This window comes from Sphingopyxis sp. BE259 (assembly GCF_031457495.1).
GTDB lineage: Bacteria > Pseudomonadota > Alphaproteobacteria > Sphingomonadales > Sphingomonadaceae > Sphingopyxis.
On record NZ_JAVDWM010000001.1, the window covers coordinates 782694 to 840364 of the forward strand.

Here is a 57671-nt window from a genome sequence, read left to right on the forward strand (position 1 = left end):
GACGGCGATCCGGCGGCCCGAAAGATCGATACCCTGTTGCGGCCATCGCGCCGTGTGACACCAATCGCCTTCGAACGCCGCGATTCCTCGCATATCGGGAATATACGGCTTCGATGCGAATCCCAAAGCGGGCAGAAGGAAGTGTGTCGATATTCCTTCCCCGCCCTCAAGCTGCAGGCGCCACCGTCGTCCCTCTTCATCGAACCTTGCGCTTTGGACCCTCGATCCCATCCGCATAAGCGGCCAAAGGCCCAGCGTATCGCAAACATGCCGGAAATAGGCTCTGAGCTCCTTCCATCCGGGAAAGCGCTCGCTCCAGGCCCATGATTTCCAAACCTCGGGTATCGAAAACTCATAGAGCGGTACCTGCGAGTCCACGCGGGCACCGGGATAGCAATTCCAGTACCAAATGCCGCCGGGCTGGGCGGCCGCATCTACCAGCAGCACCTTGAACCCGGCGTCACGCAATTTGTGCAGCAGATAGATGCCGCTGAAGCCTGCACCGACGATCACGGCATCGTAATCGGGAGAGCCAGTCGATCTCACGTCGCGACATTCGATCGTTCGGCAATCGCTTTTGCCGTTGCATAATCGGCCTTGCCGTTCGAGGCTCGCATGGGGATGTCTGTCGGAATTATGGTCTTGGGAGTTTTGTATCCCGCCAAATGTGCGCGCACATGGGTTTTGACCGCTTGTTCGTCGAACTGGGCGTGGTCGTTGAGGTGGACGATCGCGGTTACGGCTTGGCCCCATTTATCATCCGGCACGCCTACGACCAGCGCGTCCCCGATGGCGGGATGGGTCTTGAGCACTTCCTCGACCTCCTCGGGATAAACTTTCTCTCCCGCCGTGTTGATGCAGACGCTTCCGCGGCCGAGCAAGGTCAGGCTGCCATCGGCTTCTACCCGACACCAGTCGCCCGGAATGGAATAGCGCACCCCATCGATCGTGCGAAACGTCTTCGCGGATTTCTCGGGGTCCTTGTAATAGCCTATGGGGATCGCACCCTTCCGGGCGATAAATCCCGGCACGCCGCTCCCCGGTTCGACTTTCTGGTCGGTTTCGTCGAAAACATCGCAGAACTCGCCGATCCCAAATTTCGCGGTGTTCGTGCCGCCCTCCGCAGTGGTGACGGCAAGGCCGAAGCCGAGGCCTTCGGATGCGCCAAAACTGTCCATCAGTACGATTTGCGGAATATGCCGGCACAGGCCGGACTTGACCTCCTTGCTCCACATCACACCGGAAGAGAGGATTGTAACGAGGCTGCTGGTATCCCAGCGGCCAGGGTGGTCGTCGAGCGCGGAAAGCATTGGCTTGGCAAAGGCGTCGCCCACGATCGCTATACCTTCCACCTTGTGCCTTTCCACCGTATCCCACAGTTCCTCGGCATCGAAAGACCATGCCTCCAACGTAACTATCGCGCCGCCAGACATCAGCGTGCCGATCGCAGTGATAAAGCCCGTTCCGTGCATCAGCGGGCAAGAGGAAAGCGTGCGCCTGCCCGGGCCTTCGCGGGCGATCAGCGCGACATTTTCTTCGAGTGTCTCTGGAACGGGGCCGAGCAACTTCTGTGCGTCGAGTTGGGCCTTGCGCATGTCATCATGACGCCACATCACGCCCTTGGGCATTCCGGTCGTACCACCCGTATAGATGAAAAGCAGATCGGCGGGCGAGCGTGTGATGCCGAGCGCCGATCCGTCCCCCTCTTGCGCGAGAGTCTCATAGTGGATCGCAAAGGGCGCGATTGAAGACAGCTCGCCAATTTCGACGAAGGTGCGAACCTTCCTAAGCCGGTCGTTGAGTTCGACGATAGTGTCGCGGAATTCCGAACTGTAAACGATGACCTCGCTGTCGGAATCGTCGAAGATATAAAACACCTCTTCGGCCCGATAACGGTAATTGATGTTCACATGCGTCAAACGCCCCTTGAAGCAGGCCGCCATCAACTCGCCATATTCGGGTCGGTTGCGCATATAGAAGGCGACCTTCGCGCCATCGCGGATGCCGCGTTGGCGCAACCCGCGGGCGATATTGTTCGAGCGCGCCGACATCTCGGGCCAGGTGACGATCCGGTCTCCATGTATCAGAGCCGGCGCATCTTCGGGCATGAAGGGCTCGATCGCGTCGAGAATATCCCCGAGATTCCAGTCGATCACATTGATTCTCCTCTCTGGACGGGGCCGCAGCATCGGGGCGCATGACTCCCGTTACTATCAGGCTGCTCTCGTCCAACCCTGCAGAGCCGCTGCCTCGGCTCGCACCGCTTCGGGGCCACCCAAGACCTGCCGATCGAAGCCGATCCGTTTGAACCAGTAGTGCAGGCCGAGCAGATCGGTGAACCCCATCCCGCCATGCACTTCAGTGGCGGTGCGGGCGACAAATCGGTGGACGTCGCCCGTGAGGGATTTCGCATGGCAAGCCGCGAGAGATGCATCCTCCGGCAGCGCATCGAAGACATGGGCGGCGTACCAGACCAGCGCGCGGCACGGTTCATGGCGTGCGGCCATTTCGGCGCACATGTGCTTTACCGCCTGGAAGCTGCCGATAGGGCGGCCGAACTGCTCTCGCTGACCAGCATAATCGACCGCCTTTTCAATCATGGCCTGCCCTGCGCCTAAGCTGTCGGCGGCAAGGATCACGCGGCCAGCATCGCGCAGCCGAGCCGATGCTGTGCCGCCGTCGTCGGCAAGCGGATCGGTCTCGACAGCCGCAAAGGACAATTCTCCCACGCTGCGCGTGCGATCGATGGTGGTGAGGCGGGTCGCCTTGAGTCCCGATGCTAGGGCTGGGACGAGGTGCAGCCTGCCACCGGCGTCCGCTACGAGATACGCGTCCGCGCCTTCGAAATCGAGGCAGAACAGGGCGGTGCCGCTAAGCTTCCCTTCGACGAATTGAACTCCCGCGCCGTCGCGCGCCTGGACCGTCGCGGAAATCGCGACTCCGATACGGGCCTCGCCACGCGCGATCTTCGGAAGCCATTGGCACTTTTGCTTGTTAGTTCCTGCCTCGCTCAGCGCGATCGGGGCGAGAACTACGCTGGCTAGAAATGGCGCTGGTGTGACCGCATAGGCGAGTTGTTCCGCCACGACCGCAGCGTCGAGAAGGGTCATGCCTAGGCCACCATGCTCTTCGGGGACAAGCATGGCTGGGACCGCCAGATCGTGGAGGGCTCCGAAAATAGTGTCACTTAACGGGTTGTCGCGCCCGGCACATTCGCGGACATGCTCAAGCGGGGAGGTATCGGCAAGACACCGCGCAACTGCGTCGCGCAGTATCTGCTGATCCTGCGAAAGGCCGAAGTCCATCACGCCGCTCCCTGCCTGTCGGTCTGCATGCCTGCCGCTCCCTTCGCTTCGTCGGAAATCCGCGCCAGCTTCGGCTCGCGCGGCATCTCTAGGCCACGTTCGGCGATGATGTTCTTCTGGATCTGCGCGGTGCCGCCACCTATTATGAGGCCGAGTTGGAACATATAGTTCCATTGCCAAGCCCCTCCGTCTCGTTCCCGCGGGCTGCGGTGATACAAAATGCCCATCTCGCCCATCGCGTCGATCGCCAGCGCAGAGATCTGATGCGCGACCTCGCAACTCTGCAGTTTGACGATCAGCTTCGCCATGCCGCCAGGCTCGCCCTTGAGGCTGTTCGATAGAATGCGCATTCCATTACATTTCATCGCCGTCACTTCGGCCTGGAGCGCCACCAGCCGGTCGCGCAGGACCGCATTGTCGATCGCCCGACCTTCGCCGATGGATTCCTGCTGCATCAGGCCAATCAATGCCTGCAGCCGGTTCTCGAGTGCGTCGGGATCGCCCAGCATTCCGCGCTCGTGGCCAAGCGTTGCGTTCGCGACGAACCAGCCCTGTCCTCGCTGGCCGACGATCTGGTCCACCGGAACCCGCACATTAGTAAAGAATGTCTCGTTGAACTCGGCGTGACCGGTCATCGTCTTCAAGGGGCGTACCTCGATCCCCGGTATGTCCATCGAGAAAATCAGATAAGAGATACCGCTATGCTTCGAGGCCTCGAGTTCGGTCCTCACAAGGCAAAAGATCATGTCGGCTTGCTTCGCGGTGCTGGTCCAGATTTTCTGGCCATTTATAACGAATTCTCCATTTTCGATGCGCGCGCTGGTCTTGAGGTTGGCGAGGTCCGATCCCGCACCGGGTTCGGAATATCCTTGGCACCACACGACTTCGCCCGTCAGCGTTGCTGCGATCCACCGCCGCTTCTGTTCATCGGTGCCCAACTCGAGCAAAGTCGGGACGAGCATTGAGATGCCCTGGTTCGCCAAGCCGCTCGGAAGCCGAGCTCGCGAAAACTCTTCCGCGATAATGCGCGATTTGAGTATATCCGGCGCCGCTCCGTAGCCGCCATATTCGGCCGGTATCGTGCGCGCCGTATAGCCGTGCTCGATCAATAGCTTTTGCCATCGGATAGCTTCGGCTGAGGGCCGGGAGAACCGGGTGGCGGAGGGTGGCGCCAAATGTCTGTGCGCATTGATGAAGGCGCGGATCTCCGCGCGGAAGGCGTCATATTGGGGGCCGTAGTCGAGATCCATGTCGTCTCTACCCTTCACGCGGACGAAAAACAGGAAGGCGAAAGTCCCCCCCGATCATTTCGAAATCGAGTTCGACCGGCAGATCGAGTGCGAGGATGTCACGCTCGCAATCCACGAGGCGCGTGGCCATGCGCACGCCTTCCTCAAGTTCCACCACGGCAGCCACGAACGGGACGTCGGCGGCAAAAGCGGGGTGCAGCGCCTGATGGGTCACGGTCCAGGAAAAAAGCGTGCCCTTGCCGCTGCTGGGTTCCCAGGAATAGTCTGGCGAGCCGCATCGTGCACACATGTAGCGAGGCAGGTGGCGAAAGATGCCGCAACTTCCGCAACGCTGGAAATAGAGTTGACCGTCCTGGCACAGCCTCCAGAACTCCTGTTCGATCGGGTCCTGCGGCCGCGGCTGCGGCTTGGCCGGCGTTGCCTGCGCGGAGGGCCGCGCCTTGGGAGGCACATCATGCTCGTCGCTCATGCAAACCTCCTGAGGATCGCGATGCTGCCATCGCCAAGGTCTCCCCAGCCTGTCACAAGGCCGGTCTGGGCTCCGATCACTTGACGCTCGCCGCAGTCATGGCGCAGCTGTCGTACTGCTTCCACAACATGGTTGAGACCCCAGACATGCGCCTCGCTAAGCAAGCCGCCATGGGTGTTGATCGGTAAGCGCCCGCCCAGCTCGATCTGGCCATTGGCGACAAATTCGGCCTGCGCGCCAGGCTCGCAATATCCGAGCGATTCGAGCTGCAGCAGAACGATATAGGTGAAACAATCGTAGATCTGGAGGAAGTCCATGTCGTCGCGCGTGACGCCCGCCATATCGAATGCGCGCGGGGCGGCATCGCTGAGGCCGATCTTGAAGGGGTCGGGGCGGGAAGGGATGTCGTCGGCGGGATAGGGATGGCCTTCGGCCGCGCCGGCGATGCTGACGGGCACATGCGGCATGTCTTTGGCACGGTCCATGCGCGAGAGGACGACAGCACAGGCGCCATCGGTCTCGAGGCAGCAATCGTAGAGGCGAAACGGCTCAGATATCCAGCGCGCCGAATAATAGGTTTCCGCGTCGAGTTCGCGGCCATAGGTAAAGGCGCGTGGATTCAATTGCGCATGACGGCGGCAGGCGAGCGCCACGGCCGCCATCGCATCTTCGCCAACGCCGTAGAGCTTCGAGTGACGGGTCGCCAGCCAGGCGTACATCTGCACCGGCAACAATACGCCGTAGGGGCTGTAGTAGCCTTGGATCGTATTGGTCAGGGTGTTCATGTTCATCGGCCGGGTGGGCGGGGCGCCCGGCTTAGGTCTGAGAGCGGAATAGCCGTTCCAGCCCAGTGTCACGAGCACATGATCGCATAGACCACAGGCGATCGCCATGGCGGCATTCTGTAGTGCCGTTGTCGGGCTGGCGCCGCCCATGTGCACGGTTGCCGCATAGCGCAGCACATCAATGCCCAGATTGGCGGCCATCTCCTCCGACGTCGTATAGATTGGCGGCGGCACCATGCCGTCGATATCGGAGGGTTTCAGTCCAGCATCCGCGATGGCCCGGCGCGAGGCGGTGAGCATCATTTCCACTGCAGTCCGCTCGGTGCCCTTGACGAAATCGGTCTGGCCGACCCCGGTGATTGCTGCCTTGTCGGCAAAGGAAAGGGTGGATGAAAGATTCATGCCGCGTCCCTGTCTCGCTCGCCGGTCAGAAATGAGTTCCGGCGCCGGCCAATGCTCTCTCCGCGCCCTCTATAAGGTCGCGCATCACGACTGCCGCTGGGCGGATCGCATCGATCAGACCAATCCCCTGGCCTGCGAAGCCGGGCATGATGTCCTTGCGTGCGGCCTTGATGCCAGAAGCCATGACAGGCCCCGAAACCATCGACTGATAAGGCATCGGAAGCGGCTCTTTGCCGGCCGCCACCCAAGCATCGGCCCATTTGTTCCGAATCATCCGGGCAGGCTTGCCCGTTAGCGATCGGCTGACCACCGTATCGGCATCGCCGCTTTCGGTGATGGCTTCTTTCTGAAATTGTTCGATACCTGCTTCGTCGGTTGCGAGGAACGCCGATCCGATCCACGCCCCCTGGGCGCCGAGCATCATCGCTGCGGCGACTCCGCGACCATCGGCTATTCCTCCCGCACCGATTACGGGAACACGATCGCCGACTGCATCAACCACTTGCGGAATCAGCGAGAAGGTTCCGACAGGAGAGTTGTGGCCGCCGCCGTCGTGACCCTGCGCGACGATCAGGTCGATACCCGATTCCACTACCTGCAGGGCGTGCTTGACCTTTCCGATCACCGCCATGACCTTGGTGCCATTGGCATGAAGGCGTTCCATCCACGGTTCGGGATTGCCAAGGCCTGCGGCATAGACCGGCACTTTTTCTTCGATGATTACTTCCATCTGCGCTTCGAAGAACTCCCGCGAGAACAGCTGCAGTCCGCCCTTGCCCATGTCCGGGGCGCCCGCCGCGCGCATCGCCGTGGCGGCGTCCACTGCGGGCAAATGCTCGCGCTCCATGAATTCGCGGGTGAACTCCTGATATTCGCCGAGCAAAGCCAGGGGGTTTTCTGCTACACCTCCGCTCTCCGGCGCCGAACCGCGCCTGACAGACGCCGGCAGCAAGGTATCGACCCCAAAAGGCATGTCGGTCATCTCGCGGGTTTGCCTGATCCAGCTACGTAACTGGTCGGGCGAGCATGCGGCAGCGCCGAGAACACCAAGTCCGCCTGCGTTCGACACCGCGGCAGCGAGTGCAGGCACGCTCGCCCCGCCCATTCCAGCCAGAAGAATCGGATATTCGATCCCGAGAATTTTGCAAACAGGGCTCTTCAGCGCCATTATCCTACCCTCTCCGTTCCGCGCCCGATCAGACGCAATTTTCTAAATCTGCCCCCACCTGACACGCTGGGATACAAGCTCGGGGCTTCGCTCTGCCAGATAGGACGCGGATCCCGAGACGAGCCGGGCCATGGCCTGACGCGCCGCTTCGGAATCCCCGGTGCGTACTGCTTCGAGGACACGGCGGAGGAATCGCAATTGGACCGCTCGCTCCTGCGCCGAATAGCCAAGTGAGTGAGAGAATTCGCGCGTAATTAAATGCAGCGTCGACGTTAATAGCCCGAACAATGGATTGCCGCTGGCCCAGCCGAGAAGGTCATGAAAACGACGGTTCAGTTCCTCGAACTGGCCTCCGGCTTCATTTCGTTCCAGCTCTTTGAGGCAATCGGCGAGTGCGCTCAGGTCGCCGGTAGTCGCGCGCTGGGCGGCGTAGGCGGCAACATCCGCGGCGATCGCTTCACGTAGTTCGAGCAGGCCTCTGAGGTCGGCGTCCATGAAATGCAGAATTAGCGAGAGACTGTTTGCAAAGTCGCCGGTCTGCGGACGCGCAACCACCGGACCGCCGCTACGGCCCAGCTGAAGATGGATAACGCCCTGGAGCTCAAGGAAGCGGAGCGCTTCGCGCAAGGTCGCTCGCGCGACATCATATCGCGCAAGCATTTCTTCCTCACGCGGCAACCTGTCGCCCGGGGCGTGTGCACCTGCCTCGATATCGCGAACGATGTGCTGGGCAAGCGAGAGTGCGCGCTTAGCTTTCTTCGCGTTTTCGACTTTCAGCAACATCACTCTGCCTCACCCCTGTCACGAAGCCTTATAAGATTTAAGTTCCGTTTATGTCCATGGTCGTGAGATAAAAATGTTTCAGATGCAAAAAAATGATAAAACCTTATAAGCATTATTGACTGAGCCTCAGAAGGGATTTACGATTTCAAGTAGGGCAATTGTGCTGTTATCGACGAAGGGCGCGACATGGATACCGACATGGTGGAGCCGAATATCCGCGAAAAGGTCGCTTTCATCCCGATCGACGAGATTGATGTTGCGCGTCCGAGCCTTTTCCAGAAAGACACGGTCGGCCTGTTCTTCGAGCGGCTTCGCCGAGAGGAGCCGGTCCACTACTGCCGCGAAAGCTATGTCGGACCATATTGGTCGATTACAAAGTTCGACGACATCATGGCCGTGGACACCAACCATAAGGTATTTTCGTCAGAGGCGAAGCTCGGCGGTATCGCCATCGAGGACATGCACTCGGCGAAAAGCGCGCTTGAACTTGAAATGTTCATCGCGATGGACCCACCAAAGCACAACCAGCAACGAAAGGCCGTTACTGGTGCGGTCGCGCCGTCCAACTTGCTGCTGCTTGAGCCAACTATCCGCGAACGAGCATGCCAAATCCTCGACGACTTGCCGGTCGGCGAAGATATTGATTGGGTTGATAAGGTGGCGGTCGAATTGACCACAATGACCCTTGCGACCCTGTTCGACTTCCCGTGGGAGGAACGCCGCAAGCTCACGCGCTGGTCCGACGTCACAACGGCCGCCCCTGAAACTGGGATCGTCGCATCCTATGAGGCGCGGCGCGCAGAGCTGATCGAATGCGCAATGTATTTCAAGGGTCTGTGGGAGCAGCGCATCAATGCGGAGCCGAAGAATGACCTGATCTCCATGATGGCGCATTCTCCGGCGACACGGGACATGCCCTTCCTGGAGTTTCTGGGCAACCTCTTGCTGCTTATCGTGGGCGGCAATGACACCACGCGCAACTCGATCAGCGGTGGTGTCCTGGCACTGAACCAGAACCCGGACGCGTATTTGAAATTGAATAACGATCCTGGGCTCATCACTAGCATGGTGCCAGAGATCATCCGCTGGCAGACACCGCTGACCCATATGCGCCGCACGGCGCTGCAAGATTGGGAGATCGGCGGCAAGAAGATCAGAAAAGGCGACAAGGTTGTGATGTGGTACCTGTCGGGTAACCGCGACGAGACGGTCATCGACAGGGCGGACGAGTTCATCATAGACCGTAAGAACCCACGGCATCATCTGTCTTTCGGCTATGGCATTCATCGCTGTATGGGCAACCGGCTCGCAGAACTGCAACTACGGATCATCTGGGAAGAGATCCACAAGCGGTTCGCGAAGATCGAAGTGACCGGTGAACCCGAGCGCCTGTTCTCGAACCTAGTGCGAGGGATTACGAAACTGCCGGTGAGGCTCCACGCCCGCTGATTGGCTGATTCAAAAAAAGCGGAGCTTGATATGGTCAAAGTGACGTTCGTTTCCAGCGATGGAACGCGGAGGGCAGTCGACATAGCCGAAGGTGAGACAGCGCGCGAAGCGGCGCTGTTCAACGATGTGCCGGGCATCGACGGTGATTGCGGCGGGGTGTGCGCTTGTGCAACCTGCCATGTGTTTGTGGATCCGGCCTGGATCGACAAGGTCGGCCGCTTGGCCGAAGGCGGTGCGGAGGCAGACCTCCTGCAGTTTGCGGAAGGGGCGAACGAATATAGTCGCCTCGCTTGCCAGATTCCCATCGAGCCCTTGGTGGAAGGTCTGATTCTGCATGTTCCCGAGCAGCAATACTGACATGCCTGCGTGACGCGTGTTTCACACGACGCTCGACTGTCTGAAATCGCGAGTAGAGCTCAACCAGGAGGTACTCGCTACCTTTCAGAGGTCCCAGCATCAAATGGCGGATCTGTGCTGACCTAGCTCTCGTGCGCCCGCGAGTCGAGGGGGGCGTGCCAACAGTGCCTTTCAACTTAAAATTTCATACGCTGCGCCGTATCCCGCGTTGGCGGGAATAGTGAGGATGTTCGTGCCGTCTCGCTGGATGACTTCTGGAAGGACCGGCACGATTTCGCGAGCCTTGGCCCGCGCGACGCAATCGTCTGCGCTCGCAGCTTCGGCTAGCAGTTGCAGGTTCAATCTCGTAGGAAAGATGATCGTTCGTTCACCGCTGACACCCAGTTTCAGGGCTTTGCTTGGCGAAAGCCATTCCGCATCAACGGTTTCATATCCATCACATGCTGCGATCTGGCGCTCTGGGGCGCGAACGACGAAGAAATGAGTGTCGAAGCGCTTTTGCATAAAGCTGGGCGTGATCCACCGCGCGAACTCGCTCAGGCGATCAAGGCGCAGTTGCACATCGGCCTCACGCACAATGTCGAAAAATTCGCGCTCGCCTCGCTCGACGGCTTTGCGGCTTTCAAGATCGCAAATATCCTCGAACTCGCTACCGTCGCGATGATCGGCCAGCAGGATGCCTGCTTCCTCAAAGGCTTCACGAATCGCGGCAATCCGGAGGGTGCGCTGCGTAGGATCTAGCGTTTTCCAACCCCTGCAATAATCGGCCCATTCAGGCGCTTCATCGGCAGCAGAAGGCTTTCCACCCGGAAAGACCAGCGCGCCGGATGCAAAATCGATCTGGTGATGCCGCTTGACCATCAGCACCTGGAACTCCGGCTCGTCGCGAAGCAACAGCATGGTGGCTGCGGGGACCGGATTGACTGGCTTCTGCAGGGTCATCATAAACTCCAGTTTGAATTGGCCTGATATTGGACGCTGGCCCGTTCAGGCTGAGCAACGATCTTATCGCCATTTGCGCAGAAGAACCAACCCGGCAAGAGCCAGTGCAACACTTGCAAGCACCCAGGACTGATTCGCAAGCAGCGCCGCGGAGACGATAAGTGCGGCCGCCACAGGACCTTTGACAGGCTGGCTCGCGCGGCGAATGGCTGCAAGCCGTTCAAAACTGGCCGGATCGATCTGGACAGGCACGTACCCGGACTTGGCGATCACGGCGGCGTTATCGAGAAGGTCGGGCATGACCGCCGCCAAGGCGAGGAGTTTTCGGCGAACTTTTTTTAGATTGGGCTGATTTCGGCCGAGAGAGAATCTTTCCGCGAACAGCTCCAACATGATGGGGCGTGTTTCCTCCCCAATATTATAACCAGGCGCAAAGGAACGCGCAAACCCCTCCGCCGTGAGCAATGTTCGAAGAAGGATCGCCAGATCAGGCGGAAGTGCGAGCTGATAGTCTCGCAGGAGATCGAACACGCGGCTGAAAATATGCGAGAACTCAATCCCCGAAAGGACGGTTCCTCTGAATTCACCTATCAGCTGGTCCAAATTCTGGGTGAGCCCATCACGGTCAACTTTTGGATTTCCGGCCCATTCGAGCAACACGTTCGCGACGTCGGCTGTGTCCTCGTCGGCTATAGCCATGACAAGTCGCACCAGCTCCTCGCGTCTCGCCTTCGTGAGAGTGCCGACCGATCCAAAGTCGATAAAGCCCACATCCTGTTCCCCGATAAGGAAAACATTGCCCGGATGCGGATCGCCATGGAATTCGCCATTCAGAATGATCATGCGCAGGACTGCATTCGCATATTGTCTCGCGAACGCCGCCACGCGTGGGTCGGTCGAGCCGGCCTCGAGCGCAGACGCGGGCGTTCCATACAGCCGCTCCTGGACGTTGACCCGTATCCCCGTCAGTTCCCAATGAATTGTTGGAGTCTTGATCCCAAGCGTGTCAAGATAGCCACCGATACGCTCGCATGCACGAGCTTCGGCTGCCAGATCCATTTCCCAGGCAAGATTTCTGCCAAAGGTTCGCAGGAACTCTACGGGGCGATAGCGGGCGATTTCAGGGGATCGATCCTCGGCAACGGCGGCGAGGCGCGACAGCAGCCGCACATCGGCCTCCATTCGCGCAGCAGTGCCCGGACGCCGCACCTTTATGATAACGCCGGCGCCGTCGAGCAGCGAAGCAGAGTAGGTCTGCGCTACCGAAGCCGAAGCCAGTGGTTGTTCATCGAATTGGGTGAATTCCCCTCGCCAGTCAGCTCCCCAGCTTGCGGCAAGGATGGGCTCGATTTCTTCGAATGGCACCGGAGAAACCTGATCGTGGAGCGTCGCGAAGGCAGCAATCCAGGACCTGGAAAACAGATCGCTGCGCGTCGCCAGCAGCTGTCCAAGCTTTATTCCGACCGGACCAATGTCGCGCAGGAGTGCGACGACCGCCGCCGGCCGCAATTCACCTGGATCGATTGAATTGGCAGGATGCGGAATGACGCCGAGCGCGCCCGCCAGGCTTTTGGCGCCGTGCCGGACAAGAATCTGTCCTATCTCGGCGGCGCGTGCGATGTCTCCTATCGGTTTATCTCGGAACCCAGGCATATGTCCTATTCCGCATCGGTCCGGCTCTGATCGAGATTCGACGCAATCCGCACAAGAATGTCCAGCAACGTCCGTTTTTCGTCGCGCGTGGCGTTCCGCCATAAGACCCTATGCAGCCCGTCCGCGGATTCTCTCAGTTGGGGCAACAACCTGTCGAGCTCCTGGGTCAGGATGAGCTGCCATGCCCGGCCGTCCGTTTTGGCTCGTCGCCTTTCCATCAATCCTTTCTCACAAAGGCCAGCGACGGCTTGACCGATCGTGGCGGATTCCAACTCTAGTCGCTTGGCAATTCCGGCCTGCGTCAACGATGGTTCGCGGAGAAGTTGTCCGATGATGCGCCACTGCGTCTGATTGAGGCCGCTCTTGGCAATCCGTGCGTCATAAGCGCGCCTCGCCCCCCGACTAATCTCGTCCATCAAATATAGCATACGGTCGTCGTCGGTGAGGGCGCCTTCGCGAAGCCGTGGCGGCATTGTGTCGAGATTTGCGTTCATACCGCTGCCTAGTCCGTTTCGTGGGAATGCCAAAACGCAAATTACTAAACGATTTTACTAACTGGATGGAACGGTCTACGCCACGCCATGAAGCGACTTAGCACATGTCCAAAATCCTTCGAAAGAGGCAGATGACCGACGAACCAAATGAGCGGGAACAGGATCGCGCGCCCGCATCCAGCCTGAAATCGCAACCCAAATTTCGCCTCATCCTCATCATAGCCATCACTGCTGCGCTGATTGCAGGTGGTTGGTGGTATTACAGGCATGTCACCTATGGGCAGTACATGCAGTCGACCGACAACGCCTATGTCGCGGCCGACAGCGTTGTGGTTTCATCAAAAGTGGCCGGATACGTGGACGCGGTGCTCGTCTCTGAGAACGGGTGGGTCAGTCCCGGCGAGGCGCTCGTGCAACTGGATGTGCGAGATTATAGAGCCCAGGCGCAACAGGCGCGTGCGCAGATTGCGGCGACGCTGGCCGGCGCCGACACAATCCGCTCGCAAGTAACCGAACAGGACTCAGCGATTCGACAGGCGCGGGCCCAACTCGCCGCCAAGCGCGCGGCGCTCGACCTCGCCAATGAGCAGGTAGCGAGGTATCGCCCCCTCGCCGCGACCGGTGCGGAGCCGCGAGAAAAGCTTCAACAATATGAGACACAGGCGCAGCAAGCGCACGCCGACTTTGTTGCTGCCCAGGCAGCAGTCTCTGCCGCCAACGGTCGGAGGGCCACCTTGTTCAAACAGATCGACCAGACCGAAGCCCAAGCTGACGCGGCCCGCGCGCAGCTGGAAGCGGCCGACCTAGATGTCACATCGACCCTGCTGCGAGCCAGCAAGGGAGGTCGCGTTGGCGATCTAACAGTAAGGGTCGGCCAATTCGTTCAGCCCGGCCAGCGATTGATGACGGTGGTTCCGGTAAACGAAATCTACGTCATCGCTAATTTCAAGGAGACGCAGGTCGGCCTTTTGCGGGCGGGGCAACCGGTCAAGCTCGAGGTCGACGCACTTCCCGACTTTGAGATTGCCGGACGCGTTGAGAGCATCTCCCCCGGAACCGGAGCAGAATTTTCAATCCTGCCGCCCGAAAACGCCACAGGGAATTTCACCAAGATTGTTCAGCGGATAACGGTTCGTATCGCGATAATAGCCTCGCCCAAAGTGCGTCGTCTGCTCGTCCCGGGCATGTCGGTTGTGGCAGTTGTCGACACGCGAAATGCTGCCGGAGAGCTGAAAGAGATCTCGAGTACCGACAAATGACCGCCGAGTTGGCATCGAACAGCGCCTCTGGTACTCCGACTGCAGACAGGCGGAATGCCGATATCACCGCGTGGATAGCGGTCGCAGCGGGCGCACTTGGCGCCATGCTCGCAACACTCGATATCTCTATCGTCAATTCCGCGCTTCCGGTGATCCAGGGCGAAATCGGAGCCAGCGGCACCGAGGGAACCTGGATTGCCACCGCATTTCTCGTAGCCGAAATCGTGGTAATTCCGCTTAGCGCCTGGCTTGAACGCCTTTTTGGACTGCGAAATCTGCTCATCATTGCGGTTTCCGCGTTCACCGGCTTTTCAATTCTTTGCGGTATGGCGACCGACCTCACGACCATGATCATCGGTCGCACGGGTCAGGGTTTCATGGGTGGTGCGCTGATACCGACTGCGATGACCATCGTGGCGAAAAGATTGCCGCCCCATCAACAGCCGATCGGCATGGCGCTGTTCGGCATGACAGTGATTCTGGGTCCGGTCATGGGGCCGCTGATCGGTGGCTGGCTGACCGAAAATTTGAGCTGGCACTATGCCTTCTTTGTCAATGTTCCAATCTGCGCTGTGCTGCTGCTGCTGCTATTCGTCGGGCTTCCTCACGAAGAGCCGAAGTGGGAGTATCTGACCGATGCTGATTGGGCGGGCATTGCCGGCCTGATTCTGGGGTTGGGCGCTTTGACTGTGTTGCTTGAGGAGGGGCATCGCGAGGAATGGTTTGAATCCGCTCTTATTCGCTGGCTGGCCCTCATTGCCGTCATCGGTTTCGCTTCACTGATCTACGGGCAGCTGAATGCGTCCAAGCCCGTCCTGAAACTCCGCCTCCTTCTCAATCGCCAATTCGGAAGCGTTGCGGTGATGGCTCTCGCCTTGGGAATGGTGATGTATGGTTCGACCTACGTCATTCCCCAATTTCTTGCGATCATATCGGATTATAACGCTTTTCAAACCGGGCTCGTTATATTTTGGATGGGTATTCCGGCCTTTGTGCTTATGCCGATCCTGCCCTTAATGATCCGTAGGCTCCACATCCGCATTGCCGTCGGAGTCGCAATGCTTCTGATGGCGGCCAGCTGTTTCGTCAGCATAAGCCTCACCGCGGAATCCGGGGGCGCCGTATTCATCGAAAGCCAGCTTATTCGGGGTGTTGGCATGATTCTGTCCATGATGTTCCTGAACCAGGCTACCGTAGCCTCAGTGGCAAATACAGATGCTGGCGATGCCTCCGGTATTTTTAACGCCGCTCGAAATCTCGGAGGATCTTTCGCTTTGGCCGGACTGGCTTCGTTTCAGGACCAGCGGATCTGGCACCATAGCCGGCGCATGGAAGAAACGCTGAATGCCAACAGTGTTTCGCTCCAGATTTATCTTGATGAACTCGCGAAAAGCTTCGGCGGGATGGAGGGTGCCATGTCGATGCTAGGCCGGACCATCCAGCGGGACGCGTTCGTAATGACCTACAATGATGTGTTCTTGGCGATGGGCGTCCTAACCTTGATGACCGTTCCTTTGGTCATCTTTTTGAAGCCGCTTCCCAGGAATGTTTCCCTTTCGATGCACTGAGCCTGATATGATAAAAAAATCTGTAATATCGCTTCTCGCCTCGTTTCTGCTGGCCGGTTGTGTCGCGGGCCCAGACTACGCCGGGCCTCCAGAAGTATTCTCGGCGAACCGAAATGACGGCTTTGTCCGTGCCGGCGGTAACGTCAGCGATGCCGAGCCCGAGCTGGCAGATTGGTGGCTCCTTTTGAACGATCCGGAATTGAACAGGCTTATCGAGGCCGCGTTATCGGACAATCCTTCGCTTCAGGCTGCGCAAGCGCGGATCGCGCAGGCGCGGGCATCCGTGAGACAGGAGAAGGCCGGAAGATTTCCGACGCTTGGAACCCAGGCGACGGCTATTCAGGGCCGCTTGCCGGGCCTTGATATTCAGAACAGTGCCCCGCCTTCGGCGAGCGCGCCTGTTAGTCCGCAGGGACAGGCGGATGATAGCCTCAGTGTCTACAATCTCGGGCTCAACGCTAACTGGGAGCTGGATTTCGCAGGAGGAACGCAGCGACGGATCGAGGCCGGCAACGCTCAGGCAGCGGCAGCGGTTGCCAATGTGGAGGATGCCAAGGTCCAGCTGACCGCCGAAGTCGCCAATGCCTATGTCAACCTGCGCGAGGCCCAGTTTCGAGCCAAAGCGTACCGAACCGAGTGCGAGTTGCAGCATCAAATCCTCTCGCTAACCTATCAACGGTATCAGCAAGGCGTTTTGCCCCTGTTCCCTCTCGGCAATGCAAATGCCGAGCTCGAGTTGCTCAAGTCTCAGCTCGCCGAGGCCGAAGCTGACACGGCGGTATTGCTCGATGCGCTTGCCATTTTAGCTGGGCAGATCCCAGGGACAACGGACGAAGCGCTGAAACAGATCTTCGATGTTCCCCTCCCGCCGGAACAGGTCGCGGTGGGCGACCCCTCAAACCTTGTCGCACGTCGGCCCGACATCCGCGCGGCCGAACGCAGCCTGGCGGCAGCAACGGCTCGGATCGGTGTTGCGGAGGCCGCACGATTTCCGAAGCTGTCATTCATGGGAATCTTGGGACTTGGCGGAACGTCGCCAGACGATCTCTTTGATGTGAGCAACCCGTCAATTCTCGCTATTCCGCAGCTGCAGTGGAACTTCCTCGATTTCGGAAGGGTCGATGCCTCGGTCGATCAGGCGAGCGCCGCCCGTGCCGAGGCGGTTGCCAACTATCGACAGACAGTGCTTTCTGCACTTCAGGACGCCGAGCGCGCGTTGTCGCGCTTTGGCCAGCAGCGCTCTGCCCTGGTGGCGTTCGCGCAGATCAAGTCCCAGGCAGATGGCGCAGCCGATCTTGATCGACAACGATTTGCCGGCGGAGTGATCTCGCGCGCTGACCTAAATCGCACGCTTCGCAAACAGGAGCAGGCGGCAACCGACCTCGTCCGGGGAAAGGCGGCGCTCACGCTGTCATGGATCGCCCTGCAAAAATCACTCGGCCTGGGATGGCAAATGCAAGCAAAGATTTAATGTCACCTACGAGTGTTGTTAATATAAACTCCAAGGTGCGATATCGGTTCAGAAAGAATCTCATAGGGATTTCACCTGACAATTTTATCTAACCTTAGCAAGAGTATCCTGTGCTTATTCAAACGATCTGTCGGCCGATTTGTGCGCAGCATACTCCTTGCAAGCGACCTGATATAACGCTACGCTGACGTCTACATAATGTCATTGAGGCAAGGCGCGATGTGTGGATCGGCATGGTTAAATGTGTGGGGTCAGTGGTCCCGCTTGCTGGCATGATCCGCTCGACGACGGGCTATGGGAGAGGAAGTTGCCACGGGCGATCCGCTCTCCCGACACCGGTTGGAGACTTGCTGCGATGAATGCGCGCACAGCACCGAACATCTTCGTTCGCGAAGGAGATGGCATTTCAACGTTGGTCGTTGAAGGTGACTGGACAGCGATTTCGATCGCAGGCCTTTCCGGGCATGTTCTGAGTCCCTCGAACCTCTCCTTCTCAAGCGACTTCGGAAACCTGGGAAGGATAGACAGCGCAGGCGCGCTCGCCATCCTGACTCTCGCACCCAATGCGGCATTTACCGCAGACCTGCCCGCCAATCTTGCTGATCTGTTCGCGCTGGTGGGCTCGGCCATGGCCGACCGCGATGTCCCGTCTATCAAAACTCCCCCATTTCACGTGCGTCTTGGCCAAAAAGTTTATCGAGCTGTCCAGGAAATCGGCGCAAGCGCTCGATTTCTCGGGCAACTTGAGGTGGCGCTCATGAAATCTCTTGCACATCCCAAAAGGATGCGACTGATCGCACTGGCGTCGTCAATTCAGAAGGCCGGCTTCGATGCGCTGCCACTCATAGCGATCATGACATTCTTTATCGGCGCAGTAGTGGCTCTCATAGGAAGCGATCTGCTCAAGACATTGGGTGCATCGGAACTGGTCGTCGAACTGGTTGGCATATCCGTCCTCCGCGAGTTCGGCGTCCTCATTCCCGCGATACTACTTGCCGGTCGGTCCGCTTCCACTTTCGCGGCCCAGATCGGCGCAATGCGAATGAATCAAGAGACGCAGGCAATGAAGGTGATGGGCATCGACCTGTTCGACGCGCTGGTTGTGCCACGCGTATTGGCATTGCTTGTAATTATGCCCCTCCTGGCGATTGTTGCCATGCTGGCTGGGTTGGCCGGCGGGCTTGTCGTCAGCTGGGGCATACTCGACGTGAGCCCGACATATTTCGCCGAACGACTCTCGGCTGCGGTCGATATCCGACACTTCTGGGTTGGAATGGCAAAAGTACCGGTGCTGGCCATTGTGATTGCGCTTGCCGGATGTCGCCACGGCCTTTCGGTACGCGGAGATGTTGAGGATCTGGGCGGGCGGGTGACCGTCGCCGTTGTCCAAGCGCTATTCGCAATCATCCTTCTGGATGCCGCCTTTGCAATTCTCTTCAACGTGCTCGAAATATGATTTGCGATCCGGACGTCGTTATTCGGGTGGAGAATCTTAAAACCCGATTTGGCGATCACATTATCCACCAGGATTTGAACCTAGAAGTCCATCGTGGCGAGATTCTTGGTGTCGTCGGAGGGTCCGGTAGTGGAAAATCCGTCCTGATGAACACCATTTTGGGCCTGATTGCGCCTAGCCATGGGACAATCGAAATCTTTCAGAAAAAAATTGGGAGTCGCTTTGATCGTACGGAAATTAATCACCGAATTGGCGTCATGTTTCAAAATGGCGCGCTTTTTTCTTCTCTTAGTGTGCAAGAAAATGTCGAGGCTCCTCTCATCGAACATACCCGTCTTAGAGAGCCGTGGCTCGAGGCCGTGGCTCTGATGAAAATCGGCCTTGTCGGACTCGATGCCGAGGTGGGCCGGCAAATGCCCGCTGAACTTTCAGGCGGAATGCGAAAACGTGTAAGCGTAGCGAGGGCCTTGGCGCTCGATCCAGAATTGCTGTTCCTTGACGAACCCACTTCGGGCCTCGACCCGATCGCAGCCGCGGAATTTGACCAGCTGATACGGACGCTGAGCGACACGCTGGGGCTTACTGTCGTGATGGTGACCCATGATCTCGACAGCCTGTATTCCATCAGCGACCGCGTGGCCGTGGTTGCGGATCAGAAAATTGTCGAGGTTTCGCCAATCGCGGAACTTGAGAGGTCTGACCATCCTTGGATCAGGGCGTTTTTGGGAGGGCGGGCGGAGCGCGCCAAGGAAAGGAACCGCTAATGGAACGCGACGCGAACTACGGTCTGATTGGGGGCCTGACGCTGGCTCTGCTAGCGGCGGCTTTCGGCTTCATCCTCTGGCTCGGTCAATCCCAATTCGCGCGTGATTTCGACGAGTATCGGATCATTTTCGATGGTCCTGTCCGCGGGCTGAGCGAGGGAGGCGAGGTGCAGTTCAACGGAATTCCGGTGGGAGAAATCACGCGTATTAGTCTTGATCCCAGAAATCCAAACAGGGTGCTTGCAGGAGTGCGCCTGCGCGAGGATACGCCTGTGCGCGTCGATTCTACCGCCGCGACGGAGTCGCAAGGCATAACCGGCGGAAGCTACATCCAGATCAGTGCGGGGACGCCCTCTAAGCCGTTGTTGAAGGAGGTTTCCAAGGAAGCGCTCCCAGTGATTAAGGCGGAAAAAAGTTCGCTACAATCCCTGATGGATGGAGGTGGCGCATTGTTGGCGGATGCTTCGCAGGCCCTGGAAAGGGTCAACCGGACCTTGTCCGACGAGAATATCGAAAATGTTTCGGCTGCTATTGCGAATGTAACAGCTACCACGGCGGAATTGCGATCTAGTCGCGGAATGTTCAGCAAGGCTGAACAAGCGTTTGCACGCCTGGACCGGGCGGCGGCCGATATCGAGGCCGCGGCCGCATCGGCGCGCACGGCGATCGATGGCGACGGTCGCAAGACGTTTGCCGATGTCTCGGCAGCCGCTCGAGATCTTCGAGAGGGGATCGCCGAGGCGAGGGTGGTCATTCACAGGCTTGATGACGCCGCGAGTGGATTGGCGGCGCCCGACGGCTCCGGGATTGCTGCAACTTTGAAATCGCTCGATAGCGCGGCGCAGGAAATCGAGCAGCTCGCCGGCCAGCTACGACGGACCCCTCGTGAAAGGAAGCTCCCCCAATGAAAACGATCTCTGCAAGAATGTTTTTGCTGATGGGCGCGCTAATTTGCCTTTCTGGTTGCGGGAATATTCTGGGAACTGGCGGCAAATCGACGTTGTACCGGATCAGTAGCACGCCCGTACCGGAGCGTGAAATTGCACGACAGTGGATTCCGGTGTATATTACGCGACCGACGCTTCCGCCTGGGGCCGATGGAGACAGGATCCTCACGATCGAGAATCGCGAAGTCACGTATCTGGCCAAAGCACGGTGGATGAGGCCTGCGCCCGAGATGATCCGCGAGGCTATTGCCGGAAGCGTAGCGCGCAAAATCGATCACGCATATATCCCTGTCCAGAGCGTTGCTTCCGATCATTACGTCCTATCCGCACGGCTTTCTTCTTTTGCAGCCTATTACGACCAGGGGCCCGACGCGGCCCCGATCATTCGCATCGCCGCGCAAGTGGAACTAAGCCGATCCAAAGAATCGGAACCACTGGCAGTCACGCGCATCGTCCTTGATAGGTCAGCAAGTGCAAATAGCGTTTCGAGTATCGTCGAAGCCTTTGATCGCGCGAGCCTTGAAATGGCCGACGAAATCGCGAGTTGGACGGCTGCGGCGATCAACTAGCGTGAAGCCAATGGAAACTTAGTCGGGACAACGGCCCAGCCCAAGATGAAGCGGGAATGTTATGGGTGGCTCCCCTTCAGGGAGGGGCGGCAGCCGTACACAAATAGATCGACAGCTTGCCTCATTCGGGCTGAAGAGGTTTCATTGTGACTGGTCACTCCCACTCCAAGAGCGGCCCGACGAAAAGGTGACAAAATGACGCTGGAGATAAACTGCTCCGCAGCAAAATTCGCGTCTGACACCCTGATTTCTCCCCTCTCCTCGGCTTTGCGCAAGACCTCTGCCACCAATCTCGTCGTGCGTCCTACGCCGAATTCGTAAAGGTTTCGCGCTAAAGCGGGAAAACGTGCAGCCTCAGCCATTACAACGCGTTCCAACGCGACGTGAATGTCGGTAAGCATCCAGGATAGCAGTTCATCGGACAGCTCTTCAAGCTCGAGCCGAACGTCGCCATGTTCGGGAACGTGCTGTTCAAGGAAGGAGAGCCGATCCTCGATTTCCATGAGTATTGCCGCTTCGAAAAGCAGCTTTTTGTCCCCGTAACGGGCGTACAACGTGCGCTTGGAGATGCCTGCTTTTGCAGCAATCCGTTCAGCCGTTGAACGACCGAATCCGTCGGCAAAGAAGACATCGCGGGCGACACGGAGAATTTTCCTCGAAAGTGCTTGCGAGGCTTGTCGAGTGGGCCTCCCTGTTCGTCCGGAAGCTGGTTCTTTGGTTTTTTGGGTCGACGCCATGCCTCATCTTGGCCATACCTTGACCGCGCTGCAAGCGTAGAGCGCTTTGCCTTGGACAGCCCGACCGAGATTGCCCGGGCTTATGCAAGACTCACGAGGCCCGCTGAAATTATCCCGCCTGAAAGGATCGCTGCCATTCGCACGGAATGGACGCAGTGTGATCTCATCTAGGCGAGTTGGTTACGATACGCTTCGCGTAAGGCCTTTTTGTCGATCTTTCCCGTTGCAGTGAGCGGTACTGTCGCGAACAGGATGTCGTCCGGCAGCCACCAACGAACAACCTTCGTCTCCAGATGCGCGCGAATTGCGTCGGCTGTGACGGCTTGACCTTCATGCGTTTCGATCACGAGAAGGGGGCGCTCTTCCCATTTTGGATGATATACGCCAACGACCGCCGGGACCCGGACGCCGGGGTACCCAACCGCCGCATTCTCGATATCAATCGAGCTGATCCATTCGCCCCCGGACTTGATCACATCTTTCTCGCGGTCGGTCAGCCGGAGAAAGCCGAAGCGATCGATCGTACCGATGTCCCCGGTGTCGTACCAGCCATCGCTCCCGGCGCCCTCAATATCGGGGAAATAGCGATCGACGACCCACGGTCCGCGGACCTGGAGCGCACCCGCCTGCTCACCGTCCCAGGGGAGCGGCGTGCCATCGCCGTCGATAATGCGCAGTTCGATGCCAAATTGCATGCGACCCTGCTTCGTCAGCGGGAGGTCGTTCGCGAAATCCTCGCCTTCGGCCATCAGGAGCGGGGAGGGCGTCGAAATCACGCCGAGCGGATTGGTTTCGGTCATGCCCCAGAGCTGCAGCACAGTGACACCATATTTGGCTCGGAATGTCTCGGCCATCGCCCGGGGGACGGCCGAGCCCCCAATCACGAGGCGCTTGAGATTGCCGACCCCCGTCCCCGTAGTGTCGAGATGAGCGAGGTACAAGGTCCAGATCGTCGGCACACCACCCGAAAAGGTGACGCCCTCTTCGTTGATCAGGTCGGCAAGACTGGCACCGTCCATCCTGTCACAAGGAAGCACTAGCTTGCAGCCGTTGATCGCTGCCGTGAAGGGAAGTCCCCATGCCGTTGCATGATACATGGACGAGCAGGGCATGATGACATCAAAAGCGCTGAACCCGAAGGCACTGCTTAGACCGGCCGCCATCCCGTGAAGAACGATTGAGCGGTGGCTGTATAGGACGCCCTTGGGGTCGCCCGTCGTCCCCGAAGTGTAGCAAAGAAATGCGGCTGCCTTTTCATCGAAGCTCATCCAGGTGAGGGCTCCGTCCTCGCTTGCCAGCAACGCTTCGTAGTTCAACGTGTCGGCAACATCTGGCGCGATCGTTCCGCGCTCCGCGAGAAGGACATAGCGCTCGATACCCGGAAGGAGAGGACGCAGCCGTGCGACGAGCTCGGCTAGATTGGGCTCGAAGAAGAGAATGCGGCTCCCTGCATGAGCGATAGTGAAGGCGATCTGCTTGTCGCTGAGACGCGGGTTGGCGGTGTGCAATACGGCGCCCATGCCCGGCGCCGCATAGAAGAGTTCGAGGTGGCGGTGGGAGTGTTCCAGGCGAGCGAGGAGACGCCGTCGCCCGTCGCAATCCCGAGGACGCCAAGGGCCTGCGCAGCCTGACGCGCACGCTGATCGCAGCGGTGCCAGTCATACCGCCAAACCGGCTCCACGACAGCCTTCGAGACGATCTCCCTCTTGCCGTGCGCGCGCGCTGCATATTCCAATATTCCGCTGATCAGCAGCGGCGCGTCCTGCATCAATCCCCGCAACATGCTGCATCCTTCTTCGCCCCACTGCGCCGTCGCGCGCACGGTTCCGCCTCTCGGTTCCGATCGCCGCGCTGGCTGTCAATGACCGTCATCATGCTGGCCCATGGGCAAACTCCACGGGCCGCGATTGCATTCAGCCAGCAATTCTCAATGATCATATTGCAGCGGCACGGCTTAGGTTCGATCGCCCCCGAGATGTTCTCGCCCGCGTTTCAAATTATTCACTCGCTGGTTTCAGCAACAGCGACAGGAACCGCCAATCGGACCAATCACCTTTTTTCCCCGCCGCTAAGGCGGCAATGTCGAGTTTCGCCTGCCTCACGATCGTAAGCCGAAGCGACGGAATGATATAGAGGCGTTGATCGCCCGCGCCGGCGGCGACGACCATATCCGCCGGTAGTTCGGCGGCATGACTGGTGATATCGGTGGACCGAGTAACAATATCGACAGCCGGCGTGCTACGGGGTAGCCACCAAGTGAGACCGTAGGCAGGATTGACCTGGCTACCCTGGAACATCTCGCCGAATGTCGCTTCGTCGACAAGTGGCCTGCCTTCGAGCTTTCCGCCCCCGCGGACGAACTCGCCGATCTTCGCCCACTCGGATGCGGCCAGCACTAGGCCCTGCGGCATGAGCGGTGCGCCATCGGGGCCGCTGCGCCAATCGCCGACCGTTACGCCTAGCGGCATTAGAATGCGACGCTCGATATAATGGCGAGGGTTGCCGTCCTCGCCTTTGGCGACGAGCTTTCGGCGCATGATTTCGCCGACGACTTGCATCGGAGCAGGGCCATACTGGAATTTCCCGCCCGGTGCCGCCGCGAGCGGTGCCTTGACCGAGTCCAAATACCCTTGGGGTCTCCCGACGGTTGAGGCCTGACCACCTGTCATCGACAGCAGTTGGCGAAGCGTGATCTGTTCCTTTTCGGCGTCGCCCTTCCACTCAGCGAGCGTCTCTGATGCCCGCTCGTCGAGCGTCAAAAGCCCGTCCTGTACGGCCGCCGCCGCCATCAGCCCGACAAGACTCTTGGTGCCCGACCAGAGTTCCTGCGGTGTCGCAATATCTGCAGAACGGCATCGAACCTCGCCATCCTCAAGGATCAGCAGCGCCACGCCAGAGTTTGCCTCGGAATAGGCGATCGCCGCGGCACAGCCGGGAAGAGGAGCGGGTTCGCCTGCCGTGGCCGGCTGTGCCGCAACGGCTGCTGCGAAAAAGAGGATGGTGCGCTTCAAGTTCCGACTCCCATTTTCTGGTGCTTGTCATTCTCGATATTATCGATAATAATTTCATTCGCAATCATCGATTGCTCGCGTGCACTGTCCGATTAGGATGGTGCCGGTAGCAGGGAAAGCCGAACGGAGAGAAATGGGCGCGACGAAGACCGAAGACGACAGTGCACCGACTCAAGACCGCGTCATTGCGCGTCTCTTGACTGACGACATCGTCGAATGGCGCATCCAGCCGGGATCGTGGCTGCGCGAGCGCGAAATCGCCGCGCGCTTCGGGGTGAGCCATGCGCCCGTGCGCGAAGCATTCCGTCATCTTGCGCGGATCGGTCTCGTGAAGGTGGTCCCGTGGCGCGGAACCTATGTGATCGATATCGACGAGCATGCCGCGAACGAGGTCTATGAGCTGTGGAAATCCCTGTTCGGTGTAGTTTGCCGCCTGGCTGCGGTCGAGATGACGGATCGCGACGGGCGCGAACTGATGCACCGTCTGGTCGAATATAAGGATGTCACCCAGCGCACCGAAAATACGTTCGAGCATATCAAAGTCTCGAACCGCATCGGCCGCTTCATCGCCAAGCGGAGCAATGCGCCGCTCGCGCTGGAGCTCCTCGACCGGGTCGCGCTGCTCGCGCGCTGGCAGCACAATGTCTATACCGACAGCTATATCGAGACGCATGGCAATGACGCCGCGAAGCGATCGGCCATCCTCTACGACGCGCTTTGCCGCCATATCGTCACGCGCGATGGCGATGCCGCCGATGCGGTGGCGCGCGATCTGATCGGCGTTACTCAGAATAGTTTCGGGCGCGCACTCGAGGAATATAAGGCCCGGCACGCAAAGACTAAGCCCAGCCGCCGCCGCGCAAAAGTGACATGAGCCGCCTCCCGACCGACCGCCGCACGTTGCTTAAGGCGGGCCTCGCGGCGCCGATCGCATTGCAGGTTAACTCCGCTGCCGCTGTATCTCGGGATTTGACCATGTTCGGCTCCGAACGCCTCTTCACCGACGTCCAAAGCTATACCGAGGCCGGCAACAAGCAGTCGGGCGGCGAGGGCGATCGTTGGACCGCCGACTGGACAGCGAAGCGGCTGTCCAGTGCCGGATTCGAAGTCGAACGCCAGACGTTTGACGTGCCTTGGTTCGAGGCCTCGCGCTGCGACCTCAGGCTCGGCGACATCACGATACCGCTCGTCGCACAACCGCTCGCCATCGAAACCGGCGAGGCTGGACTCGCTGCGCCGCTGCGCCTCGCAGAAATTCCTGAACGCCTCGACGGCGCGATCGCCGTAGTGCGCCTGCCTTTCCGCCGCTGGTCGAGCCTCGTAGATCGTGCAGCGCGCGAGCCGCTCGCCGATGCGCTTGCGCGCGGTGCGAGCGGGGTCATTCTCATTACGACCGGGCCGACGGGCGAGGCCTTGCTCCTCAATGTCCCGGCCGGTCATCCCGTATCGGAAAAGCCACTTGCCTTGCTCGCGCCGCGACTCGCCGCCCCGGTGATTGAAGCCGCGCGCCACGGTGCCGCGGCGAAATTAGCGCTGCGCGGGCGCGGTGGGGCTCGGGCAGCTCAGAATATAATCGGGCGACTCGTTCGCTCCGGCCGCCCTTGGCTCGTCGTCTCGACGCCGCGTTCAGGCTGGACCGATTGCGCCGGCGAGCGGGGGCCGGGCATCGCGATGTGGCTCGCGCTCGCCGACTGGATGCCCCGAGCGTTTCCCCAGCACAGCCTGCTCTTTCTGTGCAACAGCGGGCATGAATATGAGAATCTCGGTGCGAGCCATATCGCCGACAAGTTTGGTCCAGCCCCCAGCGAGACGGCTTTCTGGTTGCATCTCGGCGCCAATGCCGCAGCACGTGACTATCAGGAAATGCCGGGGCGCTTGCTGCCGCTGCCGAGTGCCGATCCCTATCGTTTTCTCATGACATCGCCCGAATTCGTTGCGCGTGCGCGCGAGATATTCAAAGGCCAGCCAGGGTTGGAAATGGCCTATCCTTCGGCGGAAGGCACAGCGGGCGAACTCTCGGAAGTGATAAAGGCCGGCTACACACGTCATGCTGGCATCTTTGGCGCACACCGTCATCACCACGCTGTGACCGACGATTTATCTACCGTCACACCTGACCCGCTTGCCGCTACGGCGCGGGGCGTCCGCGACCTGCTGAGCGCCGTCGTCTCCTAAACCCGTGACCCACGTGCAATGACATTGCGCTTTCCGGCTTGACTCGCTCGCGTTTTCTGCACAAAATTATCGATAATAATTGCGATAACAAAATGGGGAGAGTGACCATGGGACGCAGGGCGAACCTTCTTTTCTGCACGGCCGCAATTTGGGTAGCCGTCGCTCCGCCTGCTTTCGCGCAAGACAGACCGCCCGAAGCTCTTCCGGACGCGGCGGAAGCGAACGATGACGGCGCGATCGTCGTGACGGCGCGGCGCCGCGAGGAGCGGCTCGCCGACGTTCCTACAGCCGCTTCTGTCATCGATATCACCTCACTCACCGATCGCGGCGGCGCAAGCGGCAGCGGCGAATTGCTAGCAGACCAGCCGAGCGTCAGGTTCAACAATCTCAGCTCATCGATCACTTCCGAGATTTCGATCCGCGCCTCGTCGACCGCGCGCGCGACCAATGGCGATCCCAGCGTCGGCCTGTATCGCAACGGTGCCTATATCGCCGGTGGTCCCGTGGGCGGGCGAAACTTCACCCGCCTCGATCTCCTCGATATCGGCCGGGTCGAGGTGCTGCGGGGGACACAGGGCGCACTCTATGGCCGCAACGCGGTCGGCGGCGCGATCAATATCATTTCGGCCGAGCCCGAATTCGATCTCTCAGGCTGGGCGAGTGCGCGCTACGGCTTCGAGAATAACAGCTTCCAGACGCAAGGCGCGATCAATGTTCCGCTTGCCGAAGGTCTTGCGATCCGTCTCAGCGGCGATCTCGTCGAGCAGGACAAGGGCTTCTTCTACAATCCGGACAACGACGTCTATTTCGACCAACAGAAGGGTCATGGTCTGCGCGGCCAGATCCGTCTCAAACGCGGACCCGTCGACGCGATCATCATGGCCGAGACCCAGCGGCTGACGACCCCGGCGGTTCATTATCAGATTTCCATCCCCGCCGGCACGCCAGGCTTCCCGGGGGGATATACCCAGGATCGCTTCCGCTATCCCTGGAACACGGCGCCCCGTGCCAGCCAGGATGTCGATGGACTGCAGGCGATTATCCGCGTGGACTTGGGCGGCGCCGACCTCACCTCGACAACATCCTTTCGCAAGCGCCACTCGGAATATGACCTTGACAATGACGCGGTGAGCCCGGCCGAACTTGCGCGCGCGCGCGCTGCAGGTCAGATCGGGGCGCTAACCCCGCTCGACCCGAGCGGCGCCTCCTATGTCGTCGACACCACCGACAATTTCTCGCAGGACATCCATGTGACGGGCGCGAGCGACCGTCTGACCTGGCTCGTGGGCGCCGAGATGCTGCTGCTCGACAGCGATTTCTCCGTGACGACGACGCGCACGCCGACGCTTGCCAATCCTTCTCCGGGCAACATCGCCCCCGCCCGGCTCCATTTCGAAAGCTATGCGGCTTATGGTTCGCTCGGTTTCGATATCACCGACAGCCTCAACTTGACCGGCGAGCTCCGCTATACACGCGACAGCCGGAGCATCAGCGCGCGGCTCTATGATCTCGCGACAGGCCTGCCAACAGGCGGGTCATCGCGGATTATCGACGACAACATCAGCGCCGACAATCTCTCCTACAATGCGACGCTTTCGTACAAACTTACTCCAAATATTCTCGCCTATGGCAAGGTCGGCAGCAGCTACCGCGCCGGCGGTTTCAACACGCGCCTGTCCGATCCCCGCGCTCCGAGCCCGGTACAGGTACTGTTCGGCAACGAAAGCAGCACCTCCTATGAGGTCGGCATCAAGGGCAGCCCGGTGCGGCGCGGCTATTTCGCAATCGCGGGATATTATACCGAGCTCAAGGATCTGATCGCGCAGGTCGACGATGGATGCGCGCTGACCAACGCGGCCTGCCCGGTCGCCGCGGTCGCCTATCTCACTAATGCCGGTAATGCGAAGAGCTGGGGTATCGAGGCAGAATATAGCCACGGATTCGACCTTGGAGAAGGCGACGGCCGCCTCGCGCTCAGCGGCTCGCGGCAGGGCGGCAAGGTCAAGACGGGCCGATACGACGGTCTCGATCTCGCGCAGGTTCCCGACTGGCTCGCCTCGGCGAACCTCAATCTTCGCTATCCGGTCACCGGCGACGTTGCCTTGACGAGCAATGTGCTTGTCAGCGGACAATGGGGTGGCAAGCAGGAGCTGACCGCAACGTCGGTCGACCTCGACAATTATGTCCTCGTCAATCTTCGCATCGGCGTCGACTTCGGAAAGGTCAATGTGAGCGCCTTCGCGAACAACCTCTTCGACAAGCTCTACTATGTTGCCCAGGCGCCGACGATCAACCGTTACAGCCAACCCCGGGTGATAGGCGTCGAGGGCCGCATTTCTTTCTAGGGGATATGCTTGCCCGCGGCCTGCGGCCGCCAGCCGAGACGAAAGGGACGGCGAAATGCGGCAATGGGTCATGGCAGCATGTGCTGGAGCCGCGACGCTGCTCGCTTCAGCATCCGCCGCGGCGGCGGTTGCCCCTCCGCAAGCGACGCTGGCGCAGGGGCGACTAACGGGCGCTGCAGAGGCAGGAGTCGAGCGTTTTTTCGATATTCCCTTCGCTGCGCCTCCCGTAGGCGCGCTCCGCTGGCGCGCGCCGCAGGCTCCGCCGCGCTGGGCGGGTATTCGCAATGCCGCGAAGTTCGGACCCGCTTGCCCGCAGATGGTGCGGCCTGCGCTCGTCGCCGGTGGAGTAGCGGATGATCAATCCGAAGACTGCCTACAGCTCAATATCTGGCGCCCGGCCGGCGCGCGGAAACTTCCCGTCATGGTCTGGATCCATGGCGGTGCGCATGTCATCGGGTCGGGTACGTTCCCGGCTTTCGACGGTACAGCCTTCGCAAGGCAAGGGGTCATTCTTGTCACGATCAACTACCGGCTCGGCGCACTCGGCTATTTTGCCCACCCGGCTCTGAGCGCAGCCAAGCCGCGTCGCGAGGCGCTCGCCAATTATGGCCTCATGGACCAGATGGCCGCCCTTCGCTGGGTCCAGAAAAATATCGCAGCCTTTGGTGGCGATCCGGGGAAGGTCACTTTGTTCGGCGAGTCCGCGGGGGCAATCGGCGTGACGACGATCCTCGCCCACTCCGAAGCCAAGGGCCTGTTCGCGCGCGCCATCGTACAGTCGGGCGTCGGCCTACTCGACCCGCGCCCGCTTATCGAGCAGGAAGCGCTAGGCACGGCATTGGCGGCTCGCGCCGGCGCGCCGCCTTCGGCGACGATCGACGCGCTCCGGGCGCTTTCGGCCGACGCGCTCGTCGCGGCCGGCGATGTCCGGACGCCGGGCGCGATGGTCGGCCCCATTCTCGACGGCGAGCTGGTGCGCGAAGCGCCATGGCGCGTTTTTGCGCGCAGTGAGCCGATCGACGTGCCGCTCCTCGTCGGCGCTAACAGCAACGAAGCCAGCGTAATCCTCGCCATGGGCGTGCCGCCGGCGGCCGCGCTCACCTATCTCGGGCCCGACCAGGCGGCGGGCCGCGCCGCCTATGGCACCGGGCTCGCCGATGACGAACTGGCCCGCCAAATTCTGGGCGACGCCTGGTTCGTCGCACCGTCGCGATGGCTCGCGGCGCGGACGTCCGCCGGCGCGCCGTCCTACCTCTATCATTTCGACTATGTTGCAGCAGCGCGCCGCGATCGGGCGAAGGGCGCCGGGCATGGCTCCGAAATTCCCTATATTTTCGGGACGCTGGGCTATTTCGCTTCGCTCGCCGGCCCCGTCGACGACGAGGATCGCCGCTTCGGCGAAGGCGTGTCCGCCTGCTGGGTCGCTTTCGCGAAGAATGGCGTACCCGACTGCGCGCTGGTGCCTGACTGGCCCCGGTACCAGCCGACTGACGACCGTCTCGCACATCTCGCGCCCCGGTCAGCCGTCGTCGCCGGTTTTCGCAAGGCGCAACTCGACCACCTGCTGAAAATCCATTTCGCGGCAGGCCAACCCAGGCCTTAGCCCGCTCGGCCAAACAGGCCCACCGTTTCGAAACGTGCAACGAAGCTGGGAGAGATAAAATGTCTGGACGACGGAAATCGATATGGCTTGCCGCCGGCGCCGCATTGGTCGGCGTAGCGGTTTTTGCGGCGCAAAGTGGCTTCGGGAGCAGCGACGGCGGCGAAACGCGTCCGATGGTCCAACTGCCACCCGCGCCGTCCGCCGCCAAGGCGACGGCATCCGCTGCGTCGGCGCTCGCGACCGCAAGCCTCACAACGACCGTCGGCGGTTACACCTATGACTGGACAGCGCTGAAGGCCGCGATCGTCGCTGACACCGAAGTCGCTAGTGGCTATTTCATTGTCGGGAACGCGTCCGATCCCACTTATCTTTTCGAATTCGACAAGGGCAGTTTTGGCATCGACCGGGTGACACCGCTCGCCTCGGCTTCCAAATGGTTTGCTGGCGCGCTCGGCATGCGCATGGTGCAGGCGGGCATTGCCACGCTCGACGATCCGATGCGGCCACCACTCGCCTTCTGGACGACGAGCGGAACGAAGAAGGATGTCAAACTCAAGCATACGCTGTCGATGACATCGGGCTTTAATGCGAGCCCGCTCGTCGGCGGCTGCCAGCTTCTCCCGACTTTTGGTCTCTATAACTGCGCCAAGAGCATCCACGACCTGCGCTACGACATCCTGCGCCCGGGCAATGCGCCTGGTGCTCAATATAGCTACGGTCCTCACGGCATTCAGGTCGCAGGGGCGTATTTGGAGGCCAAGGATACAAGCATAGAACCAGGAACGTCGCCAGCACGCGAGCGGAACTTCCACGAACTGTTTGCGCAGCACGTCACCATCCCGCTCGGGATGTCAAGCACCACGTGGTACGATCCCCACCCCCCCGCGACCGTCCCAACCAATCCGTGGGTGGCCGGCGGCGCCTTCTCCACGCCGCGCGACTATGCGAAACTGCTGCGCGCGTTCCTCGGCGGCAGCTTCATCACCAACATGACGGCCTTCACGCAGCCGCGCACGATCGGACTGCCGCGTGTTTTCGTTCCGGCGAGCACAGTGAACTGGGAATATGCGCTCGGCTCCTTCGTCGAATGCGACACGCCCTCGGCGTGCGCGACGTCGAAGATCAACTCTTCGCCCGGCGCCTATGGCTGGACCGGCTGGATCGATCGCGAGACCGGCTATTATGCCCTGATCGCGACCGAAATATCGAGCGGAGGCGACCGCAAGGGCGTCGAGCTCGAGCAGGTCATGCAGGATCTGATCGAGGATGCGATTGCGAACCGCACTCCGGCGCCCTGACCCGATCGGCAAAACTTCGCCTATGGTGCCTGGGCCAGGCCGCGCCGTGAGGTAGCGGTCTGGCTCAACGGAGGGGGCTGGACACCGCGTGGTTGTGCTGACAGCCGGCTTTCGAAGGGCATGAAGGACCGCTTTCTCGATCATGGAGCGGTTCAATACGAACGCGAGTAGAGCAAGTAGAACCGAAGGCGGACCATCTCGCCCTGCGCATCTTGCTCGAGCGTTCGGCGCGACGCATGACAGCGCCAAACGCGGTGCCGCAACTATGCCCTAAGACTTAGTTCCGCTCGATAACTCGCCGCAGCCGATCAGCGATGATCAAAAGGTCGCCGAGGCAGGACCGCACCAGCACGATGGCTGCGAGAAGTGCCACGACTCTTGCGCGATGGTCAGGCGACGTAAGCACCTCTACCACTCGCTATCAAGGTTCCGTCTGCAGACACAATCCGCGTCCCGGCTATGCTTATCTGCCGACCCAGTTTGACCGGCCTGCCGATCGCCCGCATCAGCCCTGGCAAGGCCGGTCGGTGAAAATCGACGTGCAAGTTTGCCGTAGCCCGCGCAGACCCTCCCATGGCAATGACCGTGTAAAGGCCGGTAAGATCGATCAGCGCCGATAAAATGCCACCATGCGCTGCGCCGACCGTCGGATTTGAGATTATTTCGTCTCGCCAGGGCATTGAGATCACCAACTCGTCGGTGCCGACCTCGGCGATCCTGAGCCCGAGCCAGCGGTGGAAAGGCGCAAGCAACAGCAGCTCCCCCAGTTCCTCAAGCCCAGGGGCGACCCGTGGGGCGTTCATGACTTCATCTCCATTTCATGGGTGCTGAGCAAAAACTCCACAATTGACTTGCCAAACGCGTCATTCTCGTCGCCCACCACCATATGGGTCGCATTCGCGATGTCGCTATATGCCATATGCGGGACCAATCTTCGGAAATGCTTGACGGCTTCCAGCGAAACTAGGTCGCTCGACCCACCGCGGATCAGATGCACAGGCAAGGCTAAACTGGCAGCGGCGGCGCTCAGTTCGCTGCGGCCATTGTCGCTTGAGACACCGCCTTGCCGCGTAACTCCTTCGATGAAGGTCGGGTCCCAATGCCAATAGAAGCGCCCATCGTCCTTGCGGCGCAGATAGTGGGCGAGCCCAGGCGAGGCCTTCCGGCTAGGCCGATGGGGCAGATAGTCGGAAATGACCTCAGCGGCCTCCTCCACCGACGCAAACCCTTCGCGCGCATGGGCCGCCATGAAACCGACCACGCGGGCAACGCCGCTCGGTTCCATCTGCGGCGTGACGTCGACCAAGGTAAGCGATCCAAAACTCCCCGGTGCGCGGTTTCCCTCCGCAATGATCCCAGCCAGCCCCCCAAGCGATGCGCCGATCATCGCCGGCTTTCTTCGCATCGCCGCAGCGATCTCAACGAGATCGGCCGCGAAATCGGAAATGTCATAAGCCCCATCACTGGCCCAAGCGCTCTCGCCGTGCCCGCGCATATCGACGGCGATCGTCCGAAAACCGTGGCTCGCGAGTTGACGGGTCACCGACTTCCACGCCCGGCGGGTCTGGCCGCCGCCGTGCGCCAAAATCACCGGAAAGCCCAGTTCCGGTCCATCGATCGACGCCGCGATTGCATGGCCCGCTTTTCCCGCAAGCGTGATCGTCCGATCATACATTCAGGCATCATACTGTATCATATCTTACAGTAAAGCATGTTCATATGCCGATAGTGGCTTTACAGTTTCAGCCGATGGTCGACTTTCGCAGCACCAGCGATGCTTCTCTCGGGAAAAGTCTTCTGACGGACTCAGACGAGTTTGTCTTTGTCATCGAAGAAGTGCCACGCAAACTTCGCCGCTTGTTCGACGCCTCAATGGCGCGCTTCGGATTGACCCGAACCCAGTGGCGCGCGCTCGTCTATATTTATCGGACCCCGGGCATTACCCAGACCGATCTCGCCAAATGCTCGAACTGGAGCGTGCCAGCGTTGGCCATGTTGTCGACCAGCTGGAAAGAATGACGCTCGCGGAACGGCGCGCTGCCAAGGGCGACCGGCGCGTCTGGGAGCTTCATCTCTTACCCCGAGCGATCGAAATCCTGCCCCAGCTGCGCGCCGAAGCCGACATGATCTACGCGCGGCTGCTCCATATGATTTCACCGACTGAAATACGCGCGGTCCGCGCATTGCTGACGAAAATGTCAGGCAATCTCGAAAGCGGATCGGAAGACATGCCTCCTCGATAGAAGCATTGAAAGATTTGAAATGGCCGACGCCATTCATCGTCAGCAAGCCGATTTCCCCAATTGGCGCCGCTCGCGTTTGCGGCGGCGCACCGCCGCCGTTCTGCCCCCTCTGCACCAAATCGCCAGCACTGACGACTAACGAATTGCGAATATGGCGGCAGGGAGCCCTACCTAACCTCTTGTCGTGTCAGCAAAATCGTCCGACCGAGCCGGCGATCTTTCGGCGGTGAGGGCTCTTCCTCGAGGCAGACCGCTCTTGGCTTCGCATGCCAACGCCAATTGACCGACGAGCCATTTTGTGCAACGTGTTGTCTACTAGGAAACGAATCTCTGCTTGGAGACCGACATGGCTCAACCCGAGCGCTTCATGCGAGGACAGAGTGCCGGTGGCTGCGCTTGTGGCGACGGGCCGGTCTTTGAAGTGAGGCTGGGCGCCGACGGTCAGCCTCTGGCATTCGCCGACGCCTATCCCAACGCGCTTCCAATCCTGAAGAGGCTCGCACGCGGTCGGGTACCGAACAAGCTAGTGCTTCCCCTTTCGGCGGATCGCCCGACACGACACGTCTGATATCGGGGCAGCGGGGACTACCAGATCGCTCTCGACGGGCTCGCCGAAGCCGGCCGCTCTTTGCCTCGGGCCCTGCGCGTTGAAGGATCGAACGTTCGCGACGAGCGGGCGATAACAACCCTATGCTGCCAGGTGCCGCTCAGCACATCGCCCCGGTCATGACGACACCCCTCTCGGGACTCGCGATAAGGCTTGCCCCGAATCAAAACAAACAGTACAGACTGACTGATCATTGGATTTGAGGTGGCAAATGCTGGAGCAGCTACGGTTCGTACGGATCCCGGTTCAGTCGCTTAGCGAAGCCACGCGGCTCGCCGTTGATACCGTCGGCCTGCAGCACAGCGAACGGTTGCCGGAAGCCGAACGGTTCCGTTCTGACTCTCGGTCCTATTGCCTGGAGTTCGACGGTTCCGGGAGCAGCCTCCGGCCCAGCGTGGCGGTGTCGCTGAGAACCGTCGAGCAGCTGCAGGAAGTCTCCGGGAAACTCAGGGAGCGAAATTGGGATGTCGAGGCGATCCCTCACGATCTGTGTCGAAGCCGCCGCTATCACGCGGGGCTCGCCTGTCGCGACCTAAGCGGCAATCTCATCGAGCTGGTCGTTCGGGCCGAGGAGAGCGGCGAGCGATATTTTCCATCGCGCGATGCGGGAATTGTCGGCCTGTCACACGTGATCCTCGGCAGCCGGGACCCGGCGTCTGACGCCGCTGTGTGGGTGGACATCCTCGGAGCGCGGATCACCGATCGGGTGGGCGACGCAATCTACCTCGGCTGGGACGATCAGCATCACAGGATCATGATTGTGCCGAGCAAGCGCGAGAGCTTCCTCGTCGTGGGGTTTGAGGTCGAGAGCATCGACGCCGTGATGCAGTCGAAATATTTTCTCCTTGACCGGCAGGTCGGCATTGTCCGCGGCCCAGGCAAGGAACCCGCGAGCGGTGAAGTGTTTCTGACCTTCAGCGGGCCCTCGCCCGACAGCTATTTCACCTATTCGACCCGATCGGATCCGTCGCCCGTCGGACGCCGGCCACGGCAGTTTGCCGATTCTCCCGCCTCGCTATGCAGTTGGGGTTCGACCTCCAACCTCGAAGAATTGGGAGGAACGTTGCCATGACCATCAACATCATTGACATCGCTTATACTCGTCTCAAGACACCGGATGTCGCGGCCGCTACCGATTTCGCCACGCGAATACTTGGCCTGGAGCCTGTCGATCGCGCGGTTGATCGCCTGTCGTTTCGCTCCGATAGTCGCATGAGCACGATGAGCTACGAGATCGGCGACCCATCCGAAACGATTGTCGGCTTCGAATTGGCGAATGGGGAGGATCTCCTCAATGCGGCGAAAACGCTCGAAGCATTAGGGTATGAGGTGTGCTACGGTTCGCATGAGGAACGCGAGCAGCGGCACGTTTCCGAATTCATAGCCTTTCGTGACCCCAGCGGGGGACGCATCGAATTCGCGGTTTCGCCGCAGATCGGTGGCAATGGCGCGCAGCTGTCTCGCGACGCGGGAATTACGGGTTTCAGTCACGTCGGTCTGTTCAGCCGGGATCCCGGTCGCGATGAGCATTTCTGGACCCAAATATGCAATGCACGCGTCAGTGACCGGGTAGGCGAGCTCCCGCTGCTCCGTCTGAGCCAGATTCACCACAGCATCGCGCTCGTCCCCGCAGACCGGTGCGGTATCCAGCACATCAACCACCAGGTTCAGTCGATCGACGATGTGCAGCGCAGCTACGCGCTGCTTAGCCAGCATAAGGTTCCCATCGTCTTCGGACCCGGCCGGCATCCGACTTCGGGCGCGCGGTTCGTATATTTCGAGGGTCCCGACGGGATGGTCTTTGAATATTCCGTCGGCGTGCGCGAGGTCGACGAAGAGACCTACAGGGAACGCCAGTTCGGCTTTGAACCGAAGAGCTTCTGCATGTGGGGCGCAACCCCGAAAATCAAGGAGTTGTCCACATAGACTTGGGCCCCGGTGGGCAGCGGGCATGGGATGAATGTGACCGCATCGCGAGGTGACGCGGGCGGCGAAATAGCAAAGAGAAAGGATGGGAGATGACGGTTCCGGAGGCTTATCTTCAAGACATTGTCTGGCCGGCAAATTTTAACGAAATCCCCAAGGAGATTTTCGTCCGGCAAGACCTCTACCAAGCCGAGATCGACCGGATTTTCCGTGGAGCCGAGTGGCATCCCGTTGCGCACGAAAGCGAAGTGCCGCACCCGGGGGACTTCAAAACCTGCAATCTTGCGGACGTCCCCCTGCTCATCATCCGCGGCGACGACGGACGGGTCAGGGCATTCTTCAACGCCTGCTCACATCGCAGCACCCAGATCGAGGTAAAGCCTTCGGGCAATCGAGCCGAATTCGAATGCCCCTATCATCGGTGGCTGTTCAACAAAGAGGGCGAGTTGGTCGGCTGCCCCAATCAGCGCGAATTCATCCCCGGTTTCGACAAGAAAGACTATCCGCTGACCCAGCCGCGGCAGGAATCGGTCGGCGGCCTCCTGTTCGTGACGCTGTCGCCGGACACCGAAAGCCTCGACGACTTCCTGCAGGAAGCGAAAGGGTCGTTGCTGGACATCATGGCCGGTGACGGACGCCTCAAGCTGATTGGCTATCATCGGGTCCGGTATCTGACCAACTGGAAAGCCTATAGCGACAACGACGGCTATCATCCGCCGCTCCTGCACCAGGCGTTCACGATGCTCAACTGGCAGGGCGGCGCAGGCCGCCAGTATGCGACTACCGGACGTGGCCATTATTGCATCGAAACCGAGTTGACCGTTCCCCAGCCCACGAGCGTAATCCGCGATGCTTCGGTCATCGAGTTTCGCGACGAGGGGCGGCCGAAAAACGCCAGCGTGCTCGCTCTCTTTCCGATGCTCGTCGCCTCAAATTACCTGAACGTCATCAGCATCCGTTTCGCTACGCCTGTCGCAATCGACGAGGTGGAAGTCACCTACGCCTATTTCGCGCATCAGGACGACGATGACGCGATGGTCTTGCACCGAATAAGGCAAAGCTCCAACGCGATCGGCCCGTCCGGCCTGATCAGTATGGAAGACGCCTCGGTTTTCCACCGGGTCCAGATCGGCAATCGCACCCCCGGCAAGGCCATCTTCCAAAAAGGCGTCACCGATCCATCCCGGCTCGGGTTCGAATTCCGTCAGAACGACGAGAGCGGCAATCTTCCGCACTGGGAATATTATCGCGCCGCCATGGGCTTCCGGAGGAGGGAGGCATGACGCGCTTGACGCTCGACGAGCTCGCGCGGCTCGATGAACTCCAGTCGGCATATATGTCGGCACTGGACGGGAAGAAAATGCGGTCGTGGCTCGACACGTTCGAAGATGATCCGAGCGCGAGTTACATCTGCATCGCGCGCAACGATGTCGAGAGCGGCCTGCGCGTGGCGATGATGCTCGACGACTGCCGCGACAGGTTAATCGATCGCTGCACCTTCATCGAAGACATATGGGCGGGTACATTCCAGGACTATCGTACCCGGCATTTCGTTCAGCGCGTGCACGCCAGCCGCCGCGCGGATGGTCTCGTCGACATGGTCTCGAACTTCTCCGTGATCTTTACCCCCGACGATACCGGGCTGCCGCAGCAGCTGGCCGCCGGGACCTACGAGGACATTATTCGAATGGAAGACGATCAATGTCGCTTTCTGTCGCGGAACGCGGTGACCGACAACGCGGTCGTGCCGCGGTATCTGGTGTTTCCTTTGTGAGCGGTGACAGAATAACCTTATAAATCAATTACTAAATAATCGGGAGGGAGACCGAAAATGAAAGGCCTTTTTGCATCCAAAGCGCTGCTGATGATGACGGCAGCCGTGACCGCCGCGCCATCCATGGCGCAAACGGCGCCCGTTGGCGGTTTGTCCGCGCCCAGCCCGTCGGCCCCAGCCGAGGATCAGGATCAAACCTCGACGCAGAGCGGCCTCGTAGATATCGTCGTGACCGCGACGCGCCGGGAACAGAAGTTGCAGGATGTGCCGGTCGCGGTGACCGCCGTGACTTCGGAATCGCTTGGCCGTTCGGGTGCGGCCGACATCCGGAATCTCACTCAGGTCGTGCCCGGCTTCTTCGGTGGCCGCGCTGCGGGCGTGTTCCTGCCCGTTATCCGCGGGGTGGGGTCGAGCAGTATTTCGGTCGGGGACGAGTCAAACGTAGCAACCTATGTCGATGGAATCTACCAGGGAGACCCATTTTCCACCTGGACCGATCTCGTCAAGGTCGACCGCGTCGAGGTCCTGCGCGGGCCGCAGGGGACAATATTCGGTCGGAACGCGACGGGCGGGTTGATCAATGTCATTACGCCTGATCCCAGTTTCGACTTCAGCGGCATGGTTTCGGCGCGCGCGGCCGCCCTCGAGACGGGCGACGGAGACTATAATGTGCGCGGCTATCTGACTGGTGGCCTGTCCGATACGATTGCAGCCGATATCGCCGGAATTTACCGCAAAACGGACAGTTTTGTCGACGATCTCGTGCGCGGTGGGAAAGCTGGCGGCTATCAGGTTGTCGATGTCCGCAGCAAGCTGATGTACCGCGGCGAGAACGGAAACAAGATCGTCCTCACGGGAGAATATTTCGATCGCAAGGGCTCGGAGAATGTCTACCAGCCCTATGAGAATAACACGGCAGGTCGAGCCTTTCCCGGCGCGATCCTCCCGTTGAAACCCTGGCAGCTGTCCGCCGATCTGCGCCCCTCGCTCGCCACCCGGCGATACAGTGTCGCCTTGCAGACACGCTTCGATCTAGGCGGGGTCAATCTGGAGACGACCGGGGCATATGCCTCCAACCGAACCTCTCAGGCGACGGATTCGGATTCGTCGAATATCTTGCTCGCGACTTTTGTGGCCCCCAAAATCGCATCGGAATATTATAGTCAGGAAGTGCGCCTGCTCTCGTCCGGCTCCGGGCCGCTTCAATGGATCGCTGGTTTATATGCCTTCCACCTCTCCGGCGACGCCAACTTCATTCTGAGCAGTCGCGCTGATCCGAGCCAGCCACTGCTCGTGCGCACATTCGACCCCGTCCTGAAGACGACCTCCTATGCCGGATTCGCCGAGGCGACGCTTGAGGTCGTCCCGCGCCTGTTCGTGACGGGCGGCATTCGCTACACCCATGAGAAAAGAAGTTTCGATCAGATCGTAAACGGCGTCGCCCTTTTTCCGCAGACAGCGGAAAAATCCTTTAACAGGGTCACGTATAAAGGCACGGTCCGGTTCGAAATCGGACCGGACACGAATATCTACGCGACCTACAGCACCGGCTTCAAAAGCGGTGTGTTCAACATGACTGGCGTGTCGCCTCTCGCGGTCGATCCCGAGACGCTCAAAGCCCTCGAAGGCGGTATCAAGTCTGACATCACGCCCTGGCTGCGCGCCAATCTCGCCTTGTATCGTTATGATTATAAGGATTTGCAGGTCACTGCCCGCGATCCGTTGGGTCCCGGTTATGTCCTGCAGAACGCCGCGAACGCCACTCTTTACGGCGGCGAACTCGAAACCACTTTGGCGCCAACCGATCATTTCCGGGTCAACGCGGCGGTCGCCTACGCCCATGCGGAATATGACGATTTTCCGCTCGCGCAAGTTTTCATTCCCCGGCCAACGGGAGGCAATATCGTGTCGCAAGCGGATGTGTCGGGCAACCGCCTACCGCGGGCACCTCGCTGGACCTTTAACATCGCTCCAAGTCTCGACGTACCGCTCGCATCGGGAATGTTGAACATCAACGGCACCCTGTTCCGCAGTTCGGTCGTCTATTTCGACTTCCTGAATTCCGTGAAGCAGGATCCCTATACGGCGATCAACAGCGAAATTTCGTGGCGAACGGATGACGAAAAGTTTCGGTTCTCGATCTGGGCGACGAATTTGACCAATGAGAAGATCATCCAGGAAGTTCGGCCCGGCGCGCTTGGCACCGATCTCAGGTACGAGCTGCCCCGGCGTATCGGCGCCGGCGTCGAAGTGAAATTCTGATGCGATCGCCGGTCATAGGCTGGCTCGCCCCTCAAGGATTGAGAGCATAGATGGCAATTCCAGATCAGTACGACCTTTACTATGATGGCGGGTGGCATGCACCGACGGCGGGCGGGTACAGTCCCTCGCACAATCCGGCCAACGGCTCGCTCATCGCACATGTCGCGCAGGCAGAAAGCGAGGATGTCGACCGGGCAGTCCTCGCTGCCGCCGTCGGATCCAGGGTCTGGCGCGATGTGCCACCCCTCGAACGTGCCCGGCTGCTGCGCGAAGTAGCGGCAGTCATTCGCCAGAATGCAAAGGAATTGGCGCAACTCGATGCTCTCGATTGCGGCAACCCGGTCCGTGAACTGGCGGCCGACTCCCATGTGGCAGCCGCGCTCATCGACTATTTCTCCGGGCTGGTGACGGAGATGAAAGGTGCTTCGGTCCCCGTCGGACCAGATGCGGTCAACTTCTCCGTCAGGCAGCCATTTGGCGTCGTCGCCCGCATTCTGGCCTTCAATCATCCGTTTCTGTTCTGCGCCGGCAAGGTTGCCGCTCCCCTTGCAGCCGGCAATGCGGTAATCGTCAAGCCATCCGAACAGGCTCCCCTGTCAGCACTCCGCTTCGCCGAGCTGATCGACGGCTTGTTGCCGTCGGGTACGTTCAGCGTCCTTACGGGAGGAGCCGAAACGGGGGCGGCGTTAGCGGCCCACCCCAAGGTGGCGATGATCAGCTTGGTGGGGAGCGCGGCTGCAGGTCGCGCTCTGATGCGCGAGGCCAGTCCAACGCTCAAGCCAGTCTTGCTCGAACTTGGCGGCAAGAATGCCCTGATAGCCTATGGCGATGCCGATCCCGCCGAAGTAGCAAAAGCCTTGATCCAGGGCATGAATTTTGCGTGGTGCGGCCAATCATGCGGGTCGACGAGCCGGGCGTTCATACATGAGGACATCTACGACGCGGTTCTGGCTCGTATCGAGGAGGAAGCCCAGCGGTTTCAGCCGGGCGATCCGTCCAACGAGGCGACTTCGATGGGCGCGATCATCAGCGCGAAACAGCATGAGCGCATAGTCGGATTCATCGATAGCGCCCAGGCGGAAGGCGCTCGACTGATATGCGGCGGGGGGCCACCGGCCGACCAAGCTCTTGCGCGCGGCCTGTACATCGAGCCGACAGTGTTTGCCGACGTTACCCCTGACATGCGCTTGGCCCGCGAAGAGGTTTTCGGGCCGGTGCTCGGAATCCTGCGATGGTCCGACGAGCCGACGATGATCGAGGTCGTCAACGAACTGGAGTATGGATTGACCTGCTCAATCTGGACACGAGATCTCGAACGCGCGCACCGCACCGCCATGGCCGTCGACGTAGGCTATGTCTGGATCAACGAGACCTCACGCCACATTCTTGGAGCCCCCTTCGGCGGAATGAAACAGTCGGGCATCGGCCGTGAGGAATGCCTCGGCGAACTGCTGGCGTTCACCCAGGAGAAAAATATCTTCATCTCGTTGGGATCGGGCAACCGGTGACGGGCGGGGGCGCGCCTCCTGTGCTGCAACCGGCGCTCGGCACAGCACGCACGCCGCCTGGCGAGGGCGAAGCCGCGCTGGCTGTGGCGGGGGCGGCTTTCCGCCGCCGCATCGCCATGTTTTTCCTGACCTTTGCTCTCACACTCAACTTTGTTGACCGGCAGATCGTCAACATTCTAGCCGAACCGATCCGGGAAGAGTTGCAGCTGGCGGACTGGCAAATCGGGCTGATGTCGGGCCTTGCCTTTGCCTTGCTTTATAGCGTCGCCGGAATCCCGCTCGCGCGCTGGGCGGATCGCGGCAACCGGCCAAAGATCATGGCATTTTCCGTTCTCGTCTGGAGCGGGTTCACCATCGCCTGCAGCCTCGCGCGAAGCTTTCCCCAACTTTTGGTGGGGCGTGTCGGAGTGGGGATTGGCGAGGCCGGCCTGACACCTGCCGCAAATTCGCTCATCGTCGATTATTACCCACCCGAGCGGCGCGCGTCGGCGCTTTCGCTCTACTATCTTGGCGTGCCGTTGGGAACGTTGGCGGGGATGGCATTGGGAGGGCTGGTTGCCGATGCCTATGGCTGGCGCACCGCCTTTCTGGTGGCCGGCATACCAGGTGTCGTCCTTGCCCCCTTTTTGCTGCTGGTTTTGCGCGAACCGCGCAAGGCGCACGCCGCTCTGTTGCGAACGGCGCCGCCGGGCGCTCTCGCGGCGGTAAAGACGCTTTGGGCGGTTCGCACCTACCGGCTCATCGTGATCGCGACTGCGCTGCAAGCCGCGGTAGGATATGGCTTCGGACCTTTCATCGCATCTTTTTTTATCCGCAATCATGGCCCGGAGATCGTCGCCATGGCCACCCAGGCCGGGATGGGGGTTTCGGGGTTCCTGGGCCTGACGCTCGGTCTTTCCACAGGTCTCGCAGGCGCCGCCGGCGTGTGGCTCGGTGGGTTGCTGGCCGATCGGTTCGGCCGGAGCGACGTCCGAGCCTATGTAACCATCCCTGCGTTTGCGTCGCTGGCGGCCCTTCCCTGTTATGCCGTCATCTTCAGCATCGACAGTGGCGCGCTGGCGCTTGCGGGCCTTGCGCTTCCCAACATGCTAGGGGCCATGTGGATGGGCCCGGTCCACAGTACCCAGCAAAGCGTCTCACCGCCGGAGATCCGTGGCGGCGCGACCGCCCTCTTCCTTCTGGTCTTGAACCTGGTCGGCGTGGGTTTGGGACCGCTGTTCGTCGGGACGGCCAGCGACGCGATCTCGTGGCAGTTCGATCAAGATTCCGGCAGGAGTTTGCGTGCCGCCCTCATCCTTACAAGCCTGGTCGCACCATTCTCCGCATTTCTTTTCTGGCGCGCGCGGTCGTCGATCGGGCGCGACATGACCAGGTGGAAGGCCGTCAATCCAGTGTGACACAAATTGTTCATCATCATTGTCTGGAGAATGAAATTGTCAGCGGAAAATCATCTAGCAATGGGCGCCGGCGGCACCTTGCCGGCCGGCAAGGGCGATCGCGCGCCGTCAGGACCGCACCGCATGCCGGACCGCCTCGACATACGCGGCCGCGACTATGACGCGGCAGGCCTGCGATCGCTTGTGGCACCGGGCTGGATTCATTCGGCGGTGTATACCGACGCGAAGATTTTCGATCTTGAACTCGAGCGGATTTTCCACACCGGTTGGCTGTTCATCGGCCATGAGAGCGAGATTGCAAAAACGGGCGAGTTCAAGCGTCGGCAGATGGGCCGTCAACCGGTCATTTTTGTTCGCGGCCAGGATGGCGAGATCCGCGTTTTCCTGAACCGCTGCCGACACAGGGGCGCAATCGTCTGCGAGGTGGACGAAGGCAGGGACAGCTTTTTCCGCTGCTGGTATCACGGCTGGACCTATTCCAATGCTGGCGAACTGGTCAGCGTTTCCGGGCCCGACGGCTATGGGCCGAGTTTCGACGCGAGCGAAAACGGTCTCACGCCGGTGCCGCGGGTCGAAAATTATCGCGGCTTCATATTCGCGGCTTTGAGCGAAAAGGTCCTTCCGCTCGAGGACTATCTCGGCAACGCAGCCAAGGTGATCGACATCCTGGTCGACGCGGCACCGGGCGGAGAGTTGAGCGTGCGAGCCGGATCCAACCGGACGATCTATAAAGGAAATTGGAAGCAGGTCGGGATGGATGGATATCATCCGTTGTTCGTCCATGCCTCGGTGCTGGCGACATGGGAACGACACACCGATTCGGGTCACAGCCTCGGTGCCACGCACAGTGCGAACCCCTTCGACTTCGACGGAATCTCGGAAACGCGCGACTTCGGTCATGGCCACACGATGCTCGATTTCCGTAAGCATCGGCTCAAGCACTCGGGAAAATATCGCGCGCTTCTGGAAAACACGCCGGGAGGGGCAGACTATATCGACGCGCTCTATGCAGAGCATGATGTTGCCTGGGCGGACATGCTGCTTGCCATGGCGGGCGATCCTCACGTCGGCGTTTTTCCAAACCTGCAACTGATCAACAACCAGATCCGGATCGTTAATCCCCTGTCTGTCGACGAGACCGAGGTCGTGATGTTCCCTGTGCTGTTCTCCAACGTCAGCACCGAAATCAATGCGCTGCGACTTCGCCAGCATGAATCCTTTTATGGACCCGCAGGATCCGGATCGACAGACGACGCCGAGATTTTCGAGCGGGTGCAACTCGGCCTGGAGGCTAATCTCGATCCGTGGATCAATATATCGCGCGGGATGGAGCGCGAGTGGGTTGATGAAGATGGGACGATCGTCGGCCATGTTTCCGACGAGGTTCCGCAGCGCGCTCAGATCCGGCAATGGCTGGCGATGATGGCCGAAGAATCGCCCGATGGGAGGCGTTAGGATGAACATGGTAGCAGCAGATCTTTGCGATTTCACCGTCTTCTCGGAATTGAAGGAGAGCCGGGCAATCCTGCGCGGGAGCGACATTTTCGGCAAAATCGAAGCATTTTTGTATTTTGAGGCCGAATTGATGGACAGCCACGCCTATGACGATTGGCTCGCGCTCTGGGAGCCGGGCGGCCTCTACTGGGTTCCCTCCAATCAGGCCGACCTCGACCCCGATCGGTCCGTCTCGATCATCTACGAGCATTATGACCAGATCTCGGATCGAATATTCCGCCTGAAGGATAAGCGGATGCATTCGCAAAGTCCGAAGTCGCGTCTGATCCGCATCGTCTCGAACATTACGGTCGCCGCATCCGGCGGATCCGATGTCCTTGTCAGTTCAAACTTCATCCTGGGCGAGGCGCGCTCCGGTCAGCATCAATCCTTGTTCGCGCGCGCGACCCACCTCCTGAAACAGGGGGCCGATGGCTTCAAAATCTTGGGCAAGAAGGTCTATCTGATCAACAATGATGCGCCCATGCGCAATGTGACCTTCCTGCTATGAGAGGTGCAGGCGAAGGAGCGGGCAAGCCGCGCCGTGAGCAGCCACTCATCGCTACCGTCATTGGCGATCCGGCGGGTATCGGTCCAGAGGTCTGTGTCAAGGCACTCGCCGCCGGCAACCACGCGGCGCGGCACCTATTGATCGGAAGCATCGACGCTGTCCGGTTCGCGGCCGCGGCGAGCGGGATTAGCCCTCCCATCTACCAGGTGGAAACGCCGGATGAGGTGTCCGGTGCGGTTGGCGAAATCGCCGTTCTCGACCACGGCTCGCTGGCGAGGGGGGCATGGGATATCGGACAGTCGGGCGCCGCTTCGGGCCGGGCGGTGATAGAATGGATCCGCTTGGCCGAGCAATTGGCTCGCAATGGAGAGATCGATGGCTGGATCATGGCCCCGGTCGACTCGCAATCACTCAAGGCGTCTGGCGAAATATCGTCGATCGACGATCTTCAGCCGACTGGAACCTATCTATTGCGAGTCAGCCCCTCGTTGCGGATCGTCCCAATCACCGAGCATATCAGCATCGCCGAGGTCCCGGGCACTGTCTCTGCCGCGGCGGTGTCGTCGCTGATCGGTCTCGTTGACGAGACTTTCAGGCGTTGGGGCGTCAATGCCCCCAGGATCGGCGTCGCCGGCCTGAATCCGCACGCGATGGGAACTGAAGAAGTGCGCGAGATCGCGCCGGCGGTCGAACGGGAGCGCGCGGCGGGGCGCCGCGTCGAGGGGCCGGTGTCGCCCGATTCGATATTTCGTCTTGCCATGGAGGGGCGATACGACGTCGTTGTCTCAATGTATCATGACCAGGGCCAGATTGCGCTCAAGACGGCTGCCTTCGAAGGCGCGTGCACCATCTATATCGGCCTCGATTATGTTCATCTGACCGTACCGCACGGATCTGCCATGGAAATTGCGGGACAGGGCATCGCCCAGCACGCCAGCATGGCCTCCGCGATGAAGATGGCCGAATCACTCTGCTTCGGGAGAGGGTTTTATGCCGGCGACGATTGACCCCGGACTTCAGATGCAGGTGCGCATGGCGGCGCGCGGCCTGGCGCACGCCGGGCTCGTGCACGCGTTCGGCCATTGCAGTGCGCGCATCGATGCGCGGCACTTTCTTGTCTGTGCCGCAATGCCCATGGGGCTTATCAAGGACGAACCCGGTACTATTGTCTCGGTCGATGGCGCCCTTCCCCAAAAAGTGCTTGGCGAAGTGCGCGCGCACCAGGCGATTTATGCCGCGCGGTCCGATGTCGGCGGCATTTGTCGCATCATGCCCGCCGCCACCATGTCGTTGTCGACGCTCGGGATCACACCGGCGGCGCGGCACGGCCTAGGCGCCTATTTCGCTCCCCGGCCGCCGCTTTGGGACGATCCCAGGCTCCTGCGCGACGACGCTTCAGCGAGAAATCTTGCAATTGCCCTTGGCGAGGCTCGTGCGATCGTCATGCGAGGAAACGGAGCGATTACGGTCGGGCAAGATCTGAAGGAAGCTGCGACTTTTGCCTTCTTCCTCGAAGACGCCGCGCGGGTAGAGCGCGACGTGCGCTCGATGGGGTTCGGCCCTCAACACGGGCTTCTCGATGAAGACGAGATACGCGCGCGCCAGACCCTGGCCGGCGGCGTCGTTGAGCGGATGTGGAGTTGGCTGACGGCGATGGACGTGACCGAAGGTCGAGGAGCAAGCGGCGGATGACGTCAGGCGCGGTGCTCGCATATGCCCCGTTGCCTCGCCCGAATACCAGCAAGAAAGAGGAAACGATATGACCGACATGACCAAGACAGACACCTTCGCGGGGCGCGTCGCGCTCATCACGGGCGCGGGACAAGGAATCGGGCGGGTTTTCGCCAAAGGCTTCGCGCGCGCCGGTGCGAAAATCGCCATCGTCGAACTGAACGAAGACAGCGGACGGTCGGTAGCGGCCGAGGTCGAAGCGGAATGTGGCGCCGGCACCGTTATCGCCATTCGGGCCGATGTGGCCGATCCGGCAGCCGTCGACGCCGCCATAGCGGAGACATTGGAGGCCTTTGGCCGCATTGACGTCGCCATCAACAATGCGGCGATCTTCTCGACGCTGAAAATGCGGCCCTTCGAGGAAATCCCGTTTGACGAGTGGAGACAGGTCATGCGCGTGAACGTCGATGGCGTAATGCTGGTGTCCAAGGCGTGCGCGCCGGTAATGCGAGGTAATCGTCATGGGCGCATCATCAACATCTCGTCCGGGGTGGTGACTATGGGCCGACCGCACTATTTACATTATGTGGCTTCCAAAGCGGCGGTGGTCGGTATGACGCGCGCCATGGCGCGTGAACTCGGCGCCGACGGGATCACGGTGAATGCGCTGCTTCCGGGCGCAACCTTCACGGAGATCGAGCGCGAGACGGTGACGCCCGCGCAAAAGACCCAGATATTGAACATGCAGTGCATCAAGCGCCACGAGACCGCAGACGACTTGCTCGCCGCAGCGCTTTACCTCGCGTCCGACGGCGCAGAATTTGTGACGGGCCAGTCGATAGCCGTCGATGGCGGTACGACGTTTCGCTGAACAGGCCCGCAACGAGGCGGGCGGAATGGCCAGCCGGGTGCGGACGGCATCCTGTTGCATCTCGCAGCTATGACTTTGACAAGCCCGATAGGAAAGCTATGCCATCTGTACGTTCGGCCGCATGAGGGTCTCGGCAAGAGGTGTAGCAGACGCAGTGGCGGACATTTCCCCAGCTCACGACAATTCGCACAAGCCACAAGGCGAACGCAGTAGAAAGATGCGGGCTCGAATCCTTTCGGCCGCTATCAATCTGTTGCGCGAGAAAGGTTATTCGGCGTTTCGCGTCGCAGACGTTGCCGAAAGCGCAGGCGTCTCTCGCGGAGCGCAGCTTCACCATTTTCCGACAAAGGACCAACTAGTCGCCGCCTGCCTGGAGCAGGTTTTTTCGGCAGCCCTCGAGAAGGCGACCGTTGCCGCGGGTAAGGCTATCGAAGATGACGGCCTCCTCGAGGCTGCATGCGACGATGCAGAGGCATTCTTCTACGGTGAAGATTTTTTGATCGCGCTCGACCTCGTCATCTCGGGAAACAAGCTTCGGGCCCTCGCCGACGATGTTCGCGGTATGTCGCAGCAACGACGCGTCGGGGCCGAGCAAGTCTGGGTCAGCCGTTTTGCCAAGACCGGCCTGTCTCCGTCTGACGCCGAAGACATATTGTGGCTGCTGTGGAGCGTGCTCCGCGGATTGGCGGTGCGAGCCCAGATCGGAAAGGACCCCGAGCGGGCAAGGCGCGTCACCGAGCTGACAATTGCCTTGCTGTCCGGCTATGCGCAGTCGCTGCGGGAGCGGAACGACGGGACGGGCGGCCCAGACGCTATTGGTTGAAGCTTGCGATGACAAGCTTCTCGCCGCGCAGTGATTGCTGCCGAACCATCGGGTCCCGTTCCCTCAAGCCGCGTAGACATTACCATAGCGTTCGCGCAGTTGCTTCTTGTCGATTTTCCCTGTTGCCGTAAGTGGCACCGCGCCGACGAGGATGCGATCGGGCAGCTGCCATTTCGCGAATTCCGCGGATAGGGTTGATAGAATTTCCTTTTCGTCGGGAAGGATTCCATCATGAGGCTCGACGATCAAGAGCGGGCGCTCTTCCCATTTAGGGTGCGGAATGCCGACGACCGCGGCGATCTTGACCCCGCTGCACCCAGCGGCAACATTCTCAAGGTCGATTGAGCTGATCCACTCTCCTCCCGACTTGATGACATCTTTGGTGCGGTCTGTGATTCGCATGAACCCCTGGGCGTCGAGTGTCGCAACGTCGCCGGTATCGAACCACCCGTCGACATCGGTGCAATCCGCCGGCTGACGAAAATAGCGCTGAACCACCCACGGACCCCGCACCTGTAGCGCGCCTGCCGTCGCCCCATCGTGGGGGCAGGGGTGCCCGTCTTCGCCCAAGATGCGCATCTCGACGCCGAACTGGAGCCGTCCCTGCCGCGTCCACAATATATCCTGCATCGCTGCCTCGCCGAGGTCCGCGACGGCCGGCGTCGGTGTTGCGATCACACCGAGCGGGCAGGTCTCGGTCATTCCCCAGAGCTGAAGGACATCGACATCATGGTCGGCCTTGAAGCTTTCTGCCATCGCGCGAGGTACGGCGGAGCCCCCGATCATAATCCGCTTGAGCGTTCCCGTGTCGCCGCCGGTTGCCTCGAGGTGGGCGAGATACATGGTCCAGATCGTGGGCACCCCACCGGTAAAAGAAACCGCCTCCCCTCGGATTAGGGCCTGGAGGCTAGGACCGTCCATGCGGTCGCCAGGAAGAACGAGCTTGGCGCCGCAGAGCGGCGCCACGAACGGAAGGCCCCAGGCGGTGGCGTGATAGAGCGAGGAGCAAGGCATCACGCAATCGAACGACGTGAGGCCGAACGCGCTCGCCAAGCCCGCTCCCATCGCATGCAGAACGACTGCCCGGTGGCTGTAGAGAACCCCCTTGGGATCGCCTGTGGTCCCCGAGGTGTAACAAAGAAACGCCCCGGAATTTTCATCGATTTCGGGCCAGGTGATCGAGACCGGTGCCGACGCGAGCAAGGGCTCATAGGCCAGCGCCCCGAACCCCTCGCCGATGCCGACGCCTTCGTCGGACAGTACGATGTATTTTTCGATATGCGGGAGGCTGGGCGCAAGCCGCTCGACGAGCGCGGCGAGGTTGGGCTCGAACGCCAATATGCGACTCTCGGCATGGTTCAAGGTAAAGATCAGCTGATCGTCGGGGAGCCGGGGGTTGGCGGTGTGAAGCACTGCCCCAAGGCCCGGGACCGCGTAGAAGAGTTCCAAATGCCGGTGCGTGTTCCAGGCGAGCGACGATATCCGGTCACCGCTCCCGATCCCGGCAAGGGTGAACATGTTGGCAGCCTGCGCTACCCGGCGGGCGAGCGCTGCATAATCATAACGCCACAACCGATCGCTGCCGATTTCGCGCGACACCACTTCCCGGGTTGCGTGCGCGGCGGCGGCATATGTCAGGATCGTGCCGATCGCCAGTTGCGCAGGCTGCATTTGTCCCGTGATCGTCATGCATGCATCCTTCGACAAGTAGCAGTTGAACGGACCGTCTTTACGCGACAGCAAACAAAGTCCGCCAGCACAAGCCACCGAGGCTCATGCTGGCGGACACGGCGGCAGCCCGGCCGCACGCGATCCGCGGGATCAAGCCCTTGGACCGCGTTTGGGCGCGTCAGAACCGGAGTTCGGCGCTGACGCCCACTTTTCTTGGCTGTTCGTAAAAGCCGTCAGTTGCCTGCGCCCCGACACGAATGGTCTGGAAGACCTTTTCGTTGGTGAGGTTGGTCGCCCAGAGGCTGAATTTCCAGCGATCACCGGTTGGGGCAAAGGATATCGACGCATTGGTAAGGGTATAGCTCGGCTGGGAGAAAATATTCTGGAAGTCATAATAGAGCCGGGTCGAGTAGAAGGTGTTGACCGAGACCCCAAGGCGCCCTGCATCGAACTCATGGCCCCAATCGACCCCCAGGTTGAACGTCCACTTCGGGGCGCGGGTCATCACGTTACCCGACGCGTCCGCCGGGGCAACAGTGTTGCCTCCGTCGGGGCGCGGGAAAAAGCTCTGCGCGAGCGGAAAATCACGATAGCGCGCGTGGCTGTAGGCCGCCGAGCCGCGGATGTTGAGATCGTCAATCGGTTGGATAATCGCCTCGAACTCGCCGCCATAGATTTTGGCGCTCGCTGCGTTCTGCAGGACGTAGCTCGGACCCGACGCGTCTTTGGCCTGAACTTGCAGATCGTCGTACGTATAGTGATAAACGGCGAGGTTCGTGCGGAGCCAATTGAAGGGGTCGACCTTGATGCCGGCCTCCCATGCCTTGATGTTCTCGGGATTGACCGGATTCGGCGATGTGCCCGCCATATTGTAGACGCCGCTCTTGAACGCGGTGCCATAGCTTGCGTAAATGCTACCGTCGGGTGCGAACTGGTAGCGGATCGCGCCGCGGTAGTTGAACTTGTTGAAGGACTTTGCGGTCTTTGGAACGACCAGGTTTCCGTTCACGACCTGTTCGAAGGTCCGCCGTTCGGTCGTATAGCGCGCTCCCACCGTGACGAACAAATTGTCGACGATCTCATATGTCCCTTCGGCGAAGCCCGCGAACGAGCGACCCGACAGTGCAGGATCGAGATTTAGCGTGGTCGGAGGGACGCCGGGTCCCGGCGACGTGACGATATCCAACCCAGAATGGCCGCCGAACTGGTAGAAATAGCCGCCCAGGAGCCACTGGAATCGGCCGGGGTCGGCAGACGTGAACTTGATTTCCTGGCTCCCCGATTCCGTCGCAAATGTTGCAGGGAAATTACCGAGGAAGATGTTCGAGGCATCCGAATCGGTTTCCTGGTACCAGCGCAGATTCATGAAGCCGCTCGTCGCCTCGAGGTTGAAGCCGTCGAACTCGAGTTTTACATGCAGCGCCGCACTCCAGCGCCGTAAGTCCAACGTCGGAATGCTGGTCAATGACGCCTGCCAGGCGTCGGTCGGGAGAATGACGCCCGGGAAGCGACGGCCCGCCGTATTCCCATTGACCGGCTGGGGCGAATTGGTCGTGCTGTTCTGGTCGAAGAATTCGCCGGTCAGGATGACCTTGGCATTGTCGGAAGGCTGCCACAGCAGCTTGCTGCGAAAGTTGATCACTTGCTGGTCGCCGAGCGTGCCGCCGCGCACCAGATCGTCGATATAGCCGTCATTCTTGCGATAGAGGGCGGCAAAGTCGGCAGCCAATTTATCGCTAAGGCCGCCGGTGATATAGAAGCGGGCGTCATAATCGCCCGCGTCCCTGCGCATGCGGCCGTAACGCAGCGACGCCTTGCCGCGCAGGTCGAAACTGGGGTCAGGGGTAATCACGTTGATGAGGCCGCCGGTGGCGTTGCGGCCAAATGTCGTGCCTTGCGGTCCGCGCAGCACTTCCACGCGCTCGACCTCGACGAGATCGATCCAGTTGGCAGCCGACTCTGGCTGGTAAACGCCATCGACATAGGTCGCGATGTTTGGCTCGTCGCCGATCGAGATGCCGGTCGAACCGACACCGCGAATGACGGGCTGGAAGACGCCCATGTTGCGGCTTCCGATGAATCCGGGAACCACCTGAGTCAACGAGCGCACCGTCGAAACATCTGCAGCCGAGAGCGAATCGCCGGTGATCGCCGTGACGGCGACAGCAACGTCCTGAAGTCGTTCCTCGCGGCGCGTAGCCGTCACGATGATGTCGGAGATGCCCGAACTCGACTGCGCCTCGGGCTCGGGTTCGGCAGCCGGGACCGTGTCCTGGGCTTGGCCGGCCGCGCTCCAGGCCAGTGCGAAAAGTGCGATACCGCCTGCGAGGGCGCGCCCGCTATTATTTCTGTTGGTCGTCATGTCCATTCTCCCTCTCCCTGATTCTTTTTTCAATTCGTCCGCACATGCTCTTCAAGAAAATCCAGCCGATCGTTTCCCCAGAATATCTGGTCGTCGACAAACATAAGGGGCGCGCCGAATACGCCACGGGCGTAAGCTTTCGACCGCGCTTCGCGATAGTCGCGCTTGCCCTCTTCCGAGTCAGCAAAGGCGAGGGCGGCATCGGCTTCGAGACCCGCCGATGCCGCCGAGGCGCGCAATTCGTCCCGGTCTCGCGGATCGATTCCGAGGCCCCAGATGCGCCGATAGGCATCCCGCACGAAGCCTTCGGCGGCACCATGACGGGCCGCGAAGATTGCGACTGTGTTCCAGGCTCCGCACTCGAAGCTCGCTGGAAAGGTAAGCGGCACGTCGTACCGCCGAGCCCAACGCTGCAGATCCGCGGTCAGAACCTTTATCTTCGCCGGCACCTCGCGGTTGGACGGGCCGTAATTGCCCGCCGCAATCTTTGCTTCGGGGATGTCGATGGGATGATAGGCAAGCGCCCGGCCGTGCCGGCGCGCAATCTCCGGCAGTCGCAACTGTGCGAGATAGCTGAACGGGCTGATGAAATCGAAGTAGAAATCGATGGTGGCGGTCATGAGACCCTCTCTTCGATGCCCACCATCTCGCGGTAATTTTGCCAGAAGCCGATGATGGCCCCTTCCGTGACAAGATGATCCGCGTCATCGGCGCCGCCGCCGCCCATCGCGATATAGGATCTTGCCTTTCTGTCCGAGCTGACCGCCTGCTGCACGATCTCGACCGCCTCGCCATCCTCCATCGAGATCATGCCCGCCGGTCCGATGAGATTCGATTGCTTGAGGCGGATCGCGTCCATCTCCGCATCATCGTCCGCATAGCCAAATTGGGTCCACACGAGTTCGAACGAATTCGGTCCGTGGGTGACGATCTGGCGAACCGCGAGCGTGTTCGAGATCTGCTGCAAAATCAGGTTGGGATAAAGGGCCAGGATGACGAGGGTGATGCCGTCCGGAAACTCACTCCGGCCCGCGAGCAGCGAAGGATCCTGGAGCGAGAAGCTCGTGTCGAAGCTGCGCGAGTCCTGATAGACTTCGCTATCGCGCGCCGCGTCGTTGCTGCCTGCCTTCGAATAAAGAAACGAATGCCGCTTGCTCTCGTCCATCAGGCATTCGCCGGTTTGCGTCGAACGATAGAGGCCGAAAGTATTGTGAAACAGATGGAGGAGGCTTGCGTGATAGGGGTCGCGCGTATTTTCGGCGTATAGCTTCCAGTTGCCGTGGATGAACTGGCGTTGATTGCCCAATATCTTGATCGGGCGGCACATGATCCGCTCGACATGCTTGGTGATGAGCGGACCGAGATAGTCCGTCAGCGGCTCCACTTCTTGCGAGAATGTCGCGAAAACCAGCCCATTCAACGCTTCGACGCGCAGCTTGACCAAGCCATGTTGCTTGAGATCGAAATCCGCCGGCATCCCCCCCTTGCCCTTGATCCCGCGGCGGAACGGGACGCCCATGAGGTCTCCGTTCAATTCATAAGCCCATTGATGATAAACGCATTCGAGATGCGGCACATTGCCTTGGCGTGCGCGGCATACCGTCGCGCCGCGATGCGCGCAGCGGTTCACAACGACATGGAGGCTCTGGTCCTTGTCCCGCGTCACAACGACCGGCGTGTCGCCGATGAAGGTCGATTTGAAATCACCGGGGTTCGGGACTTCGGCCTCGAGCGCAACGAAGTTCCAGGTGGGGCCGCGGAAGAGATGCTCCTGTTCGGCCTTGTAAAAGGCATCATCCGTGAACACGGAATATGGTATCCGGCAGCCAATGGGCTCCTCGGTGTCGGTCGACACTTTACCTACGGCCGTATCTTGAACATTGAGCATATCGCAACCTCGAAATGGGCTAAATGGGGCGGACCATCAAAGTGTCGATCAGGTCCGTGTCGAAAATCGCCTTCTTTGACCGAAAAAGAAATTTCCCGGACGAAAACACTATCTCATCGACATATTTACCAGCATTATACACAAATGATCGGCCGGTGTTTCTTGTCTGGAGCACCAGATAGTTTGTATGGGCCACAATCGCATCTGAACGAACCTCGTGAATTCGGCTGGTGCTGATGATGTGTCGATAGTGATGGACCGGAAAAATGTTGGCGCGCCGGAGCGAGACGATGCGGTCTACAAGCATGCCCCTGCTGTCACAGAAGATCGTCGCAACCGGCAATCCGCGGTCGGCATTCTCTCGCGGCAATACGGAATAATGGCAGTCCTCGACGAACAGATCGGGCCACGCTTCGAGCTGATCGTCGTCAATCAGCTCGGCGTGCAGGGCAATAAGGTCCGTCACTTCCCGGAGGAGCTCGGTGCGAGGCAGAGTGGAAAGGTCCATAGCCTCAGCTCTCCGGCGCACCGGGAGCGTCGATCGTCACCCAGCCGTCCTCGATCGTCACTTCATAGGTCTTGAGCGGGATCTGGCAGGGATAAGTTGTCGCGGCTCCGCTCGGAATGTCGAAGGCACCGCCATGATAGGGGCATTCGATCGTCGCACCATCCTGATAGCCATCGGTAAGCTGCGCGTTGCCGTGGGTACATGTGTTGGCCGTGACATAATACTGGCCGTCGACATTATACACTGCGAGCGGCGGATAGGTGCCTGCCGGTATCGCAACCGGTTCGCCATCCTGGGGGTCGCCGATCGGGCAGAGGCGAAGTCTCTCCATTGCAATCACATCCATCTATTAAAAATTTCCTTGGGTGGTCAGCCGAGGGGGATGTCCATTCCGTAACCCTCGGCTTCATTTCCATGGCCGAAGAGGTCGCGCAGATAATGTTCCTGCTGCGGACCCGCCTTTTTCGCTCCCCAGCCAAATTCCCACAGCCACCCCGACGGATTTGCGCAGTAGAATGTCAGCGCTTCGTCGTTCGCGTGCTTTCCGAGCTGGAGTGCGACATCGATCTCTCGTTCGCGCACCGAGTCGTGGGCAAGGCCGAGATCATCGAGCTCGCTGTACTCGAGCATCAAATGGTTGATCCGCTTGTCCATCGGACCGAGGCCGAAAGCCACGGAATGTTGCCGGTCGTTGCAATGCATGAAATAGGGGGCGGCGACCTCACCGTTCGGCAAAGCGAGGTGGTACTCGACCGAGCCCCGCAGCCCGAGCAGCTGATAGAAGCGAACCGCCGCGGCGACGTCATCCTGACGCAGGATGCAATGGCCGATCCCTTCGGCACCGGTAACGAAACGACCGAACATCGGGCGGCCGGGATGAAACGGGCGGTAATTGTCGACCTGGGGGCCGAAGAAGATTTCGGTGGGATTACCGCCCGGATCCTTGAGCTTGGCCAAGCCGAGGACCCGGCGCTCGCGCGCCGCTTCGTCGCTCGCTATTTCGACTTCGATATTCTGGACTGTCAGCTTCTCGACAATTTCGTCGAACTCTACCGGACCCGCAACGCGCCAGCCAAGATAGGCAAGATCGTCACCGCCATCAGCATGCAGCGTGATGCGGTGATGCCATTTGTCCATTCGCAGATACGCGCGGTCGCCTTCGCCTTCATCGACATATTCCATGCCGCCGACGCCGCACGCGAAGCTCTTCCATGCATCCAGATCAGATACCGACAAGCCTAGATAACCCAGCTCGGTCACGCCCACCATATTTCGCACTCCCAAATCTCAAGCCATTTTTGGCTTTTATACGCCTGAACCAGCCTGGTTGACGTGTCGCACATGATGCAACGCGATTCGAATAGGGCAATTTAGATCATTGTGCAACCCATTGCACAATGAGCCACGCATGCTATGTTGGGTCATTCGGGATCGGAAGAGTCCAAAGAGTTGAGCCGAGAATCGTTGATCCAAATAGTTGACCTACGAATCTCGGTGGCCGGAAATGGAGGAGAGGATGTTGCAACCTGACGGAAACGGCGCAGCCGTGGCAGAGCTTGAATCACTGCGTTCGCGTATCGATGCATGGCTCGTAAAAGACGAGGGAAGCGGCCGCTTTCAGATCGACCGGGAGGCCTTTACCGACGCGGACGTGTTCGCTCTCGAGCTGAAATATATCTTCGAGCGCAACTGGGTCTTCATTGCGCACGAGAGCCAGGTCGCAAAGCCGAACGACTTTCTCACGACTTTTATCGGCCGCCAGCCCGTCATCCTGACCCGCGACCGGGCCGGGGAATTGCATTGTCTGATCAATGCCTGCGCGCACCGCGGCGCGCGCGTTTGCCGCGAGAAGAGCGGAAACCGCCGCAACTTCACCTGCCCCTTCCACGGTTGGA

The 57671-nt window shown here is 60.2% G+C and carries 53 protein-coding genes (2 of these 53 cut by a window edge); 30 read left to right on the forward strand and 23 right to left on the reverse strand.

Features of this window, described 5'->3' with window-relative positions; translation table 11 throughout:
- The 8 genes in view from J2X44_RS03795 to J2X44_RS03830 are tightly spaced (at most 57 nt apart) and all read right to left on the reverse strand, a layout consistent with a single transcriptional unit that may run on beyond the window.
- Nucleotides 1-546, reverse strand: partial view of an NAD(P)/FAD-dependent oxidoreductase gene (locus J2X44_RS03795; RefSeq protein ID WP_052182483.1) — the 5' end (the start) only. The gene continues 1092 nt to the left of window position 1, outside the view; the window shows 546 of its 1638 coding nt (coding positions 1-546); its start codon is at nucleotides 544-546; its stop codon lies off the left edge, out of view.
- On the reverse strand, nucleotides 543-2156 hold the full coding sequence (locus J2X44_RS03800) for an acyl-CoA synthetase (protein ID WP_037557593.1): 1614 nt from the start codon (nucleotides 2154-2156) through the stop codon (nucleotides 543-545). Before J2X44_RS03800 ends, J2X44_RS03795 begins: the two co-directional genes overlap by 4 nt.
- Nucleotides 2157-2213: 57 nt before the next feature.
- Nucleotides 2214-3305 carry an acyl-CoA dehydrogenase family protein gene (locus J2X44_RS03805; protein ID WP_037557595.1) on the reverse strand — a complete coding sequence of 364 codons (1092 nt, stop codon included), beginning with the start codon at nucleotides 3303-3305 and terminating at the stop codon, nucleotides 2214-2216.
- On the reverse strand, nucleotides 3305-4555 hold the full coding sequence (locus tag J2X44_RS03810; RefSeq protein ID WP_037557597.1) for an acyl-CoA dehydrogenase family protein: 1251 nt from the start codon (nucleotides 4553-4555) through the stop codon (nucleotides 3305-3307). The genes J2X44_RS03805 and J2X44_RS03810 overlap by 1 nt, the downstream gene beginning before the upstream one ends.
- Nucleotides 4556-4562: 7 nt before the next feature.
- Nucleotides 4563-5024 (reverse strand): Zn-ribbon domain-containing OB-fold protein, encoded by a 462-nt coding sequence (locus J2X44_RS03815; protein WP_037557599.1) that lies wholly within the window; start codon nucleotides 5022-5024, stop codon nucleotides 4563-4565.
- On the reverse strand, nucleotides 5021-6211 hold the full coding sequence (locus J2X44_RS03820) for a thiolase C-terminal domain-containing protein (protein WP_037557601.1): 1191 nt from the start codon (nucleotides 6209-6211) through the stop codon (nucleotides 5021-5023). The genes J2X44_RS03815 and J2X44_RS03820 overlap by 4 nt, the downstream gene beginning before the upstream one ends.
- Nucleotides 6212-6236: 25 nt before the next feature.
- Complete coding sequence (locus J2X44_RS03825) at nucleotides 6237-7379, reverse strand: nitronate monooxygenase family protein (protein WP_037557602.1); 1143 nt, start codon at nucleotides 7377-7379, stop codon at nucleotides 6237-6239.
- A gap of 42 nt (nucleotides 7380-7421) precedes the next feature.
- A complete protein-coding gene (locus tag J2X44_RS03830) occupies nucleotides 7422-8162 on the reverse strand; it encodes a FadR/GntR family transcriptional regulator (protein WP_037557604.1) in 741 nt (246 codons plus the stop codon).
- A gap of 186 nt (nucleotides 8163-8348) precedes the next feature.
- Between J2X44_RS03830 and J2X44_RS03835 the strand changes: the two genes are divergently transcribed.
- Nucleotides 8349-9611, forward strand: coding sequence for a cytochrome P450 (locus J2X44_RS03835; RefSeq protein WP_037557605.1), 1263 nt, complete (start codon nucleotides 8349-8351; stop codon nucleotides 9609-9611).
- Nucleotides 9612-9968 (forward strand): 2Fe-2S iron-sulfur cluster-binding protein, encoded by a 357-nt coding sequence (locus J2X44_RS03840; RefSeq protein WP_231729244.1) that lies wholly within the window; start codon nucleotides 9612-9614, stop codon nucleotides 9966-9968.
- A gap of 171 nt (nucleotides 9969-10139) precedes the next feature.
- Here J2X44_RS03840 and J2X44_RS03845 read toward each other — a convergent pair whose 3' ends face one another.
- From J2X44_RS03845 to J2X44_RS03855, 3 genes are all read right to left on the reverse strand, one after another.
- Entirely contained in the window at nucleotides 10140-10910 is a 771-nt protein-coding gene (locus tag J2X44_RS03845) for an NUDIX domain-containing protein (RefSeq protein WP_037557695.1), read from the reverse strand.
- 63 nt (nucleotides 10911-10973) lie between these two features.
- Nucleotides 10974-12563, reverse strand: coding sequence for an AarF/ABC1/UbiB kinase family protein (locus J2X44_RS03850; RefSeq protein WP_037557607.1), 1590 nt, complete (start codon nucleotides 12561-12563; stop codon nucleotides 10974-10976).
- A 5-nt stretch (nucleotides 12564-12568) separates the two neighbouring features.
- Nucleotides 12569-13057 (reverse strand): MarR family winged helix-turn-helix transcriptional regulator, encoded by a 489-nt coding sequence (locus tag J2X44_RS03855; protein ID WP_052182484.1) that lies wholly within the window; start codon nucleotides 13055-13057, stop codon nucleotides 12569-12571.
- 131 nt (nucleotides 13058-13188) lie between these two features.
- Here J2X44_RS03855 and J2X44_RS03860 point away from each other — a divergent pair, with 131 nt between their 5' ends.
- From J2X44_RS03860 to J2X44_RS03890, 7 genes are all read left to right on the forward strand, one after another.
- A complete protein-coding gene (locus J2X44_RS03860; RefSeq protein ID WP_037557697.1) occupies nucleotides 13189-14316 on the forward strand; it encodes an HlyD family secretion protein in 1128 nt (375 codons plus the stop codon).
- Nucleotides 14313-15884, forward strand: coding sequence for an MDR family MFS transporter (locus J2X44_RS03865; RefSeq protein WP_137752007.1), 1572 nt, complete (start codon nucleotides 14313-14315; stop codon nucleotides 15882-15884). Before J2X44_RS03860 ends, J2X44_RS03865 begins: the two co-directional genes overlap by 4 nt.
- Before the next feature lie 7 nt (nucleotides 15885-15891).
- Nucleotides 15892-17355 carry an efflux transporter outer membrane subunit gene (locus J2X44_RS03870; RefSeq protein WP_037557608.1) on the forward strand — a complete coding sequence of 488 codons (1464 nt, stop codon included), beginning with the start codon at nucleotides 15892-15894 and terminating at the stop codon, nucleotides 17353-17355.
- Between the two features lie 355 nt (nucleotides 17356-17710).
- The gene (locus tag J2X44_RS03875; protein WP_037557609.1) at nucleotides 17711-18811 is read left to right on the forward strand and encodes an ABC transporter permease; all 1101 of its coding nucleotides are present in this window, start codon (nucleotides 17711-17713) and stop codon (nucleotides 18809-18811) included.
- Complete coding sequence (locus tag J2X44_RS03880; protein ID WP_037557610.1) at nucleotides 18808-19575, forward strand: ABC transporter ATP-binding protein; 768 nt, start codon at nucleotides 18808-18810, stop codon at nucleotides 19573-19575. The genes J2X44_RS03875 and J2X44_RS03880 overlap by 4 nt, the downstream gene beginning before the upstream one ends.
- On the forward strand, nucleotides 19575-20483 hold the full coding sequence (locus J2X44_RS03885; protein WP_037557611.1) for an MlaD family protein: 909 nt from the start codon (nucleotides 19575-19577) through the stop codon (nucleotides 20481-20483). Before J2X44_RS03880 ends, J2X44_RS03885 begins: the two co-directional genes overlap by 1 nt.
- Nucleotides 20480-21091, forward strand: a complete 612-nt coding sequence (locus J2X44_RS03890; RefSeq protein ID WP_058801017.1) for an ABC-type transport auxiliary lipoprotein family protein — start codon at nucleotides 20480-20482, stop codon at nucleotides 21089-21091. The genes J2X44_RS03885 and J2X44_RS03890 overlap by 4 nt, the downstream gene beginning before the upstream one ends.
- Before the next feature lie 59 nt (nucleotides 21092-21150).
- Here the strand turns inward: J2X44_RS03890 and J2X44_RS03895 are convergent, their stop codons facing one another.
- The 3 genes from J2X44_RS03895 to J2X44_RS03905 all read right to left on the reverse strand — a co-directional run bounded on the left by J2X44_RS03895 (nucleotide 21151) and on the right by J2X44_RS03905 (nucleotide 24839).
- Nucleotides 21151-21828, reverse strand: a complete 678-nt coding sequence (locus J2X44_RS03895) for a TetR/AcrR family transcriptional regulator (RefSeq protein WP_037557613.1) — start codon at nucleotides 21826-21828, stop codon at nucleotides 21151-21153.
- Between the two features lie 167 nt (nucleotides 21829-21995).
- On the reverse strand, nucleotides 21996-23348 hold the full coding sequence (locus tag J2X44_RS03900; RefSeq protein ID WP_231732773.1) for an AMP-binding protein: 1353 nt from the start codon (nucleotides 23346-23348) through the stop codon (nucleotides 21996-21998).
- 477 nt (nucleotides 23349-23825) lie between these two features.
- Nucleotides 23826-24839 (reverse strand): serine hydrolase, encoded by a 1014-nt coding sequence (locus tag J2X44_RS03905; protein WP_037557614.1) that lies wholly within the window; start codon nucleotides 24837-24839, stop codon nucleotides 23826-23828.
- A gap of 196 nt (nucleotides 24840-25035) precedes the next feature.
- On the opposite strand from J2X44_RS03905, the gene J2X44_RS03910 reads away from it, so the two are divergent.
- The 5 genes from J2X44_RS03910 to J2X44_RS03930 all read left to right on the forward strand — a co-directional run bounded on the left by J2X44_RS03910 (nucleotide 25036) and on the right by J2X44_RS03930 (nucleotide 32260).
- Nucleotides 25036-25713 (forward strand): GntR family transcriptional regulator, encoded by a 678-nt coding sequence (locus J2X44_RS03910; RefSeq protein WP_197411506.1) that lies wholly within the window; start codon nucleotides 25036-25038, stop codon nucleotides 25711-25713.
- The gene (locus J2X44_RS03915) at nucleotides 25710-27014 is read left to right on the forward strand and encodes a hypothetical protein (RefSeq protein WP_037557615.1); all 1305 of its coding nucleotides are present in this window, start codon (nucleotides 25710-25712) and stop codon (nucleotides 27012-27014) included. The genes J2X44_RS03910 and J2X44_RS03915 overlap by 4 nt, the downstream gene beginning before the upstream one ends.
- Before the next feature lie 242 nt (nucleotides 27015-27256).
- On the forward strand, nucleotides 27257-29359 hold the full coding sequence (locus tag J2X44_RS03920; RefSeq protein ID WP_161786579.1) for a TonB-dependent receptor: 2103 nt from the start codon (nucleotides 27257-27259) through the stop codon (nucleotides 29357-29359).
- A gap of 55 nt (nucleotides 29360-29414) precedes the next feature.
- Complete coding sequence (locus J2X44_RS03925; protein ID WP_037557617.1) at nucleotides 29415-30962, forward strand: carboxylesterase/lipase family protein; 1548 nt, start codon at nucleotides 29415-29417, stop codon at nucleotides 30960-30962.
- Between the two features lie 59 nt (nucleotides 30963-31021).
- Entirely contained in the window at nucleotides 31022-32260 is a 1239-nt protein-coding gene (locus J2X44_RS03930) for a serine hydrolase (protein ID WP_058539115.1), read from the forward strand.
- Between the two features lie 389 nt (nucleotides 32261-32649).
- Here J2X44_RS03930 and J2X44_RS03935 read toward each other — a convergent pair whose 3' ends face one another.
- Both J2X44_RS03935 and J2X44_RS03940 read right to left on the reverse strand, forming a co-directional pair.
- Nucleotides 32650-33063, reverse strand: coding sequence for a hotdog fold thioesterase (locus J2X44_RS03935; protein WP_037557619.1), 414 nt, complete (start codon nucleotides 33061-33063; stop codon nucleotides 32650-32652).
- On the reverse strand, nucleotides 33060-33935 hold the full coding sequence (locus J2X44_RS03940) for an alpha/beta fold hydrolase (protein WP_037557620.1): 876 nt from the start codon (nucleotides 33933-33935) through the stop codon (nucleotides 33060-33062). The genes J2X44_RS03935 and J2X44_RS03940 overlap by 4 nt, the downstream gene beginning before the upstream one ends.
- A 74-nt stretch (nucleotides 33936-34009) precedes the next feature.
- Here J2X44_RS03940 and J2X44_RS03945 point away from each other — a divergent pair, with 74 nt between their 5' ends.
- The 15 genes from J2X44_RS03945 to J2X44_RS04015 all read left to right on the forward strand — a co-directional run bounded on the left by J2X44_RS03945 (nucleotide 34010) and on the right by J2X44_RS04015 (nucleotide 49347).
- Nucleotides 34010-34279: a MarR family winged helix-turn-helix transcriptional regulator gene (locus J2X44_RS03945; RefSeq protein WP_058539116.1), complete on the forward strand. Its 270-nt coding sequence runs from the start codon at nucleotides 34010-34012 to the stop codon at nucleotides 34277-34279.
- The gene (locus J2X44_RS03950) at nucleotides 34276-34503 is read left to right on the forward strand and encodes a hypothetical protein (protein WP_037557622.1); all 228 of its coding nucleotides are present in this window, start codon (nucleotides 34276-34278) and stop codon (nucleotides 34501-34503) included. The genes J2X44_RS03945 and J2X44_RS03950 overlap by 4 nt, the downstream gene beginning before the upstream one ends.
- A gap of 818 nt (nucleotides 34504-35321) precedes the next feature.
- Entirely contained in the window at nucleotides 35322-36182 is an 861-nt protein-coding gene (locus tag J2X44_RS03955; RefSeq protein WP_052182489.1) for a hypothetical protein, read from the forward strand.
- Nucleotides 36179-37036 carry a VOC family protein gene (locus J2X44_RS03960; protein ID WP_037557623.1) on the forward strand — a complete coding sequence of 286 codons (858 nt, stop codon included), beginning with the start codon at nucleotides 36179-36181 and terminating at the stop codon, nucleotides 37034-37036. Before J2X44_RS03955 ends, J2X44_RS03960 begins: the two co-directional genes overlap by 4 nt.
- Nucleotides 37037-37128: 92 nt before the next feature.
- Complete coding sequence (locus J2X44_RS03965; RefSeq protein ID WP_037557624.1) at nucleotides 37129-38319, forward strand: aromatic ring-hydroxylating dioxygenase subunit alpha; 1191 nt, start codon at nucleotides 37129-37131, stop codon at nucleotides 38317-38319.
- Nucleotides 38316-38810: an aromatic-ring-hydroxylating dioxygenase subunit beta gene (locus tag J2X44_RS03970; protein WP_037557625.1), complete on the forward strand. Its 495-nt coding sequence runs from the start codon at nucleotides 38316-38318 to the stop codon at nucleotides 38808-38810. Before J2X44_RS03965 ends, J2X44_RS03970 begins: the two co-directional genes overlap by 4 nt.
- A 57-nt stretch (nucleotides 38811-38867) precedes the next feature.
- Nucleotides 38868-41072, forward strand: coding sequence for a TonB-dependent receptor (locus J2X44_RS03975; protein ID WP_081933247.1), 2205 nt, complete (start codon nucleotides 38868-38870; stop codon nucleotides 41070-41072).
- A gap of 50 nt (nucleotides 41073-41122) precedes the next feature.
- Nucleotides 41123-42580, forward strand: coding sequence for an aldehyde dehydrogenase family protein (locus tag J2X44_RS03980; protein ID WP_037557626.1), 1458 nt, complete (start codon nucleotides 41123-41125; stop codon nucleotides 42578-42580).
- A gap of 20 nt (nucleotides 42581-42600) precedes the next feature.
- The gene (locus J2X44_RS03985; RefSeq protein WP_197411507.1) at nucleotides 42601-43977 is read left to right on the forward strand and encodes an MFS transporter; all 1377 of its coding nucleotides are present in this window, start codon (nucleotides 42601-42603) and stop codon (nucleotides 43975-43977) included.
- Between the two features lie 6 nt (nucleotides 43978-43983).
- A complete protein-coding gene (locus J2X44_RS03990; RefSeq protein WP_197411508.1) occupies nucleotides 43984-45432 on the forward strand; it encodes a Rieske 2Fe-2S domain-containing protein in 1449 nt (482 codons plus the stop codon).
- A gap of 1 nt (nucleotide 45433) precedes the next feature.
- Nucleotides 45434-45982, forward strand: a complete 549-nt coding sequence (locus J2X44_RS03995; RefSeq protein ID WP_310088066.1) for an aromatic-ring-hydroxylating dioxygenase subunit beta — start codon at nucleotides 45434-45436, stop codon at nucleotides 45980-45982.
- The gene (locus J2X44_RS04000; protein WP_052182491.1) at nucleotides 45979-46989 is read left to right on the forward strand and encodes a PdxA family protein; all 1011 of its coding nucleotides are present in this window, start codon (nucleotides 45979-45981) and stop codon (nucleotides 46987-46989) included. Before J2X44_RS03995 ends, J2X44_RS04000 begins: the two co-directional genes overlap by 4 nt.
- Nucleotides 46973-47674: a class II aldolase/adducin family protein gene (locus J2X44_RS04005; RefSeq protein ID WP_037557627.1), complete on the forward strand. Its 702-nt coding sequence runs from the start codon at nucleotides 46973-46975 to the stop codon at nucleotides 47672-47674. Before J2X44_RS04000 ends, J2X44_RS04005 begins: the two co-directional genes overlap by 17 nt.
- Before the next feature lie 67 nt (nucleotides 47675-47741).
- Complete coding sequence (locus tag J2X44_RS04010; protein ID WP_197411509.1) at nucleotides 47742-48524, forward strand: SDR family NAD(P)-dependent oxidoreductase; 783 nt, start codon at nucleotides 47742-47744, stop codon at nucleotides 48522-48524.
- 154 nt (nucleotides 48525-48678) lie between these two features.
- Nucleotides 48679-49347, forward strand: a complete 669-nt coding sequence (locus tag J2X44_RS04015) for a TetR/AcrR family transcriptional regulator (RefSeq protein WP_161786581.1) — start codon at nucleotides 48679-48681, stop codon at nucleotides 49345-49347.
- Between the two features lie 63 nt (nucleotides 49348-49410).
- Here J2X44_RS04015 and J2X44_RS04020 read toward each other — a convergent pair whose 3' ends face one another.
- From J2X44_RS04020 to bphC, 7 genes are all read right to left on the reverse strand, one after another.
- Nucleotides 49411-51036, reverse strand: a complete 1626-nt coding sequence (locus J2X44_RS04020; protein WP_197411510.1) for a long-chain fatty acid--CoA ligase — start codon at nucleotides 51034-51036, stop codon at nucleotides 49411-49413.
- A 160-nt stretch (nucleotides 51037-51196) separates the two neighbouring features.
- Nucleotides 51197-53386, reverse strand: a complete 2190-nt coding sequence (locus tag J2X44_RS04025; protein WP_310088072.1) for a TonB-dependent receptor — start codon at nucleotides 53384-53386, stop codon at nucleotides 51197-51199.
- Between the two features lie 23 nt (nucleotides 53387-53409).
- Nucleotides 53410-54000, reverse strand: a complete 591-nt coding sequence (locus J2X44_RS04030) for a 2-hydroxychromene-2-carboxylate isomerase (RefSeq protein ID WP_105998642.1) — start codon at nucleotides 53998-54000, stop codon at nucleotides 53410-53412.
- Nucleotides 53997-55187 (reverse strand): aromatic ring-hydroxylating dioxygenase subunit alpha, encoded by a 1191-nt coding sequence (locus tag J2X44_RS04035; RefSeq protein WP_310088074.1) that lies wholly within the window; start codon nucleotides 55185-55187, stop codon nucleotides 53997-53999. The genes J2X44_RS04030 and J2X44_RS04035 overlap by 4 nt, the downstream gene beginning before the upstream one ends.
- 100 nt (nucleotides 55188-55287) lie before the next feature.
- A complete protein-coding gene (locus tag J2X44_RS04040; protein ID WP_105998640.1) occupies nucleotides 55288-55776 on the reverse strand; it encodes an aromatic-ring-hydroxylating dioxygenase subunit beta in 489 nt (162 codons plus the stop codon).
- A gap of 4 nt (nucleotides 55777-55780) precedes the next feature.
- On the reverse strand, nucleotides 55781-56122 hold the full coding sequence (locus tag J2X44_RS04045) for a non-heme iron oxygenase ferredoxin subunit (protein ID WP_242446142.1): 342 nt from the start codon (nucleotides 56120-56122) through the stop codon (nucleotides 55781-55783).
- A gap of 23 nt (nucleotides 56123-56145) precedes the next feature.
- Nucleotides 56146-57045, reverse strand: coding sequence for a biphenyl-2,3-diol 1,2-dioxygenase (gene bphC, locus J2X44_RS04050; RefSeq protein WP_167919382.1), 900 nt, complete (start codon nucleotides 57043-57045; stop codon nucleotides 56146-56148).
- Nucleotides 57046-57292: 247 nt separating this feature from the next.
- Here bphC and J2X44_RS04055 point away from each other — a divergent pair, with 247 nt between their 5' ends.
- Nucleotides 57293-57671 carry the 5' end (the start) of a Rieske 2Fe-2S domain-containing protein gene (locus tag J2X44_RS04055; protein WP_052182494.1) on the forward strand. The gene runs 1034 nt beyond the window's last position, so only the first 379 of its 1413 coding nucleotides appear in the window; the start codon lies at nucleotides 57293-57295; the stop codon falls past the right edge of the window.

Coding starts and splice junctions, on each gene's coding strand:
- J2X44_RS03805 (WP_037557595.1), bottom strand. CDS start 3,305: ATGGACTTCGGCCTTTCGCAGGATCAGCAGATACTGCGCGACGCAGTT.
- J2X44_RS03810 (WP_037557597.1), bottom strand. CDS start 4,555: ATGGATCTCGACTACGGCCCCCAATATGACGCCTTCCGCGCGGAGATC.
- J2X44_RS03815 (WP_037557599.1), bottom strand. CDS start 5,024: ATGAGCGACGAGCATGATGTGCCTCCCAAGGCGCGGCCCTCCGCGCAG.
- J2X44_RS03820 (WP_037557601.1), bottom strand. CDS start 6,211: ATGAATCTTTCATCCACCCTTTCCTTTGCCGACAAGGCAGCAATCACC.
- J2X44_RS03825 (WP_037557602.1), bottom strand. CDS start 7,379: ATGGCGCTGAAGAGCCCTGTTTGCAAAATTCTCGGGATCGAATATCCG.
- J2X44_RS03830 (WP_037557604.1), bottom strand. CDS start 8,162: ATGTTGCTGAAAGTCGAAAACGCGAAGAAAGCTAAGCGCGCACTCTCG.
- J2X44_RS03835 (WP_037557605.1), top strand. CDS start 8,349: ATGGATACCGACATGGTGGAGCCGAATATCCGCGAAAAGGTCGCTTTC.
- J2X44_RS03845 (WP_037557695.1), bottom strand. CDS start 10,910: ATGACCCTGCAGAAGCCAGTCAATCCGGTCCCCGCAGCCACCATGCTG.
- J2X44_RS03850 (WP_037557607.1), bottom strand. CDS start 12,563: ATGCCTGGGTTCCGAGATAAACCGATAGGAGACATCGCACGCGCCGCC.
- J2X44_RS03855 (WP_052182484.1), bottom strand. CDS start 13,057: ATGAACGCAAATCTCGACACAATGCCGCCACGGCTTCGCGAAGGCGCC.
- J2X44_RS03860 (WP_037557697.1), top strand. CDS start 13,189: ATGACCGACGAACCAAATGAGCGGGAACAGGATCGCGCGCCCGCATCC.
- J2X44_RS03865 (WP_137752007.1), top strand. CDS start 14,313: ATGACCGCCGAGTTGGCATCGAACAGCGCCTCTGGTACTCCGACTGCA.
- J2X44_RS03870 (WP_037557608.1), top strand. CDS start 15,892: ATGATAAAAAAATCTGTAATATCGCTTCTCGCCTCGTTTCTGCTGGCC.
- J2X44_RS03875 (WP_037557609.1), top strand. CDS start 17,711: ATGAATGCGCGCACAGCACCGAACATCTTCGTTCGCGAAGGAGATGGC.
- J2X44_RS03880 (WP_037557610.1), top strand. CDS start 18,808: ATGATTTGCGATCCGGACGTCGTTATTCGGGTGGAGAATCTTAAAACC.
- J2X44_RS03885 (WP_037557611.1), top strand. CDS start 19,575: ATGGAACGCGACGCGAACTACGGTCTGATTGGGGGCCTGACGCTGGCT.
- J2X44_RS03890 (WP_058801017.1), top strand. CDS start 20,480: ATGAAAACGATCTCTGCAAGAATGTTTTTGCTGATGGGCGCGCTAATT.
- J2X44_RS03895 (WP_037557613.1), bottom strand. CDS start 21,828: ATGGCGTCGACCCAAAAAACCAAAGAACCAGCTTCCGGACGAACAGGG.
- J2X44_RS03900 (WP_231732773.1), bottom strand. CDS start 23,348: ATGGGCGCCGTATTGCACACCGCCAACCCGCGTCTCAGCGACAAGCAG.
- J2X44_RS03915 (WP_037557615.1), top strand. CDS start 25,710: ATGAGCCGCCTCCCGACCGACCGCCGCACGTTGCTTAAGGCGGGCCTC.
- J2X44_RS03925 (WP_037557617.1), top strand. CDS start 29,415: ATGCGGCAATGGGTCATGGCAGCATGTGCTGGAGCCGCGACGCTGCTC.
- J2X44_RS03930 (WP_058539115.1), top strand. CDS start 31,022: ATGTCTGGACGACGGAAATCGATATGGCTTGCCGCCGGCGCCGCATTG.
- J2X44_RS03935 (WP_037557619.1), bottom strand. CDS start 33,063: ATGAACGCCCCACGGGTCGCCCCTGGGCTTGAGGAACTGGGGGAGCTG.
- J2X44_RS03940 (WP_037557620.1), bottom strand. CDS start 33,935: ATGTATGATCGGACGATCACGCTTGCGGGAAAAGCGGGCCATGCAATC.
- J2X44_RS03945 (WP_058539116.1), top strand. CDS start 34,010: ATGGTCGACTTTCGCAGCACCAGCGATGCTTCTCTCGGGAAAAGTCTT.
- J2X44_RS03950 (WP_037557622.1), top strand. CDS start 34,276: ATGACGCTCGCGGAACGGCGCGCTGCCAAGGGCGACCGGCGCGTCTGG.
- J2X44_RS03955 (WP_052182489.1), top strand. CDS start 35,322: ATGCTGGAGCAGCTACGGTTCGTACGGATCCCGGTTCAGTCGCTTAGC.
- J2X44_RS03960 (WP_037557623.1), top strand. CDS start 36,179: ATGACCATCAACATCATTGACATCGCTTATACTCGTCTCAAGACACCG.
- J2X44_RS03965 (WP_037557624.1), top strand. CDS start 37,129: ATGACGGTTCCGGAGGCTTATCTTCAAGACATTGTCTGGCCGGCAAAT.
- J2X44_RS03970 (WP_037557625.1), top strand. CDS start 38,316: ATGACGCGCTTGACGCTCGACGAGCTCGCGCGGCTCGATGAACTCCAG.
- J2X44_RS03975 (WP_081933247.1), top strand. CDS start 38,868: ATGAAAGGCCTTTTTGCATCCAAAGCGCTGCTGATGATGACGGCAGCC.
- J2X44_RS03980 (WP_037557626.1), top strand. CDS start 41,123: ATGGCAATTCCAGATCAGTACGACCTTTACTATGATGGCGGGTGGCAT.
- J2X44_RS03995 (WP_310088066.1), top strand. CDS start 45,434: ATGAACATGGTAGCAGCAGATCTTTGCGATTTCACCGTCTTCTCGGAA.
- J2X44_RS04000 (WP_052182491.1), top strand. CDS start 45,979: ATGAGAGGTGCAGGCGAAGGAGCGGGCAAGCCGCGCCGTGAGCAGCCA.
- J2X44_RS04005 (WP_037557627.1), top strand. CDS start 46,973: ATGCCGGCGACGATTGACCCCGGACTTCAGATGCAGGTGCGCATGGCG.
- J2X44_RS04010 (WP_197411509.1), top strand. CDS start 47,742: ATGACCGACATGACCAAGACAGACACCTTCGCGGGGCGCGTCGCGCTC.
- J2X44_RS04020 (WP_197411510.1), bottom strand. CDS start 51,036: ATGACGATCACGGGACAAATGCAGCCTGCGCAACTGGCGATCGGCACG.
- J2X44_RS04025 (WP_310088072.1), bottom strand. CDS start 53,386: ATGGACATGACGACCAACAGAAATAATAGCGGGCGCGCCCTCGCAGGC.
- J2X44_RS04030 (WP_105998642.1), bottom strand. CDS start 54,000: ATGACCGCCACCATCGATTTCTACTTCGATTTCATCAGCCCGTTCAGC.
- J2X44_RS04040 (WP_105998640.1), bottom strand. CDS start 55,776: ATGGACCTTTCCACTCTGCCTCGCACCGAGCTCCTCCGGGAAGTGACG.
- J2X44_RS04045 (WP_242446142.1), bottom strand. CDS start 56,122: ATGGATGTGATTGCAATGGAGAGACTTCGCCTCTGCCCGATCGGCGAC.
- bphC (WP_167919382.1), bottom strand. CDS start 57,045: ATGGTGGGCGTGACCGAGCTGGGTTATCTAGGCTTGTCGGTATCTGAT.